At 58.4% G+C, this 55,814-nt stretch carries 56 protein-coding genes and 3 pseudogenes (2 of these 59 only partly in view); 37 read left to right on the forward strand and 22 right to left on the reverse strand.

What is annotated here, in order from left to right:
- The 4 genes from CKW15_RS10645 to folM all read right to left on the reverse strand — a co-directional run.
- Positions 1-11, reverse strand: the 5' end (the start) of a protein-coding gene (locus tag CKW15_RS10645; RefSeq protein WP_095152086.1) for an aspartate aminotransferase family protein. The gene continues 1,240 nt to the left of window position 1, outside the view; 11 of the gene's 1,251 nt are visible here — the first part of the coding sequence; its start codon is at positions 9-11; its stop codon lies off the left edge, out of view.
- Positions 12-241: 230 nt separating this feature from the next.
- Positions 242-580: a HopJ type III effector protein gene (locus tag CKW15_RS10650; protein WP_095059857.1), complete on the reverse strand. Its 339-nt coding sequence runs from the start codon at positions 578-580 to the stop codon at positions 242-244.
- The gene (locus tag CKW15_RS10655; RefSeq protein WP_008026968.1) at positions 573-869 is read right to left on the reverse strand and encodes a DUF1244 domain-containing protein; all 297 of its coding nucleotides are present in this window, start codon (positions 867-869) and stop codon (positions 573-575) included. Before CKW15_RS10655 ends, CKW15_RS10650 begins: the two co-directional genes overlap by 8 nt.
- Before the next feature lie 123 nt (positions 870-992).
- Positions 993-1,691, reverse strand: coding sequence for a dihydromonapterin reductase (gene folM / locus CKW15_RS10660; protein WP_095059856.1), 699 nt, complete (start codon positions 1,689-1,691; stop codon positions 993-995).
- 204 nt (positions 1,692-1,895) lie between these two features.
- On the opposite strand from folM, the gene CKW15_RS10665 reads away from it, so the two are divergent.
- Complete coding sequence (locus tag CKW15_RS10665; RefSeq protein ID WP_095152112.1) at positions 1,896-2,864, forward strand: MerR family transcriptional regulator; 969 nt, start codon at positions 1,896-1,898, stop codon at positions 2,862-2,864.
- A 3-nt stretch (positions 2,865-2,867) separates the two neighbouring features.
- Here CKW15_RS10665 and CKW15_RS10670 read toward each other — a convergent pair whose 3' ends face one another.
- Positions 2,868-3,473: a hypothetical protein gene (locus CKW15_RS10670; protein ID WP_095059855.1), complete on the reverse strand. Its 606-nt coding sequence runs from the start codon at positions 3,471-3,473 to the stop codon at positions 2,868-2,870.
- Between the two features lie 54 nt (positions 3,474-3,527).
- A complete protein-coding gene (locus CKW15_RS10675) occupies positions 3,528-4,004 on the reverse strand; it encodes a PAS domain-containing protein (RefSeq protein WP_095059854.1) in 477 nt (158 codons plus the stop codon).
- A gap of 103 nt (positions 4,005-4,107) precedes the next feature.
- Between CKW15_RS10675 and CKW15_RS10680 the strand changes: the two genes are divergently transcribed.
- The 4 genes from CKW15_RS10680 (at position 4,108) to CKW15_RS10695 (ending at position 7,570) form a co-directional block, all read left to right on the forward strand.
- Positions 4,108-4,563: a flavodoxin gene (locus CKW15_RS10680; protein ID WP_095059853.1), complete on the forward strand. Its 456-nt coding sequence runs from the start codon at positions 4,108-4,110 to the stop codon at positions 4,561-4,563.
- A 198-nt stretch (positions 4,564-4,761) separates the two neighbouring features.
- Entirely contained in the window at positions 4,762-5,544 is a 783-nt protein-coding gene (locus tag CKW15_RS10685) for a class II aldolase/adducin family protein (protein ID WP_095059852.1), read from the forward strand.
- Positions 5,544-6,446 (forward strand): alpha/beta fold hydrolase, encoded by a 903-nt coding sequence (locus CKW15_RS10690; RefSeq protein WP_095059851.1) that lies wholly within the window; start codon positions 5,544-5,546, stop codon positions 6,444-6,446. Before CKW15_RS10685 ends, CKW15_RS10690 begins: the two co-directional genes overlap by 1 nt.
- Before the next feature lie 212 nt (positions 6,447-6,658).
- The gene (locus CKW15_RS10695) at positions 6,659-7,570 is read left to right on the forward strand and encodes an SDR family oxidoreductase (protein WP_095059850.1); all 912 of its coding nucleotides are present in this window, start codon (positions 6,659-6,661) and stop codon (positions 7,568-7,570) included.
- Positions 7,571-7,644: 74 nt separating this feature from the next.
- Here the strand turns inward: CKW15_RS10695 and CKW15_RS10700 are convergent, their stop codons facing one another.
- A complete protein-coding gene (locus CKW15_RS10700; RefSeq protein ID WP_095152087.1) occupies positions 7,645-8,415 on the reverse strand; it encodes an N-acetylmuramoyl-L-alanine amidase in 771 nt (256 codons plus the stop codon).
- A gap of 580 nt (positions 8,416-8,995) precedes the next feature.
- Here CKW15_RS10700 and CKW15_RS10705 point away from each other — a divergent pair.
- The 4 genes from CKW15_RS10705 to CKW15_RS10720 all read left to right on the forward strand — a co-directional run bounded on the left by CKW15_RS10705 (position 8,996) and on the right by CKW15_RS10720 (position 15,350).
- Complete coding sequence (locus CKW15_RS10705; RefSeq protein ID WP_095059848.1) at positions 8,996-10,789, forward strand: DUF1302 domain-containing protein; 1,794 nt, start codon at positions 8,996-8,998, stop codon at positions 10,787-10,789.
- Positions 10,790-10,812: 23 nt separating this feature from the next.
- Positions 10,813-12,183 (forward strand): DUF1329 domain-containing protein, encoded by a 1,371-nt coding sequence (locus CKW15_RS10710; RefSeq protein WP_095059847.1) that lies wholly within the window; start codon positions 10,813-10,815, stop codon positions 12,181-12,183.
- A gap of 141 nt (positions 12,184-12,324) precedes the next feature.
- A complete protein-coding gene (locus tag CKW15_RS10715) occupies positions 12,325-14,868 on the forward strand; it encodes a LuxR C-terminal-related transcriptional regulator (protein ID WP_095059846.1) in 2,544 nt (847 codons plus the stop codon).
- A gap of 158 nt (positions 14,869-15,026) precedes the next feature.
- Positions 15,027-15,350 (forward strand): hypothetical protein, encoded by a 324-nt coding sequence (locus CKW15_RS10720; RefSeq protein ID WP_095059845.1) that lies wholly within the window; start codon positions 15,027-15,029, stop codon positions 15,348-15,350.
- Between the two features lie 44 nt (positions 15,351-15,394).
- On the opposite strand, the gene CKW15_RS10725 is transcribed toward CKW15_RS10720, so the two are convergent.
- Positions 15,395-16,198 carry an IclR family transcriptional regulator gene (locus tag CKW15_RS10725; protein WP_095059844.1) on the reverse strand — a complete coding sequence of 268 codons (804 nt, stop codon included), beginning with the start codon at positions 16,196-16,198 and terminating at the stop codon, positions 15,395-15,397.
- Positions 16,199-16,363: 165 nt separating this feature from the next.
- Here CKW15_RS10725 and hmgA point away from each other — a divergent pair, with 165 nt between their 5' ends.
- The 3 genes from hmgA to maiA are packed head-to-tail and all read left to right on the forward strand — an operon-like array spanning position 16,364 to position 19,614.
- Positions 16,364-17,659 (forward strand): homogentisate 1,2-dioxygenase, encoded by a 1,296-nt coding sequence (gene hmgA / locus CKW15_RS10730; protein WP_095059843.1) that lies wholly within the window; start codon positions 16,364-16,366, stop codon positions 17,657-17,659.
- Between the two features lie 3 nt (positions 17,660-17,662).
- The gene (fahA, locus tag CKW15_RS10735) at positions 17,663-18,967 is read left to right on the forward strand and encodes a fumarylacetoacetase (protein ID WP_095059842.1); all 1,305 of its coding nucleotides are present in this window, start codon (positions 17,663-17,665) and stop codon (positions 18,965-18,967) included.
- An 11-nt stretch (positions 18,968-18,978) separates the two neighbouring features.
- A complete protein-coding gene (maiA, locus tag CKW15_RS10740; RefSeq protein ID WP_095059841.1) occupies positions 18,979-19,614 on the forward strand; it encodes a maleylacetoacetate isomerase in 636 nt (211 codons plus the stop codon).
- A gap of 58 nt (positions 19,615-19,672) precedes the next feature.
- Here the strand turns inward: maiA and CKW15_RS10745 are convergent, their stop codons facing one another.
- Complete coding sequence (locus tag CKW15_RS10745) at positions 19,673-20,476, reverse strand: SirB1 family protein (protein WP_095059840.1); 804 nt, start codon at positions 20,474-20,476, stop codon at positions 19,673-19,675.
- A 182-nt stretch (positions 20,477-20,658) separates the two neighbouring features.
- Here CKW15_RS10745 and CKW15_RS10750 point away from each other — a divergent pair, with 182 nt between their 5' ends.
- Positions 20,659-21,678 (forward strand): Glu/Leu/Phe/Val dehydrogenase dimerization domain-containing protein, encoded by a 1,020-nt coding sequence (locus tag CKW15_RS10750; RefSeq protein WP_095059839.1) that lies wholly within the window; start codon positions 20,659-20,661, stop codon positions 21,676-21,678.
- A gap of 217 nt (positions 21,679-21,895) precedes the next feature.
- Here CKW15_RS10750 and CKW15_RS10755 read toward each other — a convergent pair.
- A pseudogene (locus CKW15_RS10755) lies at positions 21,896-22,135 on the reverse strand (YebG family protein); the annotation flags it as partial.
- A gap of 285 nt (positions 22,136-22,420) precedes the next feature.
- Here CKW15_RS10755 and CKW15_RS10760 point away from each other — a divergent pair.
- Complete coding sequence (locus CKW15_RS10760) at positions 22,421-22,921, forward strand: phosphate-starvation-inducible protein PsiE (protein WP_095059837.1); 501 nt, start codon at positions 22,421-22,423, stop codon at positions 22,919-22,921.
- Here CKW15_RS10760 and CKW15_RS10765 read toward each other — a convergent pair.
- Both CKW15_RS10765 and CKW15_RS10770 read right to left on the reverse strand, forming a co-directional pair.
- Positions 22,918-23,235, reverse strand: a complete 318-nt coding sequence (locus CKW15_RS10765; RefSeq protein ID WP_095059836.1) for a DUF3509 domain-containing protein — start codon at positions 23,233-23,235, stop codon at positions 22,918-22,920. The genes CKW15_RS10760 and CKW15_RS10765 overlap by 4 nt on opposite strands.
- A 286-nt stretch (positions 23,236-23,521) precedes the next feature.
- The gene (locus tag CKW15_RS10770) at positions 23,522-24,898 is read right to left on the reverse strand and encodes an L-serine ammonia-lyase (protein WP_095059835.1); all 1,377 of its coding nucleotides are present in this window, start codon (positions 24,896-24,898) and stop codon (positions 23,522-23,524) included.
- Positions 24,899-25,034: 136 nt separating this feature from the next.
- Between CKW15_RS10770 and CKW15_RS10775 the strand changes: the two genes are divergently transcribed.
- Complete coding sequence (locus CKW15_RS10775; protein WP_095059834.1) at positions 25,035-25,982, forward strand: LysR substrate-binding domain-containing protein; 948 nt, start codon at positions 25,035-25,037, stop codon at positions 25,980-25,982.
- A gap of 214 nt (positions 25,983-26,196) precedes the next feature.
- Positions 26,197-26,601, forward strand: a complete 405-nt coding sequence (locus CKW15_RS10780) for an HPF/RaiA family ribosome-associated protein (protein ID WP_095059833.1) — start codon at positions 26,197-26,199, stop codon at positions 26,599-26,601.
- Between the two features lie 189 nt (positions 26,602-26,790).
- Here the strand turns inward: CKW15_RS10780 and CKW15_RS10785 are convergent, their stop codons facing one another.
- Positions 26,791-27,666, reverse strand: coding sequence for an AraC family transcriptional regulator (locus tag CKW15_RS10785; RefSeq protein WP_095059832.1), 876 nt, complete (start codon positions 27,664-27,666; stop codon positions 26,791-26,793).
- Between the two features lie 150 nt (positions 27,667-27,816).
- Between CKW15_RS10785 and CKW15_RS10790 the strand changes: the two genes are divergently transcribed.
- A complete protein-coding gene (locus CKW15_RS10790) occupies positions 27,817-28,719 on the forward strand; it encodes a DMT family transporter (protein ID WP_095059831.1) in 903 nt (300 codons plus the stop codon).
- 26 nt (positions 28,720-28,745) lie between these two features.
- Here the strand turns inward: CKW15_RS10790 and CKW15_RS10795 are convergent, their stop codons facing one another.
- Positions 28,746-29,255: a DUF2165 domain-containing protein gene (locus tag CKW15_RS10795; RefSeq protein WP_095059830.1), complete on the reverse strand. Its 510-nt coding sequence runs from the start codon at positions 29,253-29,255 to the stop codon at positions 28,746-28,748.
- 186 nt (positions 29,256-29,441) lie between these two features.
- On the reverse strand, positions 29,442-30,416 hold the full coding sequence (locus CKW15_RS10800) for a D-glycerate dehydrogenase (RefSeq protein WP_095059829.1): 975 nt from the start codon (positions 30,414-30,416) through the stop codon (positions 29,442-29,444).
- A 201-nt stretch (positions 30,417-30,617) separates the two neighbouring features.
- Between CKW15_RS10800 and CKW15_RS10805 the strand changes: the two genes are divergently transcribed.
- Positions 30,618-30,875, forward strand: a complete 258-nt coding sequence (locus CKW15_RS10805; RefSeq protein ID WP_095059828.1) for a hypothetical protein — start codon at positions 30,618-30,620, stop codon at positions 30,873-30,875.
- 65 nt (positions 30,876-30,940) lie between these two features.
- Here CKW15_RS10805 and CKW15_RS10810 read toward each other — a convergent pair.
- The 4 genes and pseudogenes from CKW15_RS10810 to norR all read right to left on the reverse strand — a co-directional run.
- Positions 30,941-31,039 (reverse strand): annotated as a pseudogene (locus CKW15_RS10810) (YkgJ family cysteine cluster protein); the annotation flags it as partial.
- 33 nt (positions 31,040-31,072) lie between these two features.
- Positions 31,073-31,531, reverse strand: a complete 459-nt coding sequence (locus tag CKW15_RS10815; RefSeq protein WP_095059827.1) for an N-acetyltransferase — start codon at positions 31,529-31,531, stop codon at positions 31,073-31,075.
- A gap of 27 nt (positions 31,532-31,558) precedes the next feature.
- The gene (locus CKW15_RS10820; RefSeq protein ID WP_095152088.1) at positions 31,559-32,461 is read right to left on the reverse strand and encodes a chemotaxis protein; all 903 of its coding nucleotides are present in this window, start codon (positions 32,459-32,461) and stop codon (positions 31,559-31,561) included.
- A gap of 279 nt (positions 32,462-32,740) precedes the next feature.
- Positions 32,741-34,291, reverse strand: coding sequence for a nitric oxide reductase transcriptional regulator NorR (gene norR / locus CKW15_RS10825; RefSeq protein WP_095059825.1), 1,551 nt, complete (start codon positions 34,289-34,291; stop codon positions 32,741-32,743).
- Positions 34,292-34,438: 147 nt separating this feature from the next.
- On the opposite strand from norR, the gene hmpA reads away from it, so the two are divergent.
- The 9 genes and pseudogenes from hmpA (at position 34,439) to CKW15_RS10875 (ending at position 42,879) form a co-directional block, all read left to right on the forward strand.
- A complete protein-coding gene (hmpA, locus tag CKW15_RS10830; protein ID WP_095059824.1) occupies positions 34,439-35,620 on the forward strand; it encodes an NO-inducible flavohemoprotein in 1,182 nt (393 codons plus the stop codon).
- Positions 35,621-35,910: 290 nt separating this feature from the next.
- Entirely contained in the window at positions 35,911-36,420 is a 510-nt protein-coding gene (locus CKW15_RS10835; protein WP_095059823.1) for a disulfide bond formation protein B, read from the forward strand.
- 832 nt (positions 36,421-37,252) lie between these two features.
- The gene (gene cyoA / locus CKW15_RS10845) at positions 37,253-38,188 is read left to right on the forward strand and encodes a ubiquinol oxidase subunit II (RefSeq protein ID WP_095059822.1); all 936 of its coding nucleotides are present in this window, start codon (positions 37,253-37,255) and stop codon (positions 38,186-38,188) included.
- A gap of 3 nt (positions 38,189-38,191) precedes the next feature.
- Positions 38,192-40,222, forward strand: coding sequence for a cytochrome o ubiquinol oxidase subunit I (gene cyoB, locus CKW15_RS10850; RefSeq protein WP_095059821.1), 2,031 nt, complete (start codon positions 38,192-38,194; stop codon positions 40,220-40,222).
- Positions 40,223-40,225: 3 nt separating this feature from the next.
- Positions 40,226-40,852 carry a cytochrome o ubiquinol oxidase subunit III gene (locus CKW15_RS10855; protein WP_095059820.1) on the forward strand — a complete coding sequence of 209 codons (627 nt, stop codon included), beginning with the start codon at positions 40,226-40,228 and terminating at the stop codon, positions 40,850-40,852.
- Complete coding sequence (gene cyoD / locus CKW15_RS10860; protein ID WP_095059819.1) at positions 40,853-41,188, forward strand: cytochrome o ubiquinol oxidase subunit IV; 336 nt, start codon at positions 40,853-40,855, stop codon at positions 41,186-41,188.
- Between the two features lie 11 nt (positions 41,189-41,199).
- Positions 41,200-42,087, forward strand: coding sequence for a heme o synthase (gene cyoE, locus CKW15_RS10865; protein ID WP_095059818.1), 888 nt, complete (start codon positions 41,200-41,202; stop codon positions 42,085-42,087).
- Between the two features lie 137 nt (positions 42,088-42,224).
- Positions 42,225-42,568: pseudogene (locus CKW15_RS10870) on the forward strand (toxin).
- Positions 42,565-42,879 carry a DNA-binding transcriptional regulator gene (locus tag CKW15_RS10875; RefSeq protein ID WP_075946541.1) on the forward strand — a complete coding sequence of 105 codons (315 nt, stop codon included), beginning with the start codon at positions 42,565-42,567 and terminating at the stop codon, positions 42,877-42,879. Before CKW15_RS10870 ends, CKW15_RS10875 begins: the two are co-directional and overlap by 4 nt.
- A gap of 58 nt (positions 42,880-42,937) precedes the next feature.
- On the opposite strand, the gene CKW15_RS10880 is transcribed toward CKW15_RS10875, so the two are convergent.
- On the reverse strand, positions 42,938-43,216 hold the full coding sequence (locus tag CKW15_RS10880) for a DUF3077 domain-containing protein (protein WP_095059817.1): 279 nt from the start codon (positions 43,214-43,216) through the stop codon (positions 42,938-42,940).
- Between the two features lie 434 nt (positions 43,217-43,650).
- Complete coding sequence (locus tag CKW15_RS10885) at positions 43,651-45,069, reverse strand: PLP-dependent aminotransferase family protein (RefSeq protein WP_095152089.1); 1,419 nt, start codon at positions 45,067-45,069, stop codon at positions 43,651-43,653.
- Positions 45,070-45,219: 150 nt separating this feature from the next.
- Here CKW15_RS10885 and CKW15_RS10890 point away from each other — a divergent pair, with 150 nt between their 5' ends.
- The 10 genes from CKW15_RS10890 (at position 45,220) to CKW15_RS10935 (ending at position 54,492) form a co-directional block, all read left to right on the forward strand.
- A complete protein-coding gene (locus CKW15_RS10890; protein WP_095152090.1) occupies positions 45,220-46,320 on the forward strand; it encodes a hypothetical protein in 1,101 nt (366 codons plus the stop codon).
- A 42-nt stretch (positions 46,321-46,362) separates the two neighbouring features.
- Complete coding sequence (locus CKW15_RS10895) at positions 46,363-47,643, forward strand: acetyl-CoA carboxylase biotin carboxylase subunit family protein (protein WP_095152091.1); 1,281 nt, start codon at positions 46,363-46,365, stop codon at positions 47,641-47,643.
- A gap of 50 nt (positions 47,644-47,693) precedes the next feature.
- Complete coding sequence (locus CKW15_RS10900; RefSeq protein ID WP_095152092.1) at positions 47,694-48,188, forward strand: RidA family protein; 495 nt, start codon at positions 47,694-47,696, stop codon at positions 48,186-48,188.
- A gap of 82 nt (positions 48,189-48,270) precedes the next feature.
- A complete protein-coding gene (locus tag CKW15_RS10905) occupies positions 48,271-48,756 on the forward strand; it encodes a cupin domain-containing protein (RefSeq protein WP_095152113.1) in 486 nt (161 codons plus the stop codon).
- A gap of 210 nt (positions 48,757-48,966) precedes the next feature.
- The gene (gene yfcF / locus CKW15_RS10910; RefSeq protein WP_095152093.1) at positions 48,967-49,611 is read left to right on the forward strand and encodes a glutathione transferase; all 645 of its coding nucleotides are present in this window, start codon (positions 48,967-48,969) and stop codon (positions 49,609-49,611) included.
- Positions 49,612-49,633: 22 nt separating this feature from the next.
- The gene (locus CKW15_RS10915) at positions 49,634-50,974 is read left to right on the forward strand and encodes a KamA family radical SAM protein (protein ID WP_095152094.1); all 1,341 of its coding nucleotides are present in this window, start codon (positions 49,634-49,636) and stop codon (positions 50,972-50,974) included.
- A gap of 22 nt (positions 50,975-50,996) precedes the next feature.
- Complete coding sequence (locus CKW15_RS10920) at positions 50,997-51,872, forward strand: branched-chain amino acid aminotransferase (RefSeq protein WP_095152095.1); 876 nt, start codon at positions 50,997-50,999, stop codon at positions 51,870-51,872.
- A gap of 18 nt (positions 51,873-51,890) precedes the next feature.
- Positions 51,891-52,649, forward strand: a complete 759-nt coding sequence (locus CKW15_RS10925) for a TauD/TfdA family dioxygenase (RefSeq protein WP_095152096.1) — start codon at positions 51,891-51,893, stop codon at positions 52,647-52,649.
- A 67-nt stretch (positions 52,650-52,716) separates the two neighbouring features.
- Positions 52,717-53,676 (forward strand): diiron oxygenase, encoded by a 960-nt coding sequence (locus CKW15_RS10930; protein ID WP_095152097.1) that lies wholly within the window; start codon positions 52,717-52,719, stop codon positions 53,674-53,676.
- A 15-nt stretch (positions 53,677-53,691) separates the two neighbouring features.
- A complete protein-coding gene (locus CKW15_RS10935) occupies positions 53,692-54,492 on the forward strand; it encodes an N-acyl homoserine lactonase family protein (protein WP_095152098.1) in 801 nt (266 codons plus the stop codon).
- Between the two features lie 99 nt (positions 54,493-54,591).
- Here CKW15_RS10935 and CKW15_RS10940 read toward each other — a convergent pair whose 3' ends face one another.
- Positions 54,592-55,814, reverse strand: the 3' portion of a protein-coding gene (locus CKW15_RS10940) for a PLP-dependent aminotransferase family protein (RefSeq protein WP_095152099.1). 208 nt of this gene lie beyond the right edge of the window; the window shows 1,223 of its 1,431 coding nt (coding positions 209-1,431); the start codon falls outside the window, past its right edge — the gene reads right to left on this strand; the stop codon is at positions 54,592-54,594.

The following is a 55,814-nucleotide window of genomic DNA, read 5'->3' on the forward strand; positions in this document are numbered from 1 at the left end:
TCGCTGTGCATGGAGGACCGGCTCGCAAGAAGGAGGACTTCTTTTTATCTAAGCCGTGAGCAGTGGTACGGGGCAAACGAAATAAAGTTGCCGGGTCAATCTTAAAAGTCGGAATGTGCGCTCCATACTGGAAACACTAACCTGTAGGAGCGAGCGATGGACGTGAACGATAACGCTGGGAGCCTGATACCCCGCAGCGTTCTCAGGCTTATCGCGAGCAGGCTCGCTCCTACAATTTGATTCAGCGGCGGGTCAGTGGCAGTTGGGTGAATTTCACACCGCCCAGACCGTGGGCAATCAATGCGCGGATGTTGGCGTGATCGCTGCCTTCTGGTGTCGCCACCACGGAGCGGTAATGTTCACCGAAGGCCAGCAGCGCTTCTTCATCGCTCAAGCCTTCCAGCAGTGCCAGACCCAAAGTCTTGCAAGAGCCTTCGTTCTGCCCGGCTGCGTTTTCTACGCCGCCGTTGTTGAAGGACTGAGGCTGGTACTCGTAACCGGCGGCAATGAACGCCAGGGTATCGGCGAAAGCATGTTCGCCAGTCTTGAGGCTGGCGCGCAGGGTGTTCAAATCACTCATTGGGTTTTCCTTTGGCGAACGCCGCTTGTTGTTCGGCGCTGGCTTCTTGCTGATATTGGGCTTTCCACTCGGCGTACGGCATGCCGTAAACCACTTCACGGGCGTCATCGAGGCTGACCTCGATCTGGCGTTCGTCGGCGGCGGCCTTGTACCACTTGGACAGGCAGTTGCGGCAGAAACCCGAAAGGTTCATCAGGTCGATGTTCTGCACATCCTTGCGGCTGTCCAGATGGGCCACCAGCCGGCGAAAGGCGGCGGCTTCGAGTTCCAGGCGTTGTTGATCGGTCATGGGTTTTCTCTTGCGCGCTATGGGCAAAGTCGTGGAAAGGTGCGTGTATTAAAGGGATGGAGGCATGATTTTCAAGCCGCTGCGTTTCTGTTTTGCTGATCAGATAACGCAGGCATTTTCGAGTCAATCATTGACGATTCCTTTCTTGATGTGGCGCCCGCCATTGATGACGACGCTGGTTCCAGTGCTGTAGTTGGTATTGAGCAAAAACATGACGGCGTCGATCAACGGTTGCGCGCCGGGTTCAAACTCGAGAAGGGCTTTCTTCAGGGTTCGTTGAACGTATTCCTCGGTGCTGTTTTCCTTGAGGATGAGCAAGCCGGGAAGGATGGCGTTTACCCTGACCGTGGGCGCGTATTTCTCTGCGAACGACAGCACCATGTTTTGCAGGGCCGATTTGGTAGCGGCATACCCAATATGGCTTTTGCTGCCTCGCGACGAGGTTTCATCGCAGATATGGATAATGTCGGATCTTTCCAGTCGTTGCAGATGTGCCCCCAACTCCAGATTCAAATGATAGGGCGCTTCGACATGGAGTTTGAACATGGTGTTCAGGTTTTCGAGGCCATCGTCCAGCCACAAAGAGGCGTTGTGGATCACTGCACGCAAGCTGTCGAAGTTGGTCCTGATATAGGCAATCAACGCTTCGCGATCGCTCTGGAGTTCAAGGTCCGCCTGGAATGGCAACATATTTGGGTGCAGTGACTCAACAGGACGGGAGCGGCTGACGCAGATAACGATATTGCCGGCCTCTGCCAGAGTAGTGGCAAGTTGGAGGCCGACGCGCTTGCTGGTGCCGGTAACAAGTATTGGACTATTCATGGATGTGCGATCAGCTTCAGTAGGTCTATGCACGGGCTAAATACATGCAGCATAACTGAAGTCTTCTCGCTAGCGGCGACCTTCTCCCGCCTCCCGCAACAGCTGTGACGTTTGCGACTCATTCGCAGCATTGAGTTTTTACGGAAATTTTACGGAGGCGGGGGTTAGAATGAAATCCGGACGATACATGGACGTTTTTAAATGATGCCTGTACTGACTGATGTGGCTTCAGGTGTACCGCAGGGCTCCTCTCTTGAACAGGAAGAGCTGTTCCCGATTCGCGAGGTGGCACGTCTGACCGGCGTCAACCCGGTCACGCTTCGAGCATGGGAGCGGCGATATGGTCTGATTGTGCCAACCCGCACCGACAGTGGGCACCGGTTGTATTCGATGGCCGATATCGAGCGCGTGCGCAGTATTCTGGAGTGGATCGAGCGTGGCGTTGCCGTCAGCAAGATCGGTAAGATCGGTAAGATCCTCGCAAAAACAGCTCCCCTCAAAGCGTTGTCGCACCTCATCCCGAGCGACCTGGTCCAGGCCGATTACACACAATGGCAGCAACAGGTTCAGGCGGCGGTGAGTGCTTTCGACGAAGCTCATCTGGAGCAAGTCTATGGGCAGATATTTTCCAGTTATCCGCTGACAGTCGTGTTCCAGGACATCCTGATCCCGCTTTGGAAACAATTGCTGCTGCGCCAGGACACGTTCGGCCAGGCCAGTGAGTGGCTGTTCCTGGATGGCTTTCTCCGATCTCGCGTGCTGCAGCGCTTGCTGCTGGTAAGGAGCCTGCAACCTCGTCGAGTGATTGTCTGCGCGCTGTTCGACCAGTGTCGGGAACTCGAGTTACTGATCACCGCATTGTTTCTGAGCAGTGTCGATTCGGCTATTCAGGTTCTGGCGATCGGCCAGCCACTCGATGAGTTGACGCTGATCTGCGAGCGAATCAAGCCTAAGGCGTTGGTGCTTTTTTCCAATCACGCGCCGACGTCGGATTTGCCAAGGCATTTGAATCGCCTGGCCATGAGCCTCGACTGTCAGCTGCTGTTGGCCGGTGATGCGGCCGATCTGGCGCAGTCTAGCCTGGCCGAATCATCGATTGGCTGTCTGGGAAGTGAGGGCAGTATCATGCGCCAGCGACTGAAACAGTTCCTGGCGGGTAATCTGGATACCTGAGTCTTAAAGGTGCAGCGCGGGATGGGTCAGGCGATGCTGTTGCAGAATGTACTGGCGCAGGCGCTCGGTTTCGTCCGAGTCACTCTGATTCAATTCGTAGGCGTAGAAACCCTGTTCGGTTTCTTTCTCGAAAGTGCCCCGCAACGCAATCCGCTCATAGCCTGACGGGCTGAACCACAACGCGAAATGCTTCGGTGGCTTGGTCTTGTTGCGCACTTCCAGCAAGACCCCTTTGCATGACACCTCATGAACCCACATCGTGCCGGGATGGCCTTTGGCATTTTCCAGGGCCACCGGCTCCTCGAGGACCAGGCGCCAAGGCCGGACCATGGGGCCGTCTTCATAGATGCTGGGAACACCGAGACGCAGGTGCATCGCATGAAACTCGTCTTCCACCAGATGCAGGGGGAAGGTCATTTGCTGATTTTCGAAATTGGCCTGGATGGTGACTTGCTCATGGGCTGCCAGGCGCGTGAGCAAGTCGCGGATTTGCGATCCGCCATTAACGAGCAGGCTCGACGTTGCGTCCCGCACATTGAGTTGGGGGTTGTGTTGCATGGTCTGGATGAAATCCAGCTCATCTTGCGTCAGGAGTGCGTCGCGCTGCATGGCCAACTCGAAAGAAATAGTTACAAAAGCATTGGTGATTGTAGTTAATGACCATTAATTCGGTGTTTTGTTTTGGCCGTTCGTCGCTTTAAGTGCAGCCAGTTCGGCCTGTACGTCGGCCAACTGTGCTTCGAGTTGCGCAACCCGCTGCTGTGCCTTGACCTGGACCGTGACGTCCTTTTGCACACCGACGAAATAAACCTGGCCATCGTGCGGATTTTTTACTGTCGAAAGGGACAGTTCATTCCAGAAGGGAGTGCCATCCTTGCGATAGTTTCGGAGGATTTCCCGGCACGAACCTTGACTGTCCAATGCCGTGCGAATCAATGGCAAGGCCTCCTGGTCGCGGTCGCCGGACTGGAGAAAGCGGCAATCCTGATAGAGGATTTCTTCGCTGGAGTACCCGGTGAGGCGTTCGAACGCCGGGTTGACGTAAATCAGGATGTTGTCCTGCTCGCCTTCTTTCTCGGCGATCACGATGCCGTCGTTGGAAGCGTTAATCACCATTTGCAGCAGCTGTGCGTTAATCATCGTAGCGTCCCTGGCTGATTGATTGTCGATTGCATTCTAAGAGAACAATCAAGAACGTGCTGTTAATATCCCGGTCCTTTCACTCGGATTCAGGATCAGATTGATGAAAGTCGCCATCATTTCCGGCTCGGTGTACGGCACGGCTGAAGAAGTCGCCCGGCACGCGGCCAGCATTTTGAACAAGGCCGGTTTCGAAACGCTGCACAACCCACGTGCGACCCTTGCCGATATTCAGGCTTTCGGCCCCGAAGCTTTTCTGGCCGTGACATCGACCACTGGCATGGGCGAATTGCCGGACAACCTGCAGCCGCTGTACTCGACCATTCGTGATCAATTGCCGGCCGCCTGGCGTGGTTTGCCGGGTGCGGTCATCGGATTGGGCGATGCGAGTTATGGCGACACGTTCTGCGGTGGTGGCGAGCAAATGCGTGAATTGTTCGCTGAACTTGGCGTTCGAGAGGTCTTGCCGATGCTGCGTCTGGATGCCAGCGAAAGCGTGACCCCTGAAACCGACGCCGAGCCTTGGCTGGCAGATTTGATCAGCGCCTTGAACGCTTGACGGTGTTCTGACTGAGCGCTGAAAACGGCACGTATGGCCATGTTTGACGTCGGTACTTTGACATGGCCATGATTTCGCCAGCGCAGTGACTCGTCAGGCCATCAAGCTGGCTGCCAATGCAACTATACGAACCCCGTGGGGTGACTAGACTCGATCTATTGGAAACACTCCATAATAAAAAGATCGAGGTTCCTCGCCGTGAACATAGCCCCCACCCAATCGCCACGCAGTGTCAAAGACCGGGTCAGTGCAGCCGAATGGCAAACCCGTGTTGACCTCGCGGCCTGCTACCGACTGGTTGCGCAACATGGCTGGGACGATCTGGTTTTCACCCACATCTCGGCCAAAGTGCCTGGTACCGAAGACTTCCTGATCAACCCGTTCGGGCTGATGTTTCACGAAATTACCGCATCAAGCCTGGTCAAGGTCGATCAGGCCGGCAACAAGTTGATGGACAGCCCTTACGAGATCAACCCGGCGGGCTACACCATCCACAGTGCGGTGCACGAGGTTCGCCACGACGTCGAATGCGTGCTGCATACCCATACGGCGTCAGGCGTTGCGGTGTCGGCGCAGAAACAAGGCGTTTTGCCGATCAGCCAGCAATCATTGTTTGTCCTTTCCAGCCTCGCTTACCACGCCTACGAAGGCGTTGCGATCAATCACGACGAGAAAGCGCGACTGCAAGCCGACCTCGGAGAAAACAACTTCCTGATGCTGCACAACCACGGCCTGTTGACCTGCGGCAGCACCATCGCCGACACGTTTCTGATGATGTTCATCTTCCAGCGTGCCTGCGACATTCAGGTCATGGCGCAGAGCGGCGGCGCTGAACTGATTGCCATCGAACCGCAGATCCTGGCCGGTGCCAAGGCCATGATCGCGGGTGTTACCAGAAGTGCTCAAGGAATGGGTGGAGCGCTGGCCTGGCCGGCGCTGCTGCGCAAACTCGATAAACTGGACCCGGGTTATAAACTCTAATGGCACTCACCGAGATCCCCCTGTGTGTCTGGCGCAAGCGCAGCCAGACGTTCATGTTCCGTGGTCATGGCATCCATTACTGGACGGCAGGGCAGGGTGACCCGTTGTTGCTCATCCACGGCTTTCCGACCGCCAGTTGGGACTGGCATTACCTGTGGCAGCCACTGTCCCAGCGTTACCGTGTGATTGCCTGCGACATGCTCGGCTTCGGCGATTCGGACAAACCGGCCAATCATGAGTACAGCCTGCTGGAGCAGGCGGATCTGCAACAGGCGTTGCTCGCTCACCTGAGTGTCGAGCAACCGGTGCACCTGTTGGCTCACGACTACGGCGACAGCGTGGCCCAGGAACTGCTGGCGCGGCATTACGAGTCGCATGGGCAGCTGGCCAGTTGCGTGTTTCTCAATGGTGGCCTGTTTCCTGAAACCCATCGTCCGGTGCTGATGCAAAAACTCCTGCTCAGCCCGTTGGGCTGGATGATCGGTCGTGCCTTCAGTCGAGACGGGCTGGTGAAAAGTTTTCGGCAGATTTTCGGGCCGCAGACCTGTCCCAGTGAAAGTGAGATGGATGATTTCTGGAGCCTGGTCGAGCGTCATCACGGGCCACGGATCATGCACAAGCTGATCGGCTATATCCCCGAGCGCCGCGTCTGTCGCGACCGCTGGGTGGGCGCGATGCAGCGGGGTGAAGTGCCGATGCGGGTGATCGATGGCGAAGTCGATCCGATCTCCGGCGCGCACATGGTCGAGCGGTACCGGGAGTTGATTCCGGACGCAGACACGGTCCTGTTGCCCGGGATTGGCCACTACCCACAAATTGAGGCGCCGAGCCTGGTGCTCAAGCATTACCTGGCATTTCGAGATCAATTACTTTCGGCGGAACGCAAGGTGGCGTGTTCCTGAAAAGATCGCAGCCTTCGACAGCTCCTACGGAGATAGGCATGCACCCTGCAGGCGCTGCCGAAGGTGCGATCTTTTGATGGCCGCTTGAAAACCCTCCCGCATCATCCCCCAGCCTTATCGCGCACCATTCAGCCTTGCCCCTGTTCATTGTGACCCGCTGCGCCGTGCCTGACACTCAGCCCCATAGTCCCTTGGCCTGCTGGAGTCCCCCCATGAATGAGTCTGTGCGTTTCGAAGATAAAGTCGTGATCATCACCGGTGCCGGTGGTGGCCTGGGACGGGCCCACGCGCTGCTGTTCGCCAAACAGGGCGCCAAAGTGCTGGTCAACGATCTCGGTGGTTCGGCCCAGGGTGAAGGCGCCAACGCTTCGGCCGCTGACCGTGTAGTGGCGGAAATCCGTGAGGCCGGCGGCATTGCCGAAGCCAACCACGACTCGGTCACTGACGGCGACAAAATCGTCCAGCATGCCCTCAACGTCTTCGGCCGTGTCGACGTAGTGGTCAACAACGCCGGGATCCTGCGGGACAAGACCTTCCACAAAATGGACGACGCCGATTGGGACCTGGTTTACCGCGTCCACGTCGAAGGCGCCTACAAAGTTACCCGCGCCGCCTGGCCGCACATGCGCGAGCAAAACTACGGTCGGGTGATCTTCACCGCGTCCACGTCAGGTATTTACGGTAACTTCGGCCAGTCCAACTACGGCATGGCCAAGCTCGGCCTCTACGGCCTGACCCGCACACTGGCCATCGAGGGCCGCAAGAACAACATCCTGGTCAACGCCATCGCCCCCACCGGCGGCACGCGTATGACCGAAGGCCTGATCCCGCCACAGGTGTTCGAGCAACTCAAACCGGAACTGGTCAGCCCGCTGGTGGTGTACCTCGCCAGCGAAAACTGCCAGGACACCTCCGGCCTGTTCGAAGTCGGCGGCGGCTGGATGGGCAAAGTCCGCTGGGAACGCAGCCTCGGTGCCGGGTTTGATCCTCGGGCCGGTTTCTCTCCGGAAGACGTGGCGGCGCACTGGCAACAGATCTGCGACTTCGAAGGCGCGGCGCACCCGAAAGACAACATTGAAGCGCTGAAGGAAATGATGGGGAACTTGCAGAAGTACTCACTTTAACGCCGAGGGCAAGGTCGTGTTGAATGACCTTGCCGCTTTTGAGTACGTCGATCTGGAAGAGTGACCGGCATGGGTCAGCCAGGAAAATACTTGGACACCAATGCTGCCAGATTGGCTGCCGTTTGCGTATCCATCACCCCGTCGTAGTTTTCCGGACGAAAGTGCAACTGAAATGCCCGGACCAGTTGTTGGAAGCCATTGTCGCTCGACGCCCCCGTTACATCGTATCCGTATGTCTTGAACAGTCGCAGCAATTCGCTCCGGGCCGGAAGGCCGCAGGTATTGAAACGCTGGAGGAAGTTGTTTCGGGTTGCCTCATCGAACCACGCTCCAATACCTTTCAAGTAAAGCGCGTGCCAAGGAAACATTGGCCCCGGATCGCTTTTACGCCCGACCGCAATATCGGAATGGCCCAACACCTTTGTGGGGGTGATGTCCGGGTATCGCATGAGTATGTTCAGCGCCAATTGTTCAATCGCGACAATCTGTTCGCAGTGGTACGGCGGAAAAGTAAACGCACCCTCCGTGAACGAGGCCTGGTTGACGATTTCAATGCCGATTGATGTGTCGTTCAAATTGCTGCGGTTACCCCACTGGCTGACACCCGCGTGCCAGGCGCGCTGAGTTTCATCGACAAGGTTGAAGACTTCCTGCTCGGTATGATTGGCTTTTAAGTAACTGGGGTCAGTTATGTCCGGAATCAAATAATGAGCGCTGACATTAGGCCCGGTCAGCGCATTTATGGAGCTGGAAAAGTTACCGGCCGTATAGTGAAAGATCAAAAAATGTACACGACTGTTAACGCTTCGGTTCGAGCGGTGTTGCTTGTAATCGACGGGTTTCATTAAGTGACTCGCAGTGAATGAATGTACCGTCAGTCGAAGATGAGAAGCTGACGGGCTTGTCGTTCACCTTAATTGCTCGAGTGCCTTCTGTGATTACATATGCGTGTAGGTGTTTTCTGAGGGTTATGTAGGCGTGATTAGTTCAGTGCTTCTGCAGTTTTTAATCGCAAACATTACCAATAAAAAACCCACCCATAAAAAAGGCCGCTGCAAACGCAGCGGCCAATAAGACGTTGGATCCAGGAGCTACAAATCAACGTCAGTGTACCCAGGGCGATGAACCGACACTGTCAGCTCATCTGAAGTCTTTCGGCGATGGCAGATGCCGTTGCCGGGCTTTCAGCGATGTTCCGTGAAAGCCCGACAAGAATAAGCCCTTGGTCACGAAGGAAAAATACTGATTCCGGACATGCACTGTTGCAGCCCCGGCAACAGTCAGGGTTTCTGTGTCTAACGCCTGGGTGATGCCGCTGTGCCAGTCATCCTTAAGAGCTACACCGCGAATACCTCCTTGGTGCGCTTATCGACCCCGTTGCCCGGCAGTAGGGTGAGGCCTTCTGTCACTCACCGGGGAAGACGCATGACAAAAACAACAATGCGCGCCATCTTCACACCACAGGCGCTGGCCGCTGCGGTGGCTTTGGGTTGCTGTGCCCAGGCACAGGCTGTTTCGTTCAATATCGGGGAAATCGAGGGGACGTTCGACTCCTCTCTGTCGGTCGGCGCAAGTTGGGGCATGCGTGACGCGGATGATGCCCTGGTGGGCACTGTCAACGGCGGTTCCGGCCAGGCATCGACCGGTGACGACGGGCGACTCAATTTCAAGAAAGGTGAAACTTTCTCGAAGATCTTCAAGGGTATTCATGACCTTGAGTTGAAGTACGGCGACACCGGTATGTTCGTTCGTGGCAAGTACTGGTACGACTTCGAACTGAAGGACGAAGACCGCGAGTTCAAACCCATCAGCGATCACGGTCGCAAGGAAGGCGCCAAGTCTTCCGGCGGGCAGATCCTCGACGCGTTCGTCTATCACAACTACTCGATTGCCGATCTGCCGGGCACCGCGCGTGTCGGTAAACAGGTGGTCAGCTGGGGCGAGAGCACCTTCATCGGCAACTCGATCAACAGCATCAACCCGGTCGACGTGTCCGCGTTCCGCCGTCCCGGTGCCGAGATCAAAGAAGGCCTGATTCCGGTCAACATGCTGTTTGCCTCCCAGGGCCTGACAGACAAATTGACCGTGGAAGGCTTCTATCAACTGGAATGGGACCAGACCGTCGTCGATAACTGCGGCACCTTCTTTGGCGTCGACGTGGTGGCTGATGGCTGCAACAAGGGCTACACCGTCGCCAACCCGGCCATTGCCCCGTTGCAGCCGATTGCCGCAGCGTTTGGTCAGGGTTTCGAGGTCAGCAGGGAAGGCGTGATCGTGCCCCGTGGCGGTGACCGCGATGCGCGGGATTCCGGGCAGTGGGGTACGGCGCTGCGTTGGCTCGGGGACGATACCGAGTACGGCTTGTACTTCATGAACTACCACAGCCGCACACCTAACGTCGGGACCAGCACGGCCGGCCTCGGCACGCTGGCGAGCATTCCGGGGATTGTCGCCGCCGCCAACCGCATCGCCCCCGGCAGCGGTTCGGGGCTGGCCCAGAGTGTGATGCTCGGTCGCGGTCAGTATTACCTCGAGTACCCGGAGGATATTCGTCTCTATGGCGCGAGTTTCTCCACGACCTTGCCCACCGGCACCGCGTGGACCGGCGAAATCAGCTATCGCCCCAACGCACCTGTTCAGGTCAACACCAACGACCTGACCCTGGCCATGCTCAACCCGATCGCGGGCGGCGCGGCATCACCCATTGCAACCTCACCAGGCGCCGACAACAAAGGCTATCGGCGCAAGGAAGTGACGCAAATCCAGAGCACCCTGACGCACTTCATCGATCAGATCGCCGGCGCAGATCGCCTGACCCTGGTGGGCGAGGCGGGCGTGGTGCGGGTTGGTGGCCTGGAGTCGCGAACCAAGCTGCGTTATGGCCGCGATTCGGTATACGGCCAATATGGATTCGGCGGCGACACTGACGGTTTCGTGACCTCGACGTCGTGGGGTTACCGCGCCCGCGCCATTCTTGATTACAACAACCTGATCGCCGGGATCAACTTCCGTCCCAACCTGTCGTGGTCCCATGACGTGAACGGCTACGGCCCCAACGGGCTGTTCAACGAGGGTGCCAAGGCCGTCAGCCTCGGCGTCGACGCGGACTACCGCAACACCTACACCGCCAGCCTCAGTTACACCGACTTTTTCGGTGGCGACTACAACGTCCTCGAAGACCGCGACTTTGTAGCGCTGAGCTTTGGCGTGAACTTCTGATCTGGCTGAAAAGGATGAATTCAATGCGCAAGATGATTCTGCAATTCGGCACCGTTCTGGCCCTGAGCCTGCTCGCAGTCAATGTGATGGCCGCTGTCTCGGCGCAAGAAGCTGACAAACTCGGCACCAGCCTCACCCCGCTGGGTGCCGAGAAGGCTGGCAACGCCGATGGCTCGATTCCGGCCTGGACCGGTGGCATCCCGAAAAACGCCGGTGCGGTCGACAGCAAAGGTTTTCTGGCCGACCCGTTCGCCAACGAGAAACCGTTGTTCATCATCACCGCGGCAACGGTCGACAAGTACAAGGACAAACTCTCTGACGGCCAGATAGCGATGTTCAAACGCTACCCCGAGACCTACAGGATTCCGGTCTACCCGAGCCATCGGACGGTGGCCCTGCCAACGGAAATTTATGAGTCGGCCAAGCGCAGTGCACTGAACGTAACACCGATCAACGACGGTAACGGCCTGGCCAATTTCACCGGCAATCGCTACTACGCCTTCCCGATTCCGAAGAATGGCGTGGAGGTGATCTGGAACCATGTCACCCGTTATCACGGTGGCAATCTGCGCCGCACCATCACCCAGGCAACGCCGCAGTCCAATGGCGATTTCACCGTGATCCGCTTCAAGGACGAAGTCGCCGTGCCTTCGCTGCTCGGCGATCTGAAACCGGGCAGCGATGACAATGTGCTCAATTACTTCAAGCAGGAAGTGACTGCACCGGCACGGCTGGCGGGCAACGTGTTGCTGGTTCACGAGACCCTCGACCAGGTCAAGGAGCCGCGCAAGGCCTGGATCTACAACGCCGGCCAGCGTCGGGTGCGGCGTGCACCGCAAGTGGCCTATGACGGCGTCGGTACCTCGTCCGATGGACTGCGTACTACCGATAACTTCGACATGTTCTCCGGCGCGCCGGATCGCTACGACTGGAAGCTGATCGGCAAGAAGGAAATGTACATTCCCTACAACAGCTACAAACTCGATTCGCCGAACCTCAAGTACACCGATGTGATCAAGGCCGGGCACATCAATCAGGACCTGACCCGCTACGAGTTGCACCGAGTCTGGGAGGTCGTCGCCACGGTCAAGCCGAACGAGCGGCACGTCTATGCCAAGCGTCACATGTACATCGACGAAGACAGTTGGCAGGTAGCCCTGGCCGATCACTACGACGGTCGTGGCCAGCTCTGGCGTGTTGCCGAAGGGCATGCCCAGTTCTATTACGATCATCAAGTGCCGGCTTACACAGTCGAGGCGCTGTATGACCTGATTGCCGGTCGATACATTGCGCTGGGGATGAAGAACGAGGAGAAGCGCAGCTTCGAATTCAACATTGATGCAAAAGCCGGGGACTACACGCCTGCGGCCCTGCGGAGCACGGGGGTTCGGTAGTCTTCCTACAGGCTCCTACACAAGAAGGTGACTTTTCGGTCACCTTCTTTATAGGGGGCGATCAGTGTGTTGAATACTTCTTCAACAAGTGCTCGGGAGAGGTCTAGGGTGGCGCCAGAATGATAAAAAAGGCGCACCACTATGACTGCAATGACGCACTGTCTGGATCGCCCTGGATTCCTGCCTCGACTGTCATCCCATCACCTGTCACGTAAGCGATTGATTGAGCCCATGCTGGTCTCGACGGCGCGGGTGAAATTGCTTTGTGCACCGCCCGGCAGTGGCAAGAGTGCACTGCTGACCGAATGCTTGTTGCGGGCACCGGAGCAATGCCGTGTCTGTTGGCTGCCATTGGCGGGGGAGTCGTTGAGCGCGGCCGATTTTCTTATGCGTCTGTCGCAATCGCTGGGTCTGGAATCGGCGAATGAACCTGGGTTGCTGGCGCATCTGGCGCGATTACAGGCGCCGACCTGGCTGTTCCTTGATGATTACTGCCGCACGGCCAACCCGGAACTCGATCGCCTGCTCGATCGCCTGTTGGCCGTCGCCAGCCCGGCACTGACCTGGTGGCTGGGTTCCCGTCGACGGCCGCCCTGCAACTGGCCGCGACTGCTGCTGGACGATGAGTTGTACGAGTGTGAGGGCCGAACGCTGGCCTTTACCGAGGCGGAAGTGGTGCAGTTGCTCGGTGATGTCGAGCCCGGCCTGGCTGCACAAACCGCCAAGAGGGTTGTTGAGCGCAGCGGTGGCTGGTGCGCTGGTGTGCGGATCGCCTTGCTCAATGGTTGCCCGTGGTCGGGTGAACAAGGGCGCTCGGCGACGCTGCTCGATTATTTGCAACACGAATTGTTCAACGCCTTGCCAACGGAGTTGGTAGAGGTTTGGCACGTGTTGGTTCATCTGCCACGTTTCAACGCCAGCTTGTGCGAGCATCTGTTCGGCGCGGGTGAGGGCGCGCTGTGGTTGCAAGCGCTGCAGGAAATGGGTTGCTTCATCGAGCCTTGGGAAGACTCCGTCGAATGGTTACGGATTTTCGAACCATTGGCCCAGACGATACGTGAAGAACCAGCCCCGGCCGGTCGATCCTGGCATCGCCGCGCGTGCCAATGGTTCTGCGCCAACGAGGATTGGCAGGCAGCGTTCGAGCAGGCACTGCTGGCGCAAGAGCACGAGGTCGCGGTCAGCCTGTTGCAGCACTTCAGCTTTGAGCATTTGTTCAAGCGTCAGAACGTCAGCTTGTTACTCAAGCTGCACGAGCGGCTGGGCGAACAATTGACCCTGGGCACACCGCAACGAGTGGGATTGATCACGGCGGCGTTGCTGTTTGCCGGGCGATTTGAGCAGGCGGCTGCGTGCATCGGACAACTGTCACGGTTTGCCCCGCAACCGACGGCTTCTTTGCAGCGCCAGTTACTGGCGCGCTGGCAAGCACAACAGGGTTGGTTGCTGCATTTGCAGGGGCGCATGCCGGCAGCGCGGACGCACTTTACAGAAGCCCTGAGTGAACTGGCTGCCGATGCCTGGCCTGCGCGTTTGTTATGCCTGTCCGGGCTGACTCAGCAAGCGTTGCTCATTGCCGACCTCGATGCCGCTCAGGCCTTCAATCGTGACGCCTTGTGCCTGGCTCGGGCGCAAGGTTCGTTGTTGTTCGAAGGTCTGCTGGAACTCGATCACGCGCAATTGCTGGAACAGCGCGGAGCACCGCAAAGAGCCGAAGATTTGCTGGCCGATATCGAGGCAATGCTAGGGCGGCAGGCTGATCGACCGACACCCTTGCTGGGGCGAATCGCCCTGCGGAGGGGGCGCCTGGCGCTGTGTCAGGGGCAGGATGAACGGGCGGCCGGCTTTTTTCAGGCCGGCCTCGATGATTGCCTGCAAAGCCAGGACAAACATGTGTTGTACGGGTTTCTCGGGCAAGCGCAAATGGCGGCGAATCAACGCGATTATGCCCATGCGTTTGATCGTCTACGCGAAGCCGAGCGATTGATGCAACAACGGCAGATTCCCGATACGGTTTATCGAGGCGTTCTGCTACAAATCAGCAGTCATTTCTGGCTGCAACAAGGGCGACCGGAACTGGCCCGTGAGGCGCTGACCCGTGTCTTGCGTCATTACCGCGGCCCCAACGCGCGCCAGGCTCCCCCGGCTACGCTGCAGTTGATTGCGCGAATCGAATACCAATTGGTGTTGGCCGAAATGCATCTGCAACTGGCGCAAGATCCCATGGAGCAGCTCAAGGCGTTACTTGAGCACGCACAGCAACACGCCATGCTGGCGCTGGAGGCGGAGTTGCAATTGGCAATCTGCGAGGCGGCGATGCTGCTGGGCGAACCGGCCGTAGCCAGCGCGGCACTGGAGACCGGCCTGGCATTGGTTGACCGATGTCATGGTCAACAGGCATTGCGCGACTTGAGGTTACGGCAGCCAAACTTGAACTGTCGTTTGCGAGGGGAGGCGTCGGTGAGCGCGATGGCCGTGGATGCCAGTCTGTTGAGCGCTCGGGAGCTGGAAGTGCTGGACCTGATTGCCCAAGGCAACTCCAATCAACAAATTGCCGAGCAATTGTTCATCTCATTACATACGGTTAAAACCCACGCCCGAAGAATTCACAGCAAATTGGGAGTTGAACGTCGAACACAAGCCGTTGCGATGGCCAAGAAGTTAGGGTTGGTACTACAAGGTTGAGTAAGAAAATAACAGCTGTTCAATGCGTCGTAATTAATTTAAATGTTTTGTCGGGTGCATTGAAAAGGTTTTAAGTTAGTATGTGGGTGGCGCAGATAAACAGGCAGATAACATGTTCTGTAATAGGTCGCTACTCATTAATCTGGAGTTGTTGAGTCATGGAAGAACTGAATGTCGAGCGAGTGCACGCCATGCTGCATGCAAGGATTGGCGGGCGTGGAATTGATGTCGATAAAGTATATATCAATGGTGTCCTTTCGTTGGATAATCCACTGGTTACTTATTCTGAAACCTTGGTGTGGGCACTATTTTTAAAGTTGCAGGAAGGTGAAATTCCTTGTTTCGAGGGCGAGAATTTTGGGGTTTTTTCTGAAGGCTACACATTTGATCCGATGTATCGCTTCAAAGCATTGGATTTTGACGAAATTAATGGATTGGCTTCAAGCATTGCCCAAGTGTTTCTCGGCGAATCGGTAGCTTGACGAAAATGACAGTGCTGACTCGTTAGTTGGCACTGTCGCTTTTTTCAAGTTGCCGGTGCAGCAGGTTCAAACCCCATGCGCCAGCTCACTGCCCGGGTGGCGGATAACAAACGCTGCGCCGCTGGACCGTTTTCATCGGCATGAAACAGCGAGGTCGGTCCGACGACCGTGAGCACAGCCGCAATCTTGCCCATTGCATTGAACACCGGTGCCGACAGCGCATCCACGCCTGGCATCAACAATCCATGCACATGATGCAGACCCCGTTGACGGATCTGCTCGCACATTGCTGTGTACGCCTGATCATCCGCCAAGGCGTGAGCCGTGCTGTTTTGTAGTTCCTGATCACGAAGGTCCACGGTTTCACGCGTAGGCAGGTAGGCGCCGAAAACCAACCCGGTGGAGGAACTGAGCAACGGCAACACCGACCCCAACTGCGTCACTACCGTCACCGCACGCACCGCCGGTTCGATATGCACCACGGTTGCGCCCTGATTACCCCACACCGCCAAAAAGCAGGTTTCGTTCAGGTCATCGCGCAGCTCGGCCAGTGGCAGGGCGGCGACTTTAAGGACGTCCATACTGTTAAGTGCCGCCAGCCCGACGCGCAAGGCTTCACGGCCCAGTCCGTAATGGTTGGTGGCAGCGTTCTGTTCGGCAAAGCCGCTGGCAATCAATGCCTGCAGATACCGATGAACCTTGCTTGCTGGCATCTGCACGTGTTCGGCCAGGCGCGACAGTGAGGTCGAGGGCGACAACTCGGCCAGTGCCTTGAGGATGTCGGTGCCGACTTCGGCCGAGCGGACTTTCTGCTTGCCGTTGCCGTTGCTGTCGCTGGTCTTTTCCATGGTGGTGCCGGGATCTCGGGACGAATGGGCGTCTTTATAGCTTGACGGTCAATACCAATCAAATTACGTTAAGCGTAATTGAATTACGATAAAAATAACCCCGGCGTGCCACGACCTCGATTCTGGAGTGATGGGCCATTGCCGACTCCCTGTTCAGGAGGCTCCATGAACTCCGATTCAACCCTGGCCTATCAGTCAGGCTTCGGCAACGAATTCAGCAGCGAAGCATTGCCTGGCGCATTGCCTATCGGTCAGAACTCCCCGCAAAAAGCCCCGTACGGCCTCTACACCGAACTGTTTTCCGGCACCGCATTTACCATGGCGCGCAGTGAAGCGCGGCGGACCTGGATGTACCGCATTCAGCCGTCCGCCAATCATCCGGCATTCGTCAAACTTGACCGGCAACTGGCCGGCGGACCGTTGGGTGAAGTGACCCCCAATCGCCTGCGCTGGAACCCGTTGGAGATCCCTGCCGAGCCGACCGATTTCATTGAAGGTCTGGTGAGTATGGCGGCGAACTCCGGTGCGGATAAACCGTCGGGGATCAGCATTTACAACTACCGCGCCAACCGTTCCATGGAACGTGTGTTCTTCAATGCCGACGGTGAACTGCTGCTGGTGCCGGAGCTGGGACGCCTGCGCATTGCCACCGAACTCGGCGTGCTGGATCTGGAACCCCTGGAAATCGCCGTACTGCCGCGGGGCTTGAAGTTCCGCATCGAACTGCTCGACCCACAAGCCCGTGGCTACGTCGCCGAGAACCATGGCGCGCCGATGCGCTTGCCGGATCTGGGCCCGATTGGCAGCAACGGCCTGGCCAACCCGCGGGATTTTCTGACCCCGGTGGCGGCTTATGAAAACCTGCAACAACCGACGACGCTGGTGCAGAAATTCCTCGGTCAGCTGTGGGGCTGTGAGCTCAATCATTCGCCGCTGAACGTGGTGGCCTGGCACGGTAACAACGTGCCGTACAAATATGATCTGCGCCGCTTCAACACCATTGGCACCGTTAGCTTCGATCACCCGGACCCGTCGATTTTCACCGTGTTGACCTCGCCAACCAGCGTCCATGGCCTGGCCAATCTCGACTTCGTGATCTTCCCGCCACGCTGGATGGTCGCCGAGAAAACCTTCCGTCCACCATGGTTTCACCGCAACCTGATGAACGAATTCATGGGCCTGATCCAGGGCGAATACGATGCCAAAGCCGAAGGCTTCGTACCCGGCGGTGCGTCATTGCACAGCTGCATGAGCGCCCACGGCCCGGATGGCGAAACCTGCACCAAAGCAATCAACGCTGACCTCAAACCGGCGAAAATCGACAACACCATGGCCTTCATGTTCGAGACCAGCCAAGTGCTGCGTCCGAGCCGTTTCGCATTGGATTGCCCGCAACTGCAAACTTCCTACGACGCCTGCTGGGCCACGCTGCCCGCCACTTTCGACCCGACCCGGAGATAACCCATGACGCAGACTTCCATCACTCGCAGCTGGGTTGCCTCCGCAAACGGCCACGCTGACTTTCCACTGCAAAACCTGCCATTGGGCGTGTTCAGCATGAACGGTTCGGCACCGCGCAGCGGTGTGGCCATTGGCGAACATATCTTTGATCTGCAAGCGGCGCTGGACGCCGGGCTATTCGAAGGCGCCGCAAAAGCAGCGGTCGAAGCCACACGTGACGGCCAGTTGAACGCTTTCTTTGAATTGGGTCGCGAGGCGCGTGTTGCCCTGCGTGAGCGCCTGCTGGAGTTGTTCGCCGAGGGCAGCACCTTGCACGGCAAGATCGAAGCCCAAGGTGCAAAGCTGTTGCCACTGGCGGCGGATTGCGAGATGCACCTTCCAGCAAAAATCAACGACTACACCGACTTCTACGTCGGTATCGAGCACGCGCAGAACGTCGGCAAACTGTTTCGCCCGGACAACCCGCTGCTGCCGAACTACAAGTATGTGCCCATCGGCTATCACGGCCGCGCCTCGACCATTCGCCCATCCGGTACCGACGTGCGCCGTCCGAAAGGCCAGACCTTGCCGGCCGGCCAGACCGAACCGACGTTTGGCCCTTGTGCGCGTCTTGATTACGAACTGGAGCTGGGAATCTGGATCGGCCAGGGCAACGACATGGGCGACTCCATCGCCATCGGTGACGCGGCCGATCACATCGCCGGTTTCTGCCTGCTCAACGACTGGTCGGCACGGGATATCCAGGCTTGGGAATACCAACCGCTGGGTCCATTCCTGTCGAAGAGTTTCATCACCAGCATCTCGCCGTGGGTGGTGACGGCCGAAGCGCTGGAGCCGTTCCGTCGTGCCCAGCCGGCACGCCCAGAGGGTGACCCGCAGCCGCTGGCGTACCTGTCCGACAAGCGCGATCAAGCGGCGGGCGCCTTCGACATTGAACTGGAAGTGTTGCTGCTCACCGAAACCATGCGCGAACAAAACCTGCCGGCCCATCGTCTGACGTTGAGCAACACTCAGCACATGTACTGGACCGTGGCACAAATGGTCGCGCATCACAGCGTCAACGGTTGCCAGTTGCAGGCCGGTGACCTGTTCGGTTCGGGCACGTTGTCGGGGCCGGAAAACGGGCAGTTCGGCAGCCTGTTGGAAATTACCGAGGGCGGCAAAAAGCCGATCGAACTGGCCTCGGGCGAAGTGCGTAAATTCCTTGAGGACGGCGACGAAATCATCCTGCGTGGCCGTTGCCGCCGCGAAGGTTTTGCCTCCATCGGCTTCGGCGAATGCCGCGGCAAAGTGCTGCCGGCGCGTTAAGAGGGACGGGCATGGAACTCTATACCTATTACCGCTCGACTTCGTCCTACCGGGTGCGCATTGCATTGGCGCTCAAGGGGCTGGATTACCGGGCGCTGCCGGTCAACCTGATTGCACCGCAAGGTGGCGAGCATCGCCAGCCGCCGTATCTGGACGTCAACCCGCAAGGTCGTGTTCCGGCCCTGCGCACCGACGAAGGCGAACTGTTGATCCAGTCACCCGCGATCATCGAGTACCTGGAGGAGTGTTATCCACAGGTACCGCTGCTTTCCAAAGATCTCGCTGCTCGCGCCCATGAGCGGGGAGTGGCGGCGGTGATTGGCTGCGATGTGCATCCACTGCACAACGTCAGCGTGCTCAATAAGCTGCGACAGTGGGGTCATGACGAACCGCAGGTGGTGGAGTGGATCGGGCACTGGGTCAGCCAGGGGTTGGCGGCGGTGGAAACGTTGATCGGTGATGAGGGTTACTGCTTCGGCCCTGAGCCGGGCCTGGCGGACGTCTACCTGATCCCGCAGTTGTACGCAGCGGAGCGGTTCAACGTCTCCCTTGAAGCGTATCCGCGAATCCGGCGAGTGGCGGCATTGGCGGCCACGCACCCGGCGTTCATCAAGGCGCACCCGGCGAATCAGCCAGATAGCCCTTGATCCAAAGAGATCGCAGCCTTCGGCAGCTCCTACGAGAATGGGCTGTGATCTTTTGCTTTTAGTGGACGATGGAGTTGGGCGGTAAATGCCCCAACCGTTCCGTGAGGCGAATCCGCTGGATCGGGTCGTCGCTGAGCAGTAATGCATGTTCCAGGTCGAAGCGTTCGGCGTTCGGGCAATCCAGACGTTGGTACAGACTGGCGCGGGCCAGGTAGTCCGAGGCGTTGGCGCTACCCAGTTCCAGCACGCGCTCGGCATCAATCAAGGCACCGATAAAATCGTCATGGGATAAGTGCAGCTGGCGCAGGTTGCGAGACAGGCGTTGCAGCATCTGCGCCGGCTCGGCGGTCAACAGATGCTCGGCGCTGAGTTTCATGTTCGGGCCGTACTGGCGGTACAACAGTTCCCTGCAATCGTTCGGATAAAGGCGACGGCCACCGCAAGGGTCGAGCAAATGATCGGCGCCCGGTACGCGCAACAGAAAGTGCCCGGGGAAGTTGACCCCAACCAGGGGGATCTCCAGGCCATGCGCCAGCTCCAGTGCAATCAAGCCCAACGTCAGCGGTTGTCCGCGTCGGCGCTCCAGTACTTTATCGAGCAGTGCGACTTGCGGGCGCAAGGGGGTGGCATCGTCCTGGGCGAATCCCAGGTCATTCAGGCGTCGTAACAGCGGCTGGGCCAGCTCGCCTACGGGTAGCATCGGCAAACCACCACTGACCCGTTGTTGCAATTGCTTGAAGTCCGCCAGAATGGTTTCGGGCTTCACCTCGTTGTCATGCTCGACTGCAATCCACAGCGCCGCCTCGAACAGCGCGGGCGGTGAACGTTGCAGACAGGCAAAAAACGATTGGCGCGGGGTCATCAGAATCTCCGGGCAATGCCTCGTTTTAGCCTCGTCTGCGGCATTCGTCCAGTCCCGCGCAAGGTGGTTGCGGGTTATTTCCGAAAGCTTCTATAGCGGGCTCGCTTATTCCGGTGCGCTTCTGCAATTTTTGAGCGCAAGCCTATACTGGCGACTACAAGAAGTGATTCGGGAGCCTTACGATGTTCGCTCTCATGCAAAGCACTCGCCTTGAATCGCTGCACCTGAGCGTCGACCCGGTGACCGGGTTGAAGGCGGTCATTGCCATTCATAACAGCCGACTCGGGCCTGCCCTGGGTGGTTGTCGTTACCTTGCCTATCCCAGCGACGAATCAGCCGTCGAAGACGCCGTGCGCCTGGCCCAGGGCATGAGTTACAAAGCCGCGTTGGCCGGTCTGGCCCAGGGCGGAGGCGTCGCCGTGATCATGCGCCCGGTCCATGTGGAAAGCCGTGCCGCGTTATTCGAATCCTTCGGGCGTTGCATCAATCAACTCGACGGTCGCTACATCACTGCCATCGACAGCGGCACGTCGGTGGCAGACATGGATTGCATCGCCCAACAGACCCCGCACGTCACCAGCACCACCTCGGCAGGTGACCCGGCGCCTCACGCGGCGATGGGCGTGTTCGCCGGTATCCGCAGCACGGCGATGGCCCGACTGGGCAGCGATAATCTGGAAGGGTTGCGCGTGGCGATTCAGGGGTTGGGCAATGTCGGTTATGCATTGGCCGAACAGCTGCATGCGGCCGGGGCTGAACTGTTGGTCAGCGACATCGACCACGGCAAGGTCCAGTTGGCCATGGAACAACTTGGCGCACATCCGATTGCCAACGACGCACTGCTCAGCACCCCGTGCGACATTCTCGCACCGTGTGGGTTGGGCGGCGTGCTCAACAGCAACAGCGTGTCGCAACTGCGCTGCTCGGCGGTGGCGGGTTCGGCGAACAATCAATTGACCCATCTGGAAGTCGCCGACCAACTGGAGCGGCGCGGCATCCTGTATGCGCCGGACTACGTGATCAACTCCGGCGGGTTGATCTATGTGTCGCTCAAGCACCGTGGCGAAGAACTGCCGACCATCACCGCGCACCTGTCGAAAATCAGCTCGCGACTGACCGAAGTCTTCGCCCATGCCCAGGCAGAAAAACGCTCACCGGCCAGGGTGGCGGATGAGTTGGCGGAGAAAGTGTTGTATCGATAGGTGATCAAAAGATCGCAAACTTCGGCAGCGCCTGCGAAAGGCTGCGATCCATTGATTCTGAAAATGAAAAAGGCCCTGAGCCATTCGACTCAGGGCCTATTCAATTCGGATGTCACTTCGCGGCTTTAGGTGCCTTTGCGGGTTTGACCGCTGGCGCTTCGGCTTCGGCTGATTCAACAGACTCAACCACCGGGGCCACCTCAACCGGTGCCGTCAGCAACTCGGACAATGCGTCCGGCTGGCTCTTGAACGCCTTGGCGAACACATCGCGATTCTTCGCCATGTAGATCCCGGCTTCTTCCACTTGCTGCTCGGTCAGGGACGGAACGGCTTTGTGCAGTACCTCTGCCAGCAATTCAGCCAGTTCGAGCATTTTGTCATGACGGTCAGCTTCGGCTTTATCCATGAACAAGCGCTCCAGATCTCGGCTGCTGCGGTATACCACTTCGACGGCCATTTACCACCTCACATGCCTTCACATTAGTTGTCTGATTCGACTACTGTATTTATATACAGCGAAAAGGATAAGCGAAACCCTGCGCTTTGGGTAGTGGCTTTTTAATGTAGTTCGGATTCAGAATTTGTCAGGTGGACCAGCCGCTGCCCAGCAGAGGTGCGACCAAACGCCACGGCGCGCATTTCCGAGTGGCTAGCCATCATGGGCTGGCCTTCTTTCTGCATGCAGAAAACCGTCACGTCCAACCCGCATCATCCGGTCGAGCCGACCTAAGGAAGCATCATCGTGAAAATCAACTGGGCCGAAAGGCTGCGGCAGAACGTGCATGAACTGGCCGAGTCCCTGGGCAATCTGTTCGTCGAAACCTTTCACTACCTGGCGCTGTTCGCCATTGGGGCCGTGACTGCATGGGCGGCGGTGATGGAGTTCCTGGGAATGCTCGAACAGGGGCACATCAAGATCGATGACATCTTGCTGCTGTTCATCTATCTGGAACTGGGAGCGATGGTCGGGATTTATTTCAAGACCAACCACATGCCCGTGCGCTTCCTGATCTACGTGGCGATTACCGCACTGACGCGGTTGTTGATTTCGAATGTCTCGCACCACAACCCACCCGACCTCGGCATCATTTACCTGTGCGGCGGGATTCTGTTGCTGGCGTTTTCGATTCTGGTGGTGCGTTATGCGTCGTCGCAATTTCCATCGGTGAAAATTGAAAACCCGCACCGCAAGATTGGCGCGGGTTCCAGTGAACATTCCGAGGTCGAGAAAGGCGAACTTTAAAGGCCCAGGGTCGGGCGGTGCCGGCCGTTGCCTCGAGGTGGCGGCAGGTTCCGGGTGTCGCCGCCGGTCATGGCATCCAGGATGGTCATGGCGCTGTGGCCCTGTTCGATGGCGATACCAAACTGAATGCTTTGCACCAGGCGTTTGAGGCGTTGGGGGTCGTTGCGTTGTTCGGTGCTGATCAGCCGTTTGGCCACTATGCGACCGCTGTTGGAAAGGGTCAGCATGATGCTGCCGTCCAGGCCCTGAATGCTCAGGTTGATCTGGTAATCCGGTGCAAAGGCATCGGTAATGAGTTGAAAAGGGTTGTCCATGATGCGTCACCGCCTGATTGAACGTGCAGTTGTTGACCGGCCGTAATCCGGTTGGTTCGCAACGTCAGACCACCGGCCATATCACCATCATTGTTCCAACAGGGTTGTAGCAAGAGACATGCCCAAGGCAGGCGGAGCGAGCGTGCTCGCGATGGTCGTCAACGATAACGCTGTTAGCCAGGCACGCCGCCGCGGCCTCAGGTTCATCGCGAGCAAGCTCGCGCCTACCAGTCATCACTTGCCTGCCCGTTTCAGGGCAAAAAGCGCAGGTGTGCAACCAAACCGGTCAGCATTCCACCCAATTCACCGCCAGTCCGCCTCGCGAAGTTTCCTTGTACTTGTCGTGCATGTCGGCACCGGTGTCGCGCATGGTACGGATCACCCGATCCAGGGAAATGAAATGTTTACCATCGCCGCGCAGGGCCATTTGTGTGGCGTTGATCGCTTTGACGGCAGCAATCGCGTTGCGCTCGATGCATGGCACCTGCACCAGGCCGCCGACCGGGTCGCAGGTCAGGCCGAGGTTGTGTTCCAGGCCAATTTCGGCGGCGTTTTCCAGTTGCTCCGGCGTGGCGCCAAGCACCTCCGCGAGACCGGCGGCAGCCATGGCGCAAGCAGAACCCACTTCGCCCTGACAGCCGACTTCGGCACCGGAGATCGACGCATTTTTCTTGCAGAGGATGCCAACGGCTGCCGCACCCAAAAAGAAGGCGACGACGTCATCGTCCGAGGCGTCGGGATTGAACTTCATGTAGTAGTGCAGCACCGCAGGAATGATCCCTGCCGCACCGTTGGTCGGCGCCGTGACCATGCGCCCGCCGGCGGCGTTTTCCTCGTTCACGGCGAGGGCGAACAGGTTCACCCATTCCATCGCGGACAAGGTGGACGTGATGACATTCGGCTTGCCGATTTCCAATAGGCTGCGGTGCAGTTTCGCGGCGCGACGGGGAACATTCAGACCGCCCGGCAGGATGCCCTCATGACGTAGCCCTTGCTCGACGCACTCGCGCATCACCGACCAGATGTGCAGCAGTCCCTGGCGGATTTGCGCATCGCTACGCCACGCCCGTTCGTTGGCCATCATCAATTCGCCAACGCGCAGGCCGTGCTGGTTACAGAGCTTGAGCAATTCGGCGGCGCTGGAGAAATCGTAAGGCAGCACCACATCGCTCGACGGTGCGATACCCGACTCGGCTTCCGCCGCTTCGATGATGAAACCGCCACCCACCGAGTAATACGTTTGCTCGAACAGTTCACCGGTTTCGCCGAAGGCTGTCAGGGACATCGCGTTGGGGTGGTAGGGCAGGCTCTCGTCGAGCAGTAGGAGATCGCGTTGCCAGTCGAAGGCAATGTTCGCTTTGCCGGCCAGCAGCAGCTGACCGGTTTCGCGCAGGGTGTGAATGCGTGGATCAATGGTGGTGGGGTCGATGCTGTCGGGCCACTCGCCCATCAGGCCCATCACGCAGGCGCGGTCGGTGGCATGGCCGACACCGGTGGCCGATAAAGAGCCATACAGTCGGATCTCCACTCGCCGCACGTCGGCGGTAAAACCCTGATCGACCAGGGCTTGGGCGAACGTTGCAGCCGCCCGCATCGGACCGACGGTATGGGAGCTGGACGGCCCGATGCCGACTTTGAAGAGATCGAAAACACTGATAGCCATGCTAAAGCCTATACAAAGCAATGGAGGAGGAATCGCTGCCATTTTTGTAGGACAAGCGCAATGTGGGTGATACTGCCTGCCAAGGTCCTACGTGACCAACGAAAATTCCTAAGATATCCTTTAGCAGGACTAAACGATGAGCCGCCAATTACACGCCCAGACTTATGTCTGGCTGAACGTGTTCGCCTGTGCCGCGCGACACCTGTCGTTTACCCGGTGCGCCGAAGAACTGCACATCACACCCGGGGCGGTCAGTCAGCAGATTCGCCAACTCGAAGAGCGTCTCGGGTTCCGCCTGTTTCACCGGCGCGCCCGTGGCGTGGAACTGAGTGCGCAGGGGCAACGACTGGCCATCACCGTCAACGAGGCCTACGGCAGCATCGATGCGGAGTTGCGACGACTGGACGCGGGTATGATCAGCGGGATTCTGCGGGTGCGTTCGATTCCATCCTTTCTGAGCAAATGGCTGACCCCGCGCTTGCCACGTTTGCAGCAGCGTTTTCCGGACATTCAATTGCGTCTGGTGGCCGAGGACAGCAGCGTGCCGTTGCACGAAGGGGATTTCGACCTGGCCATCGACTTGAACGACGGCAGTTACCCCGGATTGTTATCCACAGCCTTGCTCGATGAGCAGATTTTCCCGGTGTGCGCGCCGAGCCTGCTGCGGGGGCGCCCGCCATTGCATGGTCCGGCGGACTTGATTCATTTCCCCTTGTTGCACGACATCACCGCCTGGCGCGGCAGCTACGAATATGCGGAATGGGAGTTTTACTTAAATGCCATCGGGTTCGAAGGGGCCGATGTGCGACGCGGCCACACCTTCAATCGCAATCACCTGACGATCGAAGCGGCCATTGCCGGGATGGGCGTGGCGATTGCCCGACGAACTCTGCTCAACGATGAGTTGGAGCGCGGGGCGTTGATCGTACCGTTTGGTCTGGCAGTGCCCAATCACAAACGCTACATGTTGCTGTACGCGCCGGGTGCGCTGAGCCATCCGGGTGTGCGCGCGGTGCACGATTGGTTGGTGGAGGAGGCAGGGATTTTCCGAAACTTGCACCCGTTGGGGGAGCAGCAAATGTGAGCAATTATTACCTGAGGGCAGGGCGACCCAACTCCCGACCTTACCAGCGCTTTTACCGGTTGTCCGGCTTTTTTTGCGATTAGATATTTATCTTTTATCAGGGGTTGAATTGTTCAGCGTACAGACCGATTGTGTAAGTAAGAGGTCACGGTGATGACGCCCAAGGGCTTAGCTGACCGGCCTCTCGCGAGCTAGCTGAAATAAGGGATGAACTATGCAAATCCAAGTCAATAGCGATAACCATATTCAAGGCAGTAAACGACTGGAGGAGTGGGTACGTACTACCATTGAGAGCACGCTCGAACGCTACGAAGAAGACCTGACACGTGTCGAGGTCCACCTGCGGGACGAGAACGGCGACAAGCCCGGTCCCCACGATATACGCTGCCAACTGGAGGCGCGGCCAAAAGGCCATCAACCAATTTCCGTCACCCATAAAGCCGCCAACCTGGAACTGGCGATAGACGGGGCTGCCGACAAGCTCGAGCATGCACTGGAACACCTGTTCGGCAAATTGCGCGGCAAGCCACGCGCCGCTGTCGTACCGTTCGAGCGCCGCGCTGATGAGCTGCTGGAAGAAGAGTTTCTTGAGAACGAACAGGCAGCGCTTAACGGCTGACACCTGATTCACTTTTACCTTCCCACTAAAAACGGGCCTGCGAATGCAGGCCCGTTTTGGTTTGTGCCCTGTAGTGAGTGAGTTTTTTGTGGCTGCGCTTGTGGAGGTGCTCGTAGACCGCGTTATCGTTCATCGCGAGCAAGCTTGCTCCTACAGGAAAAGCAGTCCAGAGGTGGGGGCACCGGGGGGCTAACGCAAGAACGCCTGCCGATATTCACCGGGTGTCCCGCCGAGCGCCTGGCGAAACCGGTTGGTGAAATGGCTGGCGCTGGAAAACCCACAGGCCAGCGCAATCTCACCCAACGGCTGGGATGTCGAACGCAGCAGCTCCCGCGCCCGGTTCAGACGCCGCGCCAGCACATACTGGTGGGGTGGCAGGCCAAAGCTTTCGCGGAACATCCGCGCAAAGTGGTACTCGGACAGTGCGCAAAGCGCCGCCAGTTGGCCCAGGCTGATGGCGTCGGCCAGGTGGCTGTCGATGAACGCCACCAAGTGCCGACGTTGATGCGCGGCCAGCCCGCCCTTTAGGCGCAAACCCTGACGCACGTTGACCTGACTGAGCAGCGCATGGCTGAGCATTTCATGGGCCAGACTGCTGGTGAGCACGCGTTCACCCGGCTCATCCCAGTTGAGGGCGATCAGCTGTCGAAAGCGCTGGGCTTGCTGTGGGTCTTCGAGAAACGTTTGCTCGCGCAGCTGCAATTCCCGGGGCTCGCGATCAAGCAGAGTGACGCAACCCAAGGCAAATTGTTCGGCACTGAAATACAGGTGTGCCAGGCGAATGTCACCGTTGATTACCCAGCCTGACTGGTGATCGGCCGGCAAGATGCACAATTTGTTCGGGCCACCCATGTTGCCGGGCTGGTCGCGGCGAAAGGTCCCGGTGCCGCCGGCCAGGTAGCAAGACAACGTGTGGTGGCTGGGCGCTTCGTAATCCTGGGCGTCGTGATGATTGCTCCACAAGGCTGCGGACAAGCCGTCACCGAGCTCGGCGCTGTGCTCGAGGCGAGCATTGGGCGAGCGGTTGAGGGCTTGAAAAACTTGTAGGGTATCCAGTGCAGCCATGATCGTTGCTCTCTAACACCTGCATCCAACGCCTTGCATCCTACTCCGTAGCCGTTCGCCTGCCAGCCCGGCGCCGGACAAAACCGCAAGTTTATGCAAGTGCACCGAGGCGAGGCGCAGGACACTGATTCCCTATCGAGGAGCTTTGTCATGAACCTGTCTTTGTATTTGCTGACGGTGCTGATCTGGGGCACCACCTGGATTGCCCTCAAATGGCAACTGGGCGTGGTCGCGATTCCCGTGTCGATCGTTTATCGCTTCGGCCTCGCTGCGCTGGTGTTGTTCGTGATCTTGCTGTTGAGCCGACGGCTGCAAGTGATGAACCGGCGTGGGCATCTGATCTGTCTGGCGCAAGGTGTGTGCCTGTTTTGCATCAATTTCATGTGCTTTCTTACCGCCAGCCAATGGATCCCCAGCGGTCTGGTCGCGGTGGTGTTTTCCACCGCCACGTTGTGGAACGCGCTGAACGCGCGGGTGTTCTTCGGCCAGAAAATCGCACGCAACGTCTTGATGGGCGGTGCGCTGGGGCTGTTCGGGCTTGGTTTGTTGTTCTGGCCTGAACTCGCGGGGCACACTGCCAGCCCGGAAACCTTGCTCGGCCTGGGGCTGGCGTTGTGCGGGACCTTGTGTTTTTCGGCGGGCAACATGCTCTCGAGCCTGCAGCAGAAGGCCGGTCTCAAGCCGCTGACCACCAACGCCTGGGGCATGGCTTACGGTGCAGCCATGCTCTCGGTGTGGTGCCTGGTCAAAGGCATTCCGTTCGACATGGAATGGAATGCACGCTACATCGGTTCGTTGTTGTATCTGGTGATTCCGGGCTCGGTGATCGGGTTCACCGCCTACCTGACGCTGGTTGGGCGCATGGGGCCGGAGCGTGCCGCGTACTGCACCGTTCTGTTCCCGGTAGTGGCGCTCAACGTGTCAGCGTTTGCCGAGGGCTATCAGTGGACTGCGCCGGCATTGGTGGGTCTGTTACTGGTGATGGCGGGCAACGTCCTGGTGTTTCGTAAAGTACGAGTACCGCAGGTGCAGGGAAGCGGCAAACTGGCCTAACGCTGCGAGATCGAGCGCCTCACTACTCAGCGCTCGATCTTGCAAGCGGTAAAGAACAATAGCGGTAATATGAAGTCGACAATGTTTCGCGCCCAATCCTTATAGTTCCAGTCTTTTGATTCATCCATGTTGAACCATTCGATGCCGATCACTTGAAAGCAAATGTAATAAAGAAAGATTGCAATCAGTAATCCAATAATGGCGGGCTTTTTTGATTCGTGAAATGCCTCGTCGCTGGTGTTTATGTTTCTGTAGAGATTAAAAGTTCCGATGATGCAGAGTGTGGTGTAAATGACCTCCAATGTGATGATCAACCAATAAATTCGATGGTGGAGCATCGGCGAGGTAATGGCCCGGTAGCTGTATTTCTCGTTATCGGTAGTGGTGTTCATGCTCAGTATGTGGCCGAGGTATTCGTAATTGGTGGAATAGTCGGTGAAGTTGCTGTGCATCATCAGCAGCCCAAATAGGCTGAAGAAAAGCATCAGGGCGACTTTGCTGATTTTGATGAGTTGGTTGGTGGTGAGTTGATTCAACTTTTAGTTTCTCCATTTAATTCCGGTCAGGTTCGGAAAGTTAAATGGAGTCTATCGCGTGGTGCGTTTGTTTGATGGCGGACTGAATTTCAGAGTGTGTATGGGTTGTTTGTTTGGCGTTGTTTTCAAGTGGCATCATTCTGTTTGTAGTTGGGCAGGTGTTATCAACACCTGCCCCTTTTTACATCAACCTTTCCAGACTTGCGGGTTGACCAGGTCCTGAGGGCGTTCGCCCAGCAAGGCACTGCGCAAGTTGTCCAGGGCGCGATTGGCCATCGCGTCGCGGGTTTCATGGGTGGCTGAACCGATGTGCGGCAACGTTACGGCGTTTTTCAACTGGAAGAGCGGCGACTCCGCCAGGGGTTCCTTCTCGTAGACGTCCAGCCCTGCACCGCGAATCCGATTGTTTTGCAGCGCTTCGATCAGTGCCGGTTCATCGACTACCGGGCCACGGGCGATGTTCACCAGAATGGCGCTGGGCTTCATCAGCGCCAGTTCTCGGTGGCTGATCAAGTGTCTGGTTTTTTCGCTGAGCGGCACCACCAGGCAGACGAAATCAGCTTCGGCCAGCAATTGATCGAGGCTGCGGTACTGTGCACCGAGCTCCTGTTCCAGCTCGGTTTTGCGGCTGTTGCCACTGTAGATGACTGGCATGTTGAACCCCAGTCGACCGCGTCGGGCGATGGCCGCTCCGATATTGCCCATGCCGACGATGCCCAGGGTCTTGCCGTGCACATCGCAACCGAACAGCGGCGCACCGACAGTGGCCTGCCATTGCCCGGCCTTGGTCCAGGCGTCGAGCTCGGCAACGCGGCGGGCGCTGCTCATCAACAGGGCAAACGCCAGGTCGGCGGTACTTTCGGTGAGCACGTCCGGCGTGTTGGTCAACATGATCCCGCGTTCGTTGAAGTAGGCCAGGTCATAGTTGTCGTAGCCCACCGAAACGCTGGAGACGACTTCCAGTTTGGTGGCGTTTTCCAGTTGCGCACGGCCGAGCTTGCGACCCACACCGATCAAGCCGTGGGTATGGGGCAGTGCTTCGTTGAACTGGGCATTGATGTCACCGTTTTTCGGATTCGGCACGATGACGTCGAAGTCTTGTTGCAGACGTTCAACCATTGCAGGAGTGACGCGGCTGAACGCAAGGACAGTCTTTTTCATGGGAGGCAGGCTCGTCGGGGCGGTGAAGAATGCTTAGCAAGCTACAAGTTTCAAGCGGCAGGCTGCAAGTCAAAAAGCCGCTCCCATTGCTTTTAACTTGAAGCCTGCCGCTTGAAGCTTGTCGCTGCCGTTCCGTTTATACTGGCGCCTTTCGCGGCTCGCTCACCGGGCCCGACACTTTATGCATCACCCGGAGCTTTCATGACTTCCCCGAAACAACCGCCGGTCGCCGACGCTTTGAGCGACGAACAGGCAGAGCTGCCAGACAGCGTCGACTCCAGCGCCGACAGCGAAACCCAAGCCGAGATCCCCGCGTTCAAGTTCCCGTTCAAACCGGGTGAGCTGGCGTCCGCCAAGGGTTCCAACCAGCCGTGGTACAAAAACGGCGCCAAGAACGGCCACACCAAAACCCCGGGAATGGCACCGCCGGGGACTCGTCGGTCGATGGGTAAGCGCTAGGCCTTCGACACATGGAACAGCCATTCGCTGCCCCACTCAGGCAACGTTTGCCCAGCCAGGTCGTCGACAATAAACTCGGGCTCTTTTTCCCCGGATTCTGGCGGACACTCCTTCACGGCGGTGTTCAGGGGAATGTGCGAGTTGATTTCCATCGGATAAATGCGCATCCGAGGTCATGAGACGGCGATTCAGCGGAATCAGAGTGGAATCGGCTCCCGGCGGATCGCACGCATGCCAACGCTTTCATACAATCGCCGCGCCTGAAGGTTGTCTTCCCTCACCTTCAGGTCGACAAAACCCTCGCGCCGCTGCTGGAACACCTTGAAGGCCTGCAACAGCAGCGCTCGCCCCAGTCCCCGCCCCTGGAACCGTGGATGCACCACCAGATTCTTGATGTAGGCGCTGGTCCAGCAGTGGCACACGCCCACGACACCTTCGTTGTCCAGGGCGATGAAACACAGCGCCGGGTCATATTCCGGGTCGGTTTCGAATTGCCGTTGCCACATGTCCAATGTCGCCACGCGACCGCCGCCATCGAGATAACCGAGTTCCATCAAACGGTGCACGGCGTCGGCGAGTTCGGGGCGGTATTCAGTCAATTGCAGATCCGCAGGCCAATTGATGGCCGGCACGGCTTCAGTGAGGTCGCGCCGCATTAACCAACAAAAATCTTCAGTCAAGACTCAATAACCCTGCTCGGCGACAGCCTTGGCCGCGGTGATCAGGCACTGGGTCAGTTCTGGTGATGAAAACTTGGTCAGCACCGCGTTTGCTCCCGCCACTCGAGCTTTCTCGGCATTCATCGCGCTGTCCAGCGAGGTGTGCAACAGTACATAAAGGTGGGCGAAATCCGGGGTTTCGCGCAGGGTGCGGGTGAACGCGTAGCCGTCCATCTCCGACATTTCGATGTCCGAGACGATCAGGTTGATCTGCTGGGCAGTGCCTTGCAGGTCCAACAAGCAGTCGATGGCTTCCTTGGCGCTGCGGGCAGTGTTGCATTGCAGACCGAGGTTGCGCAGGGTGTGCACCGATTGTTGCAGGGCGACCTGGCTGTCATCGACCACCAGAATTCGCGCGCTGCCCAGGATTTCGGCGTCTTCCATGCTCAGTTCGGTCGGGGCTGCTTCGATTTGCACTGGGGCGATGCCGTGGATGACTTTTTCGATGTCCAGCACCTGCACCAGCGTGCCATCGACCGAGGTGACGCCAGTGATGTACGCCCGCCCGCCGCCCGAACCGAAGGGCGGTGGGCGGATGTCGGTGGTCAGGCAATGAACGATCTTGCTCACGGCTTGCACGTGCAGGCCCTGCTTGGAGCGGCTGACGTCGGTGACGATCAGGCAGCCGCCGTTCGGGTCTTCCAGCGGCCGCTCGCCGATGGCACGGCTGAGGTCGATCACCGACAGCGACGCACCGCGCAGCGTGGCGATGCCTTTGACGTGGGGATGGGACTCCGGCAGCTTGGTCAGCGGCGGGCAGGGAATGATTTCGCTGACTTTGAGCAGGTTGATCGCCATCAACTTGCCGCTGCGCAAGGTAAACAGCAGAAGCGAAAGTGAATCTGCGCGGGCTTTGGTGGTGGACATAAGAACCTTCTCGGGAAAAAGGTGATGGGCTGTCGCGGGATCGACGACAGCTATTGATGCCGGGTTATCGACTTGTTTGGGGCAGGCTTTAGGGGGAGTGCCTCATCTCGGACCAAACGGTGAAACTTTGTGGCGAGGGAGCTTGCTCCCGCTGGAGGGCGAAGCACTCCCCCCTGCATTCCATCAGGCAGAGCTCGGCGGCAACAAATACGACTGCTGCGCAGCCGAGCGGGAGCAAGCTCCCTCACCACAGAAGTGGCTATCGCCAGATACACTCATTTACTTCATCCCCAACCGCTTGGCCATCCGCCCCAGGTTCGCCCGATCCAAGCCTAGCTCACGGGCCGCACTGGCCCAGTTGTGGTGATGCCGCTCCAGGCAGGCGCCGATCAGTTGGCGTTGGTAACGCTCGGTGGCCTCGCGCAAATCGCCCGTTACGGCATCCATCATGGCAGCGGCGGGTTGTACTTCGGCGGTTTCGGCGCTGGCGTTGGGCAAGTCCAGATCGGCCGCACTCAGGCTGAGGATTTTCGGTCGCTCCTTGCAGCTGCCCAAGGCTTTCAAGGCGCTGCGGCCGATCAGGTGCTCCAGTTCGCGCACGTTGCCGGGCCAGTCATAGGCCAGCAGTGCCGCCTGCGCATCGGCGTTCAGGCGCAGGCTGTTGAGGCCCATGCGCGAGCGGTTCTGCTCCAGGAAGTAGCCGCTGAGCAACAGCACATCACGGCTGCGATCACGCAGGGCCGGGACCAGCAGTGGATAAACGCTGAGGCGATGATAAAAGTCGGCACGGTAGCGGCCGCTGCGCACTTCTTCGGCCAGGTCGCGGTTGGTGGCCGCGATCAGGCGCACGTCGACCTGATGTTCCTTGTCCGAGCCCAGTCGCTGCAATTGACCGCTTTGCAGCACGCGCAGCAATTTGGCCTGGACCGTCAGCGACAACTCGCCGACCTCATCGAGAAACAGCGTGCCGCCATTGGCCAGTTCGAATTTGCCGCGACGGTCATTCATCGCCCCGGTGAAGGCGCCGCGAACATGGCCGAACAACTCGCTCTCCACCAAGGTGTCCGGCAGTGCGGCGCAGTTGAGGCTGATGATCGGCTTGTCGGCGCGGGGCGAGGCGGCGTGAATGGCCTGGGCCACCAGCTCTTTGCCGACCCCGGTTTCGCCGGTAATCAGCACGGTGAGATCGCTGCCGCCGACCAGATTGATTTCCTCCACCAGCCGCTTGTGCGCCTTGCTCTGGCCGATCATCTCGCGAGTCTGCTGACCGCTGGCCTGGCGATAGACCTCGGCGCGCTGGTGCTCGTCCTCCACCCGATTGTTCAATCGCTCGATGCGTTCTGCGGCGTTGACGGTCGCGGCGGCTAGGCTGGCGAAGGCTTGCAGGGCATCCAGTTCGATCGGTTCAAAACGCTCGGGGTCGAGGGCGTCCAGTGTCAGCAAACCCCACGGACGCTCATCGATAAACAGCGGGCAACCCATGCAGTCGTGGACTTCCAGATGATCATCCAGGCCATCGACCAAACCGTCATACGGGTCGGGCAGATCGCTGTCGGCGGCGAAACGGGTCGGTCCCGGGCTGGCAAGCAGCGCTTCGAAACGCGGGTGCTCGCTGACTTTGAAGCGTCGGCCCAGTGTGTCGGTGCTCAAACCGTCAACGGCCAGCGGCACCAGCCATTCGCCATCGAGGCGCAGCAGCGCGGCCGCGTCGCACGGGAGCAGGGCGCGCATCGCTTCGAGCAGGCGTCGATAGCGCTCGCCTTCGGGGAGTTCGCGGGACAGGTCAGAGACCAGTGGCAAGAGTGCGGTCAGCAGGGATTTTGCAGTCATAGTGACTCCATGTAGTCGGTATGACTATAAAGCACGTCGTGTCTAAATGACTATAGAGTTATCAAGCTGTTGATTTATAACGATTTAATAGTTGGCATGGAAACTGATACGTATACAGCAAACAGTCAGTCGTCCTGGAGTCACCTTATGCTGAGCGTTCAAGACCGTGCCATCGTCAAATCCACCGTGCCGTTGCTCGAAAGCGGTGGTGAAGCGCTGATCACTCACTTCTACCGCATGATGCTCTCCGAATACCCGCAAGTCCGCCCGTTGTTCAACCAGGCCCACCAGGCCAGCGGTGATCAGCCACGGGCGCTGGCCAACGGCGTATTGATGTATGCGCGCCACATCGACCAGCTCGACCAGTTGGGCGACCTGGTGGCCAAGATCATCAACAAGCATGTGGCCCTGCAGATTCTGCCGGAACACTACCCGATTGTCGGCAGCTGCCTGTTGCGGGCCATCGCCGAAGTGCTGGGCGAAGAAATCGCCACACCAGAAGTGATTGCGGCGTGGGGCGCGGCCTACGGTCAACTGGCGGACATCCTGATCGGTGCCGAAGCCAGCATCTATGACCAAAAGGAACAAGCACCGGGCGGCTGGCGCGGAGCGCGGGAATTCTTCGTCGCGGCCAAGGTTGAAGAGAGCGCGGAAATCACCTCCTTCTACTTCGAGCCGGCGGACAAAGGCCCGATTCTGGCGGCTGAACCCGGCCAGTACATCGGCATGAAACTGACCCTTGATGGCGAAGAAATCCGTCGCAATTATTCGCTGTCGGCGCTGGCGAACAAGGGCCAGTACCGCATCAGCGTCAAGCGTGAAACGGGTGGTCGTGCCTCCAACTTCCTGCACGATCAGTTGCAAGTCGGTGCGAGCATCCAATTGTTCCCGCCAGCGGGCGATTTCACCTTGAGTGCCAGCGACAAGCCGTTGGTGCTGATCAGTGGCGGTGTCGGCATCACCCCGACCATTGCGATGCTCGAAGCGGCGCTGCAAACCCAGCGGCCGATTCACTTTATCCACTGCGCACGCAACGGCAGTGTCCATGCCTTCCGTGACTGGATCGACGGGCTGGCCGAGCGTCATCCACAACTCAAGCGCTTCTATTGCTACTCCGAGGATGACGGCGTGAGCCCGGCGGCGGACAAGGTCGGGTTGTTGAGTCAGCAGCAGTTGCATGAGTGGCTGCCGCAAGAGCGCGATCTGGATGCCTATTTCCTTGGGCCGAAAGGTTTCATGGCGGCCGTCAAACGCCACCTGAAAGCCTTGGGTGTGCCGGAGAAGCAGAGCCGTTACGAGTTCTTCGGGCCGGCTGCGGCGCTGGAGTAAGTCGGCGGGCGCGGTGATCCAGACTCATCGCGTCGCCTTCATCGCGGGCAAGCCACGCTCCCACAGGGTTTTGTGTCGTTCCCATCTATCAGGACCGACACAAAACTCTGTGGGCGTGGCTTGCCGGCGATTGCATCACCTCGGTCTTGAGCTGAAGAAAGTTGGAAAGTTAATCCCTTCTTAACCGCCTTATCGTTTATTCCCCCGAATCCCCCGGACACGTTCCTGACTCTCAAAGGTCCGGATCAGCGTGTAGACTGGCGGGCATTCGGATATTGAAGGGAAACACGATGAGCGAGGAAACCATGCGGTTGGGCCGTGAACGGCGCTATCTGGTGTTGCTGGGCATCATTTGCCTGGCGCTGATCGGCGGTGCGCTGTACATGCAAATTGTCCTGGGCGAAGCGCCTTGCCCGCTGTGCATCCTGCAACGGTATGCGCTGCTGCTGATCGCAATCTTTGCCTTCATTGGTGCGGCCATGCGTTCGCGTCGCAGCATCACGGTATTTGAGACCCTGGTGGTGATCTGCGCGCTGGCCGGTGTCGGCGTTGCCGGGCATCACGTCTATACCCAGTTCTATCCGGCGGTCAGCTGCGGCATCGATGTGCTGCAACCGATCGTAGATGGCCTGCCGTTGGCGAAGATCTTCCCGTTGGGCTTTCAGGTCGACGGTTTCTGCTCCACGCCGTACCCGCCGATCCTCGGTCTGTCGCTGGCACAGTGGGCGCTGTTCGCCTTCGTGCTGATCGTGGTGTTGGTACCGCTGCTGACCTCGCGAAACCGTAAAGCACTGCGCTAAGGTCTGCTGCTGACGCATTTTTGTCGGACAAAAAAAGCCCCGGCCCTCGATAAAAGGGCCGGGGCTTTTTCGTATGGGCGAACGCATTTCAGGGCTCGAGTGAGAAGACCGTGACAGGCGTCAGTCGAGGGTGCGACACGTGTGCGACACGTTGTCACAGTGCGTGTGTCGCAGGGCATTACAGAGTGCGGGATTAGCGCCTGATTACGTAACGGAATTGGCCGCATTCGGGAATTTCACGATTTAGTCATGTCGATCTGAAACAGCCCGTTTTAACAATGCCTGACGAATTGCCAAAGCCCTTGTGACATAGGGGCTCTGGCGAGGTCGTGGGCGCCGGCAAAGCCTTCCGACCTGTCTGAATCGCGGAAGGTAGACCTACTAATTTTGGTGTTTTTGTTGAGAATGTATTTCGATAAGATGCGCCACTTTTACGAAAATGGTGAATGATTGTTGCCGGTTCGGATAAAAATTATTTCGGGATGAGACATGGTTTATAAAACGTTACATATCTACAATCGCCCGCACTGAATTCCCGGCACTGCTCAATCCTTAACCAGGTGCTGAGCAGGAGAAGTGTCGAGAGAGCTTCACGCGACGCCCAGGTGTCGGTGCCTCCAACTATCCGCACCAAATGGAATTGGTCTGTAACAAGGCCTTTGACCACGAATTCGAATAAGAACTCACCGCTAGCCCAGGATTTGTCGAAACGCGTCTGACGCACGACGGGCAGGCCCTTATTCAATCCAAGAAAAATGCCAACCCTTGGCAGGGTGAAGTGTTGGCGATCAAAACCCAACTGCATTGCGCAAGCTGCTTTAGAGGTCGTGAGATGAGTAAAAACAGGTACCCCAGACTACTAGGCTTATTGCCGCTGATCGGCACGTTGCTGCTGTCAGGCTGCAACATGACCTTGCTCAATCCCAAGGGCCAGGTTGGTCTGGACGAGCGAAACCTGATCATCACCGCAACGCTGCTGATGCTGTTGGTCGTGGTTCCGGTCATCGTCATGACGTTCCTGTTCGCCTGGAAATACCGCGCGTCCAACACCAACGCTACCTACACCCCGAAATGGAACCACTCCACCAAGATCGAGATCGCGGTGTGGGCTGTTCCGGTGCTGATCATCATTGCCCTGGGTTACGTCACCTACAAGTCGACCCACGCCCTTGACCCGTACAAGCCGCTGGAATCCGACGTGAAGCCGGTGACCATCGAAGTGGTCGCGCTGGACTGGAAGTGGCTGTTCATCTACCCGGAACAAGGCATCGCCACGGTCAACAAGATCGTGTTCCCGGCACACACCCCGATCAACTTCAAGATCACTTCCGACGCCGTGATGAACTCGTTCTTCATCCCTGCGCTGGGCGGCCAGATCTACGCGATGGCAGGCATGCAGACCAAGCTGCACCTGATCGCCAACGAAAACGCTGAAATGGACGGTATCTCCGCCAACTACAGCGGCGCCGGTTTCACCGGTATGAAATTCAAGGCGATCGCCACTTCCCAGGAAGAATTCGACGCCTGGGTAAGCGAAGTCAAAAAGGCACCTAAACAGCTTGAACAAGCTGAATACGCAGCCCTTGCCAAGCAGAGCCAGAACAACCCAGTCGAGCTCTACTCCTCGGTGACGCCGAACCTGTTCCAGACCATCGTCGACAAGTACGAAGGCATGAAACCAGGTCCGAAAGTGAAGCACGAGAAGAAAGAGAAGGAAGTGGCCGCTACGGACATGGACTCGCATTCAGCTGCCGGGGCAGAGGAGTAAACGATGTTTGGTAAATTAAGTTGGGAAGCGGTCCCGTTCCACGAGCCGATCGTAATGGTGACCATCGCCATGATCGCGCTCGGCGGTCTGGCACTGTTCGCGGGTATCACTTACTTCAAGAAGTGGACCTACCTGTGGACCGAGTGGCTGACGTCGGTCGACCACAAGAAAATCGGCGTGATGTACATCATCGTCGCCATGGTCATGCTGCTGCGCGGCTTTGCCGACGCCATCATGATGCGTACCCAGCTGGCCATGGCCACCGAGGGTTCGCCTGGCTACCTGCCTCCTGAACACTATGACCAGATCTTCACCGCTCACGGTGTGATCATGATCATCTTCATGGCGATGCCATTCTTCACCGGCCTGATGAACCTTGCAGTGCCGCTGCAGATCGGCGCGCGTGACGTTGCCTACCCGTTCCTGAACTCCCTGAGCTTCTGGCTGCTGGTGTCCGGCGTGGTGCTGATCAACCTGTCCCTGGGCGTCGGCGAATTCGCCAAGACCGGCTGGGTTGCCTATCCGCCGCTGTCGGGCCTGCAATACAGCCCTGGCGTGGGGATGGATTACTACATCTGGGCGCTACAGCTATCGGGTCTGGGGACAACGCTGACGGGGGTCAACTTCCTGGCCACCGTGCTGAAAATGCGTACCCCTGGCATGAAGCTGATGGACATGCCGATCTTCACCTGGACCTGCACCTGGGCCAACGTCCTGATCGTGGCTTCGTTCCCGATCCTGACCGCTACCCTAGCACTGCTGACGCTTGACCGTTACATGGATTTCCACATTTTCACCAATGAACTTGGTGGCAATCCGATGATGTACGTGAACCTGTTCTGGGCATGGGGTCACCCTGAGGTGTACATCCTGATCCTGCCAGCGTTCGGTATCTTCTCCGAAGTCATCTCGACCTTCACCGGCAAGAAACTGTTCGGCCACCACTCGATGGTCTACGCATCGGGCGCAATCTCGATCCTGGGCTTCATGGTTTGGCTGCACCACTTCTTCACCATGGGTTCGGGGGCCAGCGTCAACGCCTTCTTCGGTCTGGCGACAATGCTGATTTCCATCCCGACGGGTGTGAAGCTATTCAACTGGCTGTTCACCATCTACCAGGGCCGTTTGCGCTTCACCAGTCAGGTGATGTGGACCCTGGGCTTCATGGTGACCTTCGCCATCGGCGGCATGACCGGCGTACTGCTGGCCATCCCGGGTGCTGACTTCGTTCTGCACAACAGCCTGTTCGTGATCGCGCACTTCCATAACGTGATCATCGGCGGCGCGGTATTCGGCTACATCGCAGGCTTCGCGTTCTACTTCCCTAAAGCGTTCGGCTTCAAGCTGCACGAAGGTTGGGGCAAGGCAGCGTTCTGGTTCTGGATTACCGGCTTCTTCGTCGCGTTCATGCCGCTCTACGTATTGGGCTTCATGGGCATGACCCGTCGTCTGAACGCCACCACCAACCCTGAGTGGGTGCCGTACCTGTACGTCGCCATGTTCGGTGCGGTGATGATCGCTGTCGGCATCGCTTGCCAGCTGATCCAGTTGTACGTCAGCGTGCGTGACCGCAACAAGCCGGAAAACATGTGCGAGCACGGCGACCCGTGGAATGCACACACCCTGGAATGGTCGACCTCGTCGCCACCTCCGTTCTACAACTTCGCCGTACTGCCAAAAGCCGACTGCGTCGATCCGTTCACCGAAGCCAAGGAAGACGGCACCGCGTACAAGGCCCCGGCCAAGTACCAGCCGATCCACATGCCAAACAACACCGCGACCGGTGTGGTCATGGGTGCTCTGTTGACCGTGTTCGGTTTCGCGATGATCTGGCACATCTGGTGGCTGGCAATCGCTAGCCTGGCCGGCACCGTGATCTACTTCGTGATCCACGCGGCCCGTGATGATCAAGGCTATATGGTGCCGGTCGACGTGATCGAACGCATCGAAGCCGAGCAGCACAAGCGTCTGGTTGCGGCAGGGAAAATCCCGGCCACCGCCACCCGTGTTGAAACCTCGTTGGAACAGGCTTAAACCATGTCGAACTTAGTGACCAATGCTGGACACACCCATGTCGATGGACATGGGCATGATGACCATCACCACGACTCGGGCGAGATGACCGTATTCGGTTTCTGGCTCTACCTGATGACCGACTGCATTCTGTTTGCGTCGATCTTCGCGGCGTACGCGGTACTGGTTAACAACGTAGCGGGTGGCCCGTCGGGCCACGACATCTTCGAACTGCCATACGTACTGGGCGAAACCGCTCTGCTGCTGTTCAGTTCGATCACCTACGGTTTCGCCATGCTGGCGTTCTACCGGGGCAACAAGAAACAGGTCCTGGGCTGGTTGGCCCTGACCTTCATGTTCGGTGCCGGCTTCATCGGCATGGAGATCAACGAGTTCCACATCTTGATCTCCGAAGGCTACGGCCCTAGCCGTTCCGGCTTTCTGTCCGGGTTCTTCACCCTGGTCGGCACCCACGGTCTGCACGTGACCAGCGGTCTGATCTGGATGGCGATCATGATGTATCAGGTGCAGAAAAAAGGCCTGACGGCGACCAACAAGACCCGTCTGAGCTGCCTGAGCCTGTTCTGGCACTTCCTGGACGTTGTGTGGATCTGCGTATTCACCGTTGTTTACCTGATGGGGACTATGTAAATGGCTAACACACACTCCCATGACAGCCACGACGCCGGTCACGGCAGCGTCAAGTCCTACGCCATCGGCTTCATCCTGTCGGTGATCCTGACCCTGATCCCGTTCGGTCTGGTGATGTACCCATCGCTGCCGAAGTCGATCACCCTGTTGATCGTGCTGGTCTTCGCCGTGATCCAGGTGCTGGTGCACCTGGTGTACTTCCTGCACCTGGACCGCTCGGCCGCTCAGCGTAACAACGTGATTGCGTTTGTCTTCGCCGCGATCGTGATCGTCCTGCTGGTTGGCCTGTCGCTGTGGATCATGTTCAGCATCCACACGTTCATGATGGCGAAGTGAGGTAAGTCCGCATGTCCCTCAAGCACTTTATCCAAATCACCAAACCGGGGATCATTTTCGGTAACGTGCTTTCTGTGGCAGGCGGATTTTTCCTGGCCTCCAAAGGGCATGTCGATCTGGCCATTTTCCTGGCCGCGATGATCGGCACGTCCCTGGTGGTTGCCTCCGGTTGCGTGTTCAACAACTGCATCGACCGCGACATCGACCTGAAGATGGAGCGCACCAAGAACCGGGCGCTGGTTCAGGGCTTGATCTCCCTGAAACTGGCCCTGATCTATGCGACCGTCCTGGGTGTCGCCGGCGTTGCGCTGTTGTACAAGGTGGCAAACCCGTTGGCTGCTTTGTTCGCGGTCATCGGCTTCGTGATCTACGTCGGCTTCTACAGCCTGTACCTCAAGCGCAAGTCGGTTCACGGCACGCTGGTGGGCAGTCTGTCGGGCGCCATGCCGCCGGTGATTGGTTATGTCGCCGTCAGCAACACCTTCGACATGGCCGCGCTGACCCTGCTGGTGATGTTCAGCCTGTGGCAGATGCCGCATTCCTACGCCATCGCGATCTTCCGCTTCAACGATTACCTGGCCGCATCGATTCCGGTGTTGCCAGTGAAGCGCGGCATCCAGGTGGCCAAGAAGCACATCCTGCTCTACATCCTGGCCTTCCTCGTGGCGACCTTGATGTTGACCTTCAGCGGCTACGCCGGCATGAGCTACCTCGCCGTCGCCGCGGCCATGGGCATGTACTGGCTGTACATGGCCTGGACCGGCTACAAGGCAGTGGATGACACGGTCTGGGCACGCAAACTGTTCGTGTTCTCGATCTTCACCATTACCGCGTTGAGCGTGATGATGTCCCTGGACTTCAAAGTGCCGAGTGAGTTGCTGCTGACGTACGCGCCTTAAGCGTCGGATGCTGTAAAGAAAAGCCCCGCCTTTGAGAGAAGAGCGGGGCTTTTTGTTGGGGCAAATCGCAAGGACTGCTCGTCAGGAAGATGATTCGTCGGTTGCATGACTATAAGCAAGTTGACTATATTTTGCTGATGCGAACCGTATTCTTCGAAACCACATCCTTCACTGCAACCGTTGGCGATTATCTGACGGACGATGAGTATCGTGCTTTGCAGTCGCACATGCAGTTGAACCCGCAAGCGGGTGATGTCATGCCTCGAACAGGCGGTTCCGAAAGCTGCGCTGGGCAGATGGACGCCGAGGTAAAGGTAGGCGAGGTGGCTTGCGGGTTATCTATTATTGGCTTATGAATGATGGCCAGTTCTGGATGTTTGCAATTTATGACAAAGATGAGCTTGAGAATTTGACCGCCGACCAAGAGAAGGTGCTCAAGAAAGCTATAGAGACAGAGTTGAAAAAACGAGGTACCCCATGAAAAAACGCGACCTGTTTGCAGAGTTGATGCAGGGCGTTGATGAGATGGCGGCTCAACGCGAAGGCAAGATTACGCTACGCAATACGTCCATCGAGGACATTCCGGCTCCAGAAGTGGGGGCGCAAGAAATCGTCGCGCTACGGGAAAAGCTGCACATGTCTCAAGCGGTTTTTGCCAAACGTATTCGAACCAGCCCCAGCACCTTGAGAAACTGGGAGCAGGAAAAGTCGAAGCCCAACGCTCAGGCTGCCTTGTTGATCAGGCTGGTGGAGAAATTCCCGGATATGGTGGATCGACTGGCAGTGGTTTGATTGAGTCAGCGAACACCTGAAAAGCCCCGCTTTCGAAAGAATGGCGGGGCTTTTTCATTTACGTGCGGTTGTTACACGGTGCATCGAGCACCTTCACCACGTCGTCGATGATTGCTTTGCTCATGTCCTGCAAAAAATGCGAGGCCCAGGCGTGTCGGTCGGAGTCGCGGACCATGGCGGCGTCTGAGGCGAGCAGTTTGGCGAGGTGGAGCAGGTCGGAGGCGTGTGAGAGGGCCTGAATGATCGGGACTCCACGGTTGATGCGAAACAGTGGTTCGTTAGCGAGGTAGGAGAAAGGGGTGAGGCCGATGGTTTTCAGGTCTTGGGGATTGGTCATTGAGCAACTCCTATATTTCAGTAGAGCTGCCCCATTCGTTCTCAGGCGAATGGGTGGCAGCTATGCGCAGGCTGAGAACCGGGAAATATAGAAACCGGCAGACCCGAAGGCCTCCCACGCACAGCCGCCATTGCACGAAGTCAGATATCCAAAAGTCTGTAATCGTGTTTCGACATTGAGGCGCCGATATATTACCCGGGTTCTCAGGCCCGGTCGCTGAATTGGCAGCGACGGGTCGAAGTTAGCGGTGGGTATCGGAACGCACAATCGTGGCCTTGTGCTGGCCGGGATGTGTTGGACACTGCAATCCCCTGTGGGAGCGGGCTTGCTCGCGAAAGCGGTGTGTCAGGCGACATTGATGCTGGATGTGACGACCCCATCGTCGGATCGCCGCCCGGAGCAAGCTCGCTCCCACAGGGGTTGGCGGTGATTAGTTATTTGTGCGGCTTGTCCAGCAACCGGAAAAACCGCTCCCGCACCTGCACGTGATCGCTGTGCGCCACGTTGAATCGCAGGAACTGATTGGCATCCGCCGCTTTGCTGAGCAAGGTTCCCGGCGCCAAAACCAGGTCTATTTCCAGGCCCTTTCTGGCCAGGGACTCGGCCTGGAATCCATCCGGCAATCGCGTCCAGATGTACAAACCTTCGCCGGGCAGCGACGACGCCGAACACCCGGCTTCGCCCAGCCACGCTGCCACGCGGCTGTTTGACTCATAGAGCCGATCCACCGTGCGTCGCATGTGTTTGGCATAGCTGCCGTCGCTGAGCATGGTGCAGATAATTTGCTCGGCCATTTCCGAGGTCATGCCACCGCAGGCCATTTTCAGGGTCACCATCCGCGCCGCCAGTAATGGTGAAACCACCGCGAAGCTGACGCGGCTGTTGGCGGTCAGGGTCTTGGAGAACCCTGAAACATAAGACACGTTGTCCAACCCGCTCGCGGCCAAACGCGGCGTTCGGCGTTGCTGCATGTCGCAGTACAAATCGTCTTCGAGGATGTGGAAATTGTAGCGATGGCTCAACTCCAGCAAGCGATACACCTGCGTCGAGGTGAACGAATGCCCGGTCGGGTTGTGCAGGGCATTGTTGGTCATGTAGAGCACCGGACGATGGGTGATCAACAGTTGCTCGAACGCTTCCAGGTCCATGCCGTCGCAATCACGGCGGATGTTGATGACCTTGGCGCCGTGCCAGGCCAGATTGGTGTGCATCGTGAAATAACACGGGTCGTCGAGCAGCACCGTGTCGCCGGGTTTGACCAGCAGGCGCATCAGCATGTCGATGGCTTGTACGGTGTTGGCGGTGGTGATGATCTGCTCGACCGGCACTTCGATGCCCAAGGTCGACATCTTGACCTGCAAGGCCTGGCGCAGTGGCAGGTAACCGCTGGCGTTACCGTATTCACCCATGCGCAGGGCCGTCGCGCGAAGGGTGCCGCGTACGGCTTTGAGCAACTCTTCGGCAGGCAGCCACGAAGAAGGCAGGAAACCGGCACCCGGACGCAGCGCGCCGTTGTCCTGAAGTACGGCGCGGCGGACCACACTGGGAGTGTCTTGCGGGAGCAGGTCCGGGCCGGAATCGGTCTGGACCGTGGTGATGGAGCGATGCACGTAGTGCCCCGAGCCTTGGCGTGACACCACCAGGCCCTTGGCGCGCAAGCGATCCAGAGCGTCAACCACCGTGGATTTACCCACGTTCATCAAGTCGGAGAGCTCGCGAATCGGCGGCAGCCTGGAGCCGTGGGGCAGGCCGCCCTGGCTGATCGCCACGGCCAATTGATCAACTATCTGCTGCACCAGCGGCACACCCGGCTGGAACTCGATCGCGGCGATCACTGCGCGCTGAACCTGCATTTTACTGGTCTCTCCGGCAGTAAAGTTCGTTGGATTCTATACGAACTTGCTCTGACCAAGACAGGCATCTCTTTCTACTATCACTTTGGAGAGTTTGCGGATTGTCGACCGTTGCCGGGTTGCACAGTCACCCGGTTCAAGAGGTGTTGGATGAGTGTAGAAACAGCCGCCGTCGTGGCGAAACCGGTGATCAACCTGCGGTTGTTCACCATTCGGATCATCACGGCCGTGGCGCTGTTTGCGGTGCTGGGCAAGGCCAACGTCTGGCTCGATACCGCCACCAACAGCATTCTGGCCCTGGGTTATCGGGCCTTGTTATTGCTGTTGCCGTTGACCTTGCTGGTCCTCGGTCGCCGTTCCTTGGGCGTCACGCTGCTGTGCGCTGCCCTCGGGCTGGTGCTGCTGGCGGTGACTCACAATCAGGGCGTCATCATGTTTGCCGCGGCGTTGTTTGCCTACGGCATTGCGATTGCCGGTTACCTGATCAAGAGCGAAGCGGCGCAAACCAAGGAAGGTGCGGCCTACAACCGTGTCGCCATGAACATGGGCAGCCTGTTGGCAGGGCTCATTTTGCTGTCGCCGCTACTGACCCCAACGATGTTTTTCCTCGGCGCCGCCAGTTTCGTCCTGCTGTGCCTGCCCATCGCGATGGGGGCAACGTTCACCACTGAAGCCGCAGTGGCCCGTCCGGCCAGCCAGGATGGCAGCGGCTGGCGCAACAAACTGCCGTGGATCATTGCCGGCATCATCATGGGCATCAAGCTGTTCGGTGTGTTCTCGATCCTGCCGCAAGCGATCCTGCTGGAGACCGGCGAACTGCCGGTCTGGTATGGCCTGATGCTGATCCTCAACAGTGCCGTCGTGGTCTTCGCGCAAGTGCCGGTCATGAAGCTGATCGAGCGCACCGGGCGCTTCAAGGTCTTGGCGGTGATCGGGATCATTGCCGGCGGATTTGCCGTGCTGTCTGTCCCTGCCGCGTTCCATGTCGAAACCCTGGTCGGCGCGTTGATCTGGGTGGCGCTGCTGTCCATCGCCGAATGCGCGTTCAGCCACCTCGACTACTTCTCGGTCAAGCAAAACAACATGTTCGTCAAAGAGGTGTCCCTGGGCGTTGGTGCCGGGCTGACGGTGCTGATCATGCGGGTCATGCCGCCGCCCTACAACGCTCTGGTGCTGGCCGCTATCGGCGCTGGCGGGATCCTGGTCTGGTACTGGCTCAATCGCAAGTCCATTGCGTCGCTGCATGACTGAGTCATCACCGCGTCGGTTTTCAATTTGCAAGTCGGGGGCATTATGAATACGACTTCATGCGTAGTGGTGGTGGGGTACAACGGCAGTCGGGTCCACGATATCCAGAAGCTGCGCGATCTCTGCAAATCGATGTACGACGCGAGGCTGATCCTGCTGGTCGAGCACATTCAACCTCATGATGATCAAGTGGCCGATCATGTCTGCAGCACATCGCTGGCGGAGAGCGACGTGGCGGCGTCCCTTGAATGGGTGGTCGGTTGCCTGAATGCCGACCGCTGGAAATTGATCGGCGTGTTGCCGTTCTCGGATCGCGGCGTGTTGCTGGGGGCGGCTCTGGCCAGTCATTTCGGCTTGCCTGGTATCACCCCGGCCGAGGCGCGGGCAGGTTTGGATAAACAGATCTTCCGCAGGCTCGAAGCCGCGGCCACTACCTCGCCCGAGGACTACCGCCCGGTGTTGTCCATTCGGGTCGAGAGCCTTGCCGAGCTGCGCCAACGCGTCGTCGAACTGGGCGGCAAGGCGTTCATCAAGCCCGCCTGCGAAGGTGCCAGCCGCGGCTGCCGCGTCATCCGTCACCCGTCCGAATGCGACGACGCCTGGCAAGCGCTCAAGCCCTATCGCGAGGGCGGAATCGTGCTCGAAGAGCTGATCCAGAACGCTCGCGAATACAGCTGGGACTTTGTCGCCGGAAGCACCTGGATCACCGAAAAAACCACCACCGAAGGGGCCTACCGCGCCGAGATTCAGCAAGTGGTCCCCGCGCCGTTGACGCCCGATGTGCAGATTCGGCTGATGGCTGCCGGCCGCCACATGGCCGGGTTGGTTTCGCAGGACAACGGTGCCTGGCACAACGAAATTTTCCACAGGGCCAACCATCGCACCTCGGCGGTGGAAACCAACATGCGCCCCGGTGGCATGCACATCTGGGACCTGGCCAAGCGCGCATTCGCCGATTTCGACCCATGGCAGCGCTGGGTTCGCTGGGCCGTGGAAGGTCAGGTCGTCAGCCATGATCCGGCGCCTCGCGGCTACTGCGGCATTCGCCTGCTCCGGGCGACGGCCGTCGGGCTTTTGCGCGATGTACCGGATGTCCAGTCGCTGGCCCGGTCGATGAACATCGATCTGGTGGAGGCGGTGCTGAGCAAGCAAATCGGTGATTCGGTCACCGCCGAGGTGAAAGACAACTTCTCGTTCATCGGCCACATCGTGTTGTTCAACGAACACTACGAACAGCTCAGCGACGACCTGTTGCGCCTGGCCGAGGCGATCGAATCAAGGGTGGGAATCACCATCCTGGCATCGCCGGCCAGGGCTGTGAGTTGAGTCGTCAGGATTGATGTTTTTTTTGCAGTACTGAAAAGAGGGTTGGGTAAATGATTGAACACATGACCTGTGATGAACGCTTCATCGCGCTGGCAAAGGAATTCGGCTATGACATTTACGGTGAGAACACCGCCGGTGGGCATTACGCGCCGCTGATTCGCCACCACGATGAACTGTATATCAGCGGTCTGGTGCCGCGCATGAACGGCAAAATCCACTATCCGGGCCGGGTGGGACGAGACCTCACCATGGCGGATGCGCAAGCGGCCGCCAGCATCAGCGCGATGCGAGGGTTGGCGCTGATCGTCGATGCCATTGGTTCGCTGGACAAGATCAAGTCGCTGATTCGGGTCACGGTGTATGTGCGCTCCACGGAAGACTTTGTCGACCTCAGTGAAGTCGCCAACGGTGCGTCGGATGTTTTCAGTCACGTATTGGGCGACGCCGGGAAACATACACGGACCACGGTGGGCGTTTATCAGCTGCCAAAAAATGCAGCGATTGAAATTGATATGATCGTGGCGTTGCGGCCGTCGGTGTTATGAGTGTTAGTTGCTCGCTTTACAGTGCTGAAGGGTTCGCCTAAGGTCAGGAGACTCATTAGCGCAGACGATGTTGGAAACGGAAATGAATAACGTTAAAGGTGCGTTTTTTTCATATAAGGACTTTCGTAAAAGTTTAGACCAACAGCCGATCAAACCCCGTGTGTGGACAGGTGCTGAACTGGCCGATATGCGCGCTACTCTCGAAGGCAGCGACGTTGATATTGTTGCCCTGGCCCACGAGAAAAGCCTCGAAGGTTGCCAGTTGACCCCCGGAATGGCGGTGTCCATGCAATGGCTGATGCCCGGTTCAACGCTCGATGGGCATGCGCATGCCTGGTGGCACCTGTTCATCATTCAGTCCGGCAGCGGCGCGTTGACCTTGGGCGATGCCGATGCCATGAGCATCAGCCCTGGCGACGTGTTACTGGTGCCGGCCTGGACCCGGCACGGCTTCGCCAATACCAGCGCCACCGAGCCGCTGGCCATGCTTAACATCAGCAACATGCCGCAGATGGCACTGCTTTCCAATCATGCCGACAATGTGGGTTTGATCCCCCGCCAGCTGTAATTTCCCCTCTGCTGCACACCAGGGAGTCCGCGTTCGCTGACTCCCTTTTTCGTTTCTGTCGCGTTCACAAAAAGCCGTCTGGCGATTGACGCTTTTCAGTGTCTGTATCGATAGAAACAGACATTTTCTGTATCTGTTCAGCGCCTGATCGACTTACTACGATCGCTTCACATGCAACGGATTAATGTGGTTAGTGCAAGGGAGGCTTAAATGGAAAGTGCAAAGTTTAAACTGTATCTCGGTGCGGATTATGTCAGCGCTTTTGCAATGTCAGCGTTTGTGGCGCTCAAGGAGAAACAACGTTCATTTGAACTTGTAACGCTTGACTTGAAGGCGCGTGAACATTATCAAGCGAATTACCGTGATCTTTCGTTGACCTGCAAAATTCCGACGTTAGTTCATGAAGCGTTCGCACTGTCAGAATCCTCGGCCATTGCCGAATACCTGGACGAACTCTCCCCAGGCCCCCAAAAACTCTACCCGCAAGACCCCCGACAGCGCGCTCGCGCCCGCCAGCTTCAGGCGTGGCTGCGCAGTGATTTGCTGGTCGTTCGCAAAGAACGGCCGTTTGACCTGGTGTACTTCGGCAAAAAAGACACGCCGCTGTCTGACGACGCCCGGGCCGCTGTCGAGCGCTTGTTCTTCGTCGCCGACCGTTTGCTGGAGGAGGGTGCCGAGCACTTGTTCGGTGACTGGAGCATCGCCGACACCGACCTGGCAATCATGCTCAACCGGCTGGTCGCCAATGGCGATCAAGTGCCCTCTCGACTCGCGGCGTATGTGCATCGCCAGTGGGATCGCGACAGCGTTCGGGCATGGATGGACATCGCGCGCAAAGCGCCGGCCATCGCGTAAAACGATCATCAGGAGCGCTGTCATGCAAGGACTGTCAGAGCACGAACGCTACAAGCCTTACAACGCACGCACCATTCGCGACACGCCGTACTGGCACCGACTGACGCCGGCCTTGCAGGAAGCCATGACCGTCGTGGCCCGCGTCATGCCGTTTCGCACCAACGAATACGTTTTGGGCACGCTGATCGACTGGAACAACATCCCGGATGATCCGATTTTTCGCATGACCTTTCCCCACAAGGACATGTTGCTGCCGGACGAATACGCATCGCTCAAGCACTTGATCGAGCAGGATGACAGCGCCGCAATCAAGCGTCGGATCGAGGCGATCTGGCTGCGCATGAATCCGCATCCGGCGGGGCAGTTGACCCACAACAGCGTCGTGCTCGACGGAAAAGTCCTACCGGGCATCCAGCACAAATACCGCGAGACCGTGCTGTTTTTCCCCGGTGCTGGCCAGACCTGTCACGCGTACTGCACGTTCTGTTTCCGCTGGGCGCAGTTCATTGGCGAGGAAGAACTGAAGTTCAACGCCCGTGAATCCCTGGAGCTGGTGAGCTACCTGCGGGTACACCCCGAAGTCACGGACGTGCTGATCACCGGCGGCGATCCGATGATCATGAACACCCGTTCGCTGGCCGGGTACATCGAGCCGCTGCTGGCATTGCCACACCTCAAGAGCATCCGTATCGGCACCAAATCCGTGGCGTACTGGCCGCAGCGGTTTGTCAGCGACAAGGACGCACCGGAGTTGCTGGCACTGTTTCGGCGGATTGTTGCGGCGGGGAAAAACCTGTCGATCATGGGTCACTACAACCACCCGGTGGAGATCCGCCAAGACATCGCCCGACAAGCCATCGAGTGCATTCGCGCCACGGGCGCGACCGTGCGCATGCAGGCACCGGTGATCCGCCACATCAACGAAAATCCGGCCGATTGGGCGGCGCTGTGGACCGAAGGCGTGCGGCTCGGTGCGGTGCCTTATTACATGTTTGTCGAGCGGGACACCGGCCCCAGCCATTACTTCGCGATGCCATTGGCCCGGGCGTTCGAGATCTTTCAGGCGGCCTATCGCACGGTGTCCGGGCTGGCGCGCACGGTGCGCGGGCCGTCCATGAGCACCTTCTACGGCAAGGTGTTGATCAACGGCATCGAGACCGTTGCCGGGGAAAAAGTCTTCGTCTTGCAGTTCTTGCAGGCACGCAATCCGCACTGGGTGTTGCGCACGTTCTATGCGCGTTTCGATCCGCACGTCACCTGGTTCGATGACTTGCGACCGGCGTTTGGCGAGCGCTCGTTTTTCTTTCAGAACGAGTTCGCAACGGCGCCCGAATTGATACCGGTCCTGCTGCAAACGGCGTAGGACGATTCAGAGGAATAAGGATATGAGCGGCATTCCGTTTGATCAGCGCGAAGGCGTGATCTGGCTCGACGGCGAGTTCGTCGAATGGTCACGGGCGCAGTTGCATGTGCTGAGCCATGGCCTGCATTACGCGAGCACGGTGTACGAAGGTGAGCGCGTGTACAACGGCAGGATTTTCAAGTTGCGCGAGCACACCGGACGGCTATATCGCTCGGCGCAGCTGATGGACTTTACGATCCCGTTTGAACCCGCCGAGCTCGAAGCGGCCAGTCGCCAATTGCTGCATCGCAACAACGTCGTCGACGGTTATCTGAGGCCGGTGGCCTGGCGCGGCAGTGAGATGATTTCCACCTCGGCGCTTTTCAATCGCGTGCATGTGGCGATCGCCTGCTGGCAATGGCCGAGCTATTTCGACCCGGCGGCACGCATGGCCGGCATTCGCTTGAAAACCGCGACGTGGCGCCGTCCGCCACCGAGCAGCAGCCCCTTCGAAGCCAAGGCATCCGGGCATTATCAGATTGCCACGCTGAGCAAGCACGATGCCGAGAACAACGGCTACCACGACGCCTTGATGCTCGACTGGCGTGGCCATGTCGCCGAAGCCACCAGCGCCAATGTGTTCTTCGTCAAAGGCCGGACGTTGCACACGCCGGTGCCGGACTGTTTTCTCAACGGCATCACCCGCCAGACCGTGATCGAACTCGCCAGGGCGCTGGACTATCAAGTGATTGAACGCACGATGTTGCCTACGGAACTGGGCGACTTCAACGAGTGTTTTCTCACCGGCACCGCCGCCGAAATCACCCCGGTGCAGAGCATCGACCAGCAGCACTATCGACCGGGCAATGCCTGCCGCGACTTCATTGCCGCTTACACCTCAACCGTCAACGCCGAATAACCTGTCAGGAACCTCGCCATGTCAGATCAAGGGATTGTTGCGTCTCAACTTTACGTTTCGCTCGGCCATCGTCATGAAGAATTATCGACCCTAGGCTGGACGGTGCTGACCCCGGACGAATTTGCCGATGATGTCGTAGGAACCTTGCACGAGTTTGGTCCGATCATTCCGCAGTTCAACGGTCAGACGGCGTTCGCCATCACCCGCAAAGCGGGCTACGAAGATCTGCCGTATTCGCAGAGCATGAACGGCATCGGTCCGCATACCGAGGCGCCGGTGTATGGACCGCCGCCGCGTTATCTGGCACTGCATTGTCATCAGCAGGCGACCTGCGGGGGCGGGCATACGGGGTTGGTCGACGGTTACGCGTTCTTGAAGTCGCTTGAGCGATACGAACCGGAACTGCGTGAATGGCTCGACGACACGCCTGTGGAATTCGTCGCAACCGCCAAACCGGGCGAACCGGCGCAAACCCGGGTCAAGGCATACATCCTGACGCCGACCGAAGACGGGGACATTTTCCGCTTCAGCTACAACCAGTTTCACTACGGCGATGTGAATCCTTCGAAAGAGGCGTTGCAGCAATCGCAGGTCGCCCACAACCTTTCTCCACTGGCCAGATTTGCGCTGCTCGGCGAAGCGTACTTCGTCGAGCACAACGTTCCGGTGCTGATTCCAGACGGTTGCCTGCTGATTTGGGACAACTGGCGAATGATTCATGCCCGCAGTCGTTACACTGACCCGGCGCGCAACCTGACCCGCTACTGGCTGGCCTGATTTTTCCGTCGCCCATTATTCTTTTGGCGTCCCCCTTGGCGGGTACGCGTCCTACAGGTATCGCGTCATGCAGACAGCAATCGAGATCGCCCAGGTCGATCATCAACTGATCGTGCGGCTCAATCAGGCCTGGACCAAGCGTGCCACGGTGTGTTCGCCGGACAGGGGCCAGGTCGACGAAGTATTCGACCCGGCGCGCCCGGATTATCCGGAGTGCATGGTGCCGTTTTTCCATCACCCCAAATTCCAGGCCTTGGACGACGAACTCAAGAGCCGCGTGGTGACCTGGGGCTGGATCGGCTACAACCTGCGCACCGTCACCGCCGAAGAACTCGTGGTGAACCCGGCGCTGAGCGTCATTGCCAATCAATACCTGGGCAAGGACGACTGGCATTTTCGCGAGGCGATGCAGCAGACCTTGATCGATGAGCACTACCACACGCTCATGCATTTGCGTGCCATCGAGCGAACCAGACTGGATCGCGCACTTGATCAGGATCTGGACCTGCCGCCCTCGGTCACGTACTTGCGCTTGAAGGCCCAGCGCGAAGCACTGCCCGAGCAATGGCAGCGGGATCTGGCGGCGATCACCTTCGCGGTGGTGGCCGAAATCAGCGTTAACGCCTATCTGGATTTGCTGGCAGACGACCAGACGATCCAGCCGCAAAACCGCCGCGTCGCCGAACTGCACAACCGCGACGAATACGCCCACAGCAAGGTGCTGGCGGAAGTGGCCAAGGTCATGTACGCCAACATGCAGCCCGAGCAGCGGGCATTTTTCGCACGCAACCTGTCGGTGGCGCTGAGTGCTTTTATCGCTCAGGACTACTCGATGTGGGAGGCGATCCTGACGCAGCTTGGGGTCGAGGACGCGGCGCTGATCATTGCCGATACTCGCGAGAGCAACAAAAACGCGACGATCATGCGCGACTACAGTGGCCTGCATAAATTGGCGCAGGACCTGGGCATCAGCGACCAGATCGATTTCGACTTCCGTCCGACCCTCAAAGCCACGGCTGCGGCCTGATCCCCGGAGGTGTTCATGTCCGTTCCTGTGTACGAAGTGTTCGCCATCCGTGTCGGTGCCAATGCCCAGCGCACCGCCAAGGAGAACTTTCTCTACGACGCGTGCTGCGGCGATCCGAATGCGCCAATGCCGCTGGATTATTACTTCTGGGTCATCCGCAACGAGGAGCAGGTGATCGTGGTCGACACCTGTTTTCAACCGGCCACGGCGGACCGGCGCAATCGTCAGCTGTACCGCCTGCCGGAAGATTCCCTACGGCAACTGGACATCGATCCGACGCAGGTCGAGCACCTTGTCCTCACGCATTTGCATTGGGACCATGCCGGCAATCTCGGGTTGTTTCCCACGGCGACGGTGCATTTGCAGGAAGCGGAACTGCGCTTCTGCACCGGGCCGAAAATGGCTCATCGCACGGTGAATAAAACCTACGAAGTCGAGGATGTGATGTCGGCGCTGCCACCGTTGTTCGAGGGGCGGATGCGCTTGCACAACGGCATGGTTGAAGTACTGCCCGGCGTGACGTTGCACCCGGTGGGCGGTCATACACCGGGCAGTCAGGTGGTGCGGGTGAACACGGCGCGTGGCTGGATTGTGCTGGCGTCGGATGCCGCGCATTTGTGGGTCAACATTCGTGAACGCAGCCCGTTTCCGATCCTCGATGACCTGGCGCAAACCCTTGAAGCGTTCAGCGAGATCGACCGTCTGGCCGATGGCGAAGACCACGTCATTCCCGGTCATGATCCGCTGATCGCCGAGCGTTTTGCGCATTGGAAAGATGACCCGCATATCATCTGCCTGCACCAGCCCCCAGTCTGAGTCACATTCAAAACCTGTAGGAGCCGGCTTGCTGGCGAAGGCGGCGGCCCATTCAGCATTGATGTGACTGACACGTCGCTTTCGCGAGCAGGGTTTGGGTCAACCTTGATGTTTGAGGATTTTGCCCAACGTCTCCAGCGCCTCATCGATCCGCGGCGAGTACGGTGCCCCGCAACCCATTCGCACGAAGTGATAAAAGTGCCGGGTATTGGAAAAGATATCCCCAGGTGAAATCTGGATGCCGACCTTCAGCGCTTCATGAAAAAACGCCATGGATGAATGCCGACGGGGCAGTTCCACCCACAACAACGTGCCACCTTGTGGGTTGGTCACGCGGGTGCCGAGCGGGAAATATCGGGTAATCGACTCGCTCATCTGCCGACGTTGCAGTGTCAGGGTTTTCCTCAAACGGCGCAGGTAACGTTCGTAGGACGGCGTCTTCATGAAGGCTCCGACCGCTAGTTGCGACAAGGTTTCGCAGCCTCGGGACTGGGCGTGTTTAAGCATCTCCACGCGGTCATGCCATTTTCCGGCGCTGATCCAGCCCAGTCGTATGCCCGGGGCCAGGGTTTTGTTCAGCGAGGCGCAATAGATCACGTTGTCGGTCTGGTCCCAGTGTTTGAGCGTGGACAACGGTTGCTCGGTGTCCACCAGGTCGCCGTAGGTGTCGTCCTCGATCAGCACCGTGTCGTGCTCGGCGCACAGCATCACCAGCCGTGCCTTGTTGGCGTCGGGCATGATGCTGCCCAACGGATTGTGCAGATTGGGAATGACGATCAACGCCTTGATCCGCTCGGGGCCTTGCAGCAAAAGTTGCAGGGCCGCCAGGTTGATTCCCGTGTGGGCCGAGGCTGGGACTTCCATCACCCGCAGGTTCAGGCTTTCGAGAATCTGCAGCAGGCCGTAGAAGGTCGGCGACTCCACGGCGACGGTATCGCCGGGCTGCGTGACGGCGCGCAAGGCGAGGTTGATCGCTTCGGTCGCGCCGTGGGTGATCACGATTCGCTCGGCGACCAGATGAGTCTTGGTGGTCAGCGCACGCCGCGCCAGGACGTTGCGCAACGCGCTATTGCCGCACGTCGAACCCGTCGCGCCGAGCAGGTGCGAGTCGTAGCGCAGCGACTTGATCAGGTTGTCCTGAAGTGTCTTCAGCGGATAGAGCTCAGCTGCGCAGTAGGCGCTGGCGAAGTTGACCTTGATCGTTGCGCGCTGGCTGGCTTTGAGCACCGAGGACACCTGTTCATGAATGCCGACGTAAGCCCCGGAATCCATCGTTGGCGGGAGGGGGATCGAGGTGGGTTTGGGCAAGGTGTCGGGCTGGC

It is taken from the genome of Pseudomonas sp. Irchel s3b5 (assembly GCF_900187435.1).
Classification (GTDB): Bacteria; Pseudomonadota; Gammaproteobacteria; order Pseudomonadales; family Pseudomonadaceae; genus Aquipseudomonas.

What these genes read in the sequence shown, in the direction of transcription:
- maiA (WP_095059841.1), top strand. Translation starts at nt 18,979, where the DNA reads ATGGAACTCTATACCTATTACCGCTCGACTTCGTCCTACCGGGTGCGC.
- CKW15_RS10710 (WP_095059847.1), top strand. Translation starts at nt 10,813, where the DNA reads ATGCGCAAGATGATTCTGCAATTCGGCACCGTTCTGGCCCTGAGCCTG.
- CKW15_RS10900 (WP_095152092.1), top strand. Translation starts at nt 47,694, where the DNA reads ATGATTGAACACATGACCTGTGATGAACGCTTCATCGCGCTGGCAAAG.
- CKW15_RS10705 (WP_095059848.1), top strand. Translation starts at nt 8,996, where the DNA reads ATGACAAAAACAACAATGCGCGCCATCTTCACACCACAGGCGCTGGCC.
- CKW15_RS10765 (WP_095059836.1), bottom strand. Translation starts at nt 23,235, where the DNA reads ATGGACAACCCTTTTCAACTCATTACCGATGCCTTTGCACCGGATTAC.
- CKW15_RS10650 (WP_095059857.1), bottom strand. Translation starts at nt 580, where the DNA reads ATGAGTGATTTGAACACCCTGCGCGCCAGCCTCAAGACTGGCGAACAT.
- CKW15_RS10655 (WP_008026968.1), bottom strand. Translation starts at nt 869, where the DNA reads ATGACCGATCAACAACGCCTGGAACTCGAAGCCGCCGCCTTTCGCCGG.
- CKW15_RS10790 (WP_095059831.1), top strand. Translation starts at nt 27,817, where the DNA reads ATGAACCTGTCTTTGTATTTGCTGACGGTGCTGATCTGGGGCACCACC.
- CKW15_RS10815 (WP_095059827.1), bottom strand. Translation starts at nt 31,531, where the DNA reads ATGCGGCGCGACCTCACTGAAGCCGTGCCGGCCATCAATTGGCCTGCG.
- cyoD (WP_095059819.1), top strand. Translation starts at nt 40,853, where the DNA reads ATGGCTAACACACACTCCCATGACAGCCACGACGCCGGTCACGGCAGC.
- CKW15_RS10800 (WP_095059829.1), bottom strand. Translation starts at nt 30,416, where the DNA reads ATGAAAAAGACTGTCCTTGCGTTCAGCCGCGTCACTCCTGCAATGGTT.
- folM (WP_095059856.1), bottom strand. Translation starts at nt 1,691, where the DNA reads ATGAATAGTCCAATACTTGTTACCGGCACCAGCAAGCGCGTCGGCCTC.
- CKW15_RS10805 (WP_095059828.1), top strand. Translation starts at nt 30,618, where the DNA reads ATGACTTCCCCGAAACAACCGCCGGTCGCCGACGCTTTGAGCGACGAA.
- CKW15_RS10855 (WP_095059820.1), top strand. Translation starts at nt 40,226, where the DNA reads ATGTCGAACTTAGTGACCAATGCTGGACACACCCATGTCGATGGACAT.
- CKW15_RS10920 (WP_095152095.1), top strand. Translation starts at nt 50,997, where the DNA reads ATGAGCGGCATTCCGTTTGATCAGCGCGAAGGCGTGATCTGGCTCGAC.
- CKW15_RS10785 (WP_095059832.1), bottom strand. Translation starts at nt 27,666, where the DNA reads ATGGCTGCACTGGATACCCTACAAGTTTTTCAAGCCCTCAACCGCTCG.
- CKW15_RS10745 (WP_095059840.1), bottom strand. Translation starts at nt 20,476, where the DNA reads ATGACCCCGCGCCAATCGTTTTTTGCCTGTCTGCAACGTTCACCGCCC.
- CKW15_RS10700 (WP_095152087.1), bottom strand. Translation starts at nt 8,415, where the DNA reads ATGAAACCCGTCGATTACAAGCAACACCGCTCGAACCGAAGCGTTAAC.
- hmpA (WP_095059824.1), top strand. Translation starts at nt 34,439, where the DNA reads ATGCTGAGCGTTCAAGACCGTGCCATCGTCAAATCCACCGTGCCGTTG.
- CKW15_RS10715 (WP_095059846.1), top strand. Translation starts at nt 12,325, where the DNA reads ATGACTGCAATGACGCACTGTCTGGATCGCCCTGGATTCCTGCCTCGA.
- CKW15_RS10930 (WP_095152097.1), top strand. Translation starts at nt 52,717, where the DNA reads ATGCAGACAGCAATCGAGATCGCCCAGGTCGATCATCAACTGATCGTG.
- CKW15_RS10770 (WP_095059835.1), bottom strand. Translation starts at nt 24,898, where the DNA reads ATGGCTATCAGTGTTTTCGATCTCTTCAAAGTCGGCATCGGGCCGTCC.
- CKW15_RS10675 (WP_095059854.1), bottom strand. Translation starts at nt 4,004, where the DNA reads ATGATTAACGCACAGCTGCTGCAAATGGTGATTAACGCTTCCAACGAC.
- CKW15_RS10780 (WP_095059833.1), top strand. Translation starts at nt 26,197, where the DNA reads ATGCAAATCCAAGTCAATAGCGATAACCATATTCAAGGCAGTAAACGA.
- CKW15_RS10890 (WP_095152090.1), top strand. Translation starts at nt 45,220, where the DNA reads ATGAGTGTAGAAACAGCCGCCGTCGTGGCGAAACCGGTGATCAACCTG.
- cyoB (WP_095059821.1), top strand. Translation starts at nt 38,192, where the DNA reads ATGTTTGGTAAATTAAGTTGGGAAGCGGTCCCGTTCCACGAGCCGATC.
- fahA (WP_095059842.1), top strand. Translation starts at nt 17,663, where the DNA reads ATGACGCAGACTTCCATCACTCGCAGCTGGGTTGCCTCCGCAAACGGC.
- CKW15_RS10895 (WP_095152091.1), top strand. Translation starts at nt 46,363, where the DNA reads ATGAATACGACTTCATGCGTAGTGGTGGTGGGGTACAACGGCAGTCGG.
- yfcF (WP_095152093.1), top strand. Translation starts at nt 48,967, where the DNA reads ATGGAAAGTGCAAAGTTTAAACTGTATCTCGGTGCGGATTATGTCAGC.
- CKW15_RS10885 (WP_095152089.1), bottom strand. Translation starts at nt 45,069, where the DNA reads ATGCAGGTTCAGCGCGCAGTGATCGCCGCGATCGAGTTCCAGCCGGGT.
- hmgA (WP_095059843.1), top strand. Translation starts at nt 16,364, where the DNA reads ATGAACTCCGATTCAACCCTGGCCTATCAGTCAGGCTTCGGCAACGAA.
- CKW15_RS10720 (WP_095059845.1), top strand. Translation starts at nt 15,027, where the DNA reads ATGGAAGAACTGAATGTCGAGCGAGTGCACGCCATGCTGCATGCAAGG.
- CKW15_RS10905 (WP_095152113.1), top strand. Translation starts at nt 48,271, where the DNA reads ATGAATAACGTTAAAGGTGCGTTTTTTTCATATAAGGACTTTCGTAAA.
- CKW15_RS10665 (WP_095152112.1), top strand. Translation starts at nt 1,896, where the DNA reads ATGCCTGTACTGACTGATGTGGCTTCAGGTGTACCGCAGGGCTCCTCT.
- CKW15_RS10935 (WP_095152098.1), top strand. Translation starts at nt 53,692, where the DNA reads ATGTCCGTTCCTGTGTACGAAGTGTTCGCCATCCGTGTCGGTGCCAAT.
- CKW15_RS10925 (WP_095152096.1), top strand. Translation starts at nt 51,891, where the DNA reads ATGTCAGATCAAGGGATTGTTGCGTCTCAACTTTACGTTTCGCTCGGC.
- CKW15_RS10725 (WP_095059844.1), bottom strand. Translation starts at nt 16,198, where the DNA reads ATGGAAAAGACCAGCGACAGCAACGGCAACGGCAAGCAGAAAGTCCGC.
- cyoE (WP_095059818.1), top strand. Translation starts at nt 41,200, where the DNA reads ATGTCCCTCAAGCACTTTATCCAAATCACCAAACCGGGGATCATTTTC.
- CKW15_RS10750 (WP_095059839.1), top strand. Translation starts at nt 20,659, where the DNA reads ATGTTCGCTCTCATGCAAAGCACTCGCCTTGAATCGCTGCACCTGAGC.
- CKW15_RS10695 (WP_095059850.1), top strand. Translation starts at nt 6,659, where the DNA reads ATGAATGAGTCTGTGCGTTTCGAAGATAAAGTCGTGATCATCACCGGT.
- CKW15_RS10915 (WP_095152094.1), top strand. Translation starts at nt 49,634, where the DNA reads ATGCAAGGACTGTCAGAGCACGAACGCTACAAGCCTTACAACGCACGC.
- CKW15_RS10875 (WP_075946541.1), top strand. Translation starts at nt 42,565, where the DNA reads ATGAAAAAACGCGACCTGTTTGCAGAGTTGATGCAGGGCGTTGATGAG.
- CKW15_RS10835 (WP_095059823.1), top strand. Translation starts at nt 35,911, where the DNA reads ATGAGCGAGGAAACCATGCGGTTGGGCCGTGAACGGCGCTATCTGGTG.
- CKW15_RS10820 (WP_095152088.1), bottom strand. Translation starts at nt 32,461, where the DNA reads ATGTCCACCACCAAAGCCCGCGCAGATTCACTTTCGCTTCTGCTGTTT.
- CKW15_RS10690 (WP_095059851.1), top strand. Translation starts at nt 5,544, where the DNA reads ATGGCACTCACCGAGATCCCCCTGTGTGTCTGGCGCAAGCGCAGCCAG.
- norR (WP_095059825.1), bottom strand. Translation starts at nt 34,291, where the DNA reads ATGACTGCAAAATCCCTGCTGACCGCACTCTTGCCACTGGTCTCTGAC.
- CKW15_RS10880 (WP_095059817.1), bottom strand. Translation starts at nt 43,216, where the DNA reads ATGACCAATCCCCAAGACCTGAAAACCATCGGCCTCACCCCTTTCTCC.
- CKW15_RS10670 (WP_095059855.1), bottom strand. Translation starts at nt 3,473, where the DNA reads ATGCAGCGCGACGCACTCCTGACGCAAGATGAGCTGGATTTCATCCAG.
- CKW15_RS10680 (WP_095059853.1), top strand. Translation starts at nt 4,108, where the DNA reads ATGAAAGTCGCCATCATTTCCGGCTCGGTGTACGGCACGGCTGAAGAA.
- cyoA (WP_095059822.1), top strand. Translation starts at nt 37,253, where the DNA reads ATGAGTAAAAACAGGTACCCCAGACTACTAGGCTTATTGCCGCTGATC.
- CKW15_RS10775 (WP_095059834.1), top strand. Translation starts at nt 25,035, where the DNA reads ATGAGCCGCCAATTACACGCCCAGACTTATGTCTGGCTGAACGTGTTC.